The sequence below is a fragment of the Streptomyces sp. NPDC041124 genome (assembly GCF_055592385.1).
On sequence record NZ_JBVIYR010000003.1, the window covers coordinates 606,373 to 664,043 of the forward strand.

The 57,671-nt window shown below is 68.6% G+C and carries 44 protein-coding genes and 1 tRNA gene (2 of these 45 only partly in view); 20 read left to right on the plus strand and 25 right to left on the minus strand.

Features of this window, described 5'->3' with window-relative positions:
- The 5 genes from topA to ACZ6A9_RS11115 all read left to right on the plus strand — a co-directional run.
- Positions 1-2,644 carry the 3' portion of a type I DNA topoisomerase gene (gene topA, locus ACZ6A9_RS11095; RefSeq protein WP_468982451.1) on the plus strand. 197 nt of this gene lie to the left of the window's left edge, so 2,644 of the gene's 2,841 nt are visible here — the last part of the coding sequence; the start codon falls outside the window, past its left edge; its stop codon occupies positions 2,642-2,644.
- A gap of 136 nt (positions 2,645-2,780) precedes the next feature.
- Positions 2,781-5,927: a dTMP kinase gene (tmk, locus tag ACZ6A9_RS11100; RefSeq protein ID WP_468982455.1), complete on the plus strand. Its 3,147-nt coding sequence runs from the start codon at positions 2,781-2,783 to the stop codon at positions 5,925-5,927.
- 103 nt (positions 5,928-6,030) lie between these two features.
- A complete protein-coding gene (locus ACZ6A9_RS11105; protein WP_468982458.1) occupies positions 6,031-7,236 on the plus strand; it encodes a DNA polymerase III subunit delta' in 1,206 nt (401 codons plus the stop codon).
- A gap of 99 nt (positions 7,237-7,335) precedes the next feature.
- Positions 7,336-8,940: an alpha/beta hydrolase gene (locus tag ACZ6A9_RS11110; RefSeq protein ID WP_468982462.1), complete on the plus strand. Its 1,605-nt coding sequence runs from the start codon at positions 7,336-7,338 to the stop codon at positions 8,938-8,940.
- 117 nt (positions 8,941-9,057) lie between these two features.
- Positions 9,058-9,131: transfer RNA gene (locus tag ACZ6A9_RS11115), tRNA-Thr, on the plus strand.
- Between the two features lie 128 nt (positions 9,132-9,259).
- Here ACZ6A9_RS11115 and ACZ6A9_RS11120 read toward each other — a convergent pair.
- Positions 9,260-10,861 carry a tyrosine-type recombinase/integrase gene (locus ACZ6A9_RS11120; RefSeq protein WP_468982466.1) on the minus strand — a complete coding sequence of 534 codons (1,602 nt, stop codon included), beginning with the start codon at positions 10,859-10,861 and terminating at the stop codon, positions 9,260-9,262.
- Positions 10,858-11,550 carry a helix-turn-helix domain-containing protein gene (locus tag ACZ6A9_RS11125; RefSeq protein WP_468982469.1) on the minus strand — a complete coding sequence of 231 codons (693 nt, stop codon included), beginning with the start codon at positions 11,548-11,550 and terminating at the stop codon, positions 10,858-10,860. The genes ACZ6A9_RS11120 and ACZ6A9_RS11125 overlap by 4 nt, the downstream gene beginning before the upstream one ends.
- A 94-nt stretch (positions 11,551-11,644) precedes the next feature.
- Between ACZ6A9_RS11125 and ACZ6A9_RS11130 the strand changes: the two genes are divergently transcribed.
- The 5 genes from ACZ6A9_RS11130 (at position 11,645) to ACZ6A9_RS11150 (ending at position 17,200) form a co-directional block, all read left to right on the plus strand.
- The gene (locus ACZ6A9_RS11130) at positions 11,645-11,875 is read left to right on the plus strand and encodes a hypothetical protein (protein ID WP_232649448.1); all 231 of its coding nucleotides are present in this window, start codon (positions 11,645-11,647) and stop codon (positions 11,873-11,875) included.
- 362 nt (positions 11,876-12,237) lie between these two features.
- A complete protein-coding gene (locus ACZ6A9_RS11135) occupies positions 12,238-13,386 on the plus strand; it encodes a DUF3631 domain-containing protein (RefSeq protein WP_468982472.1) in 1,149 nt (382 codons plus the stop codon).
- A 392-nt stretch (positions 13,387-13,778) separates the two neighbouring features.
- A complete protein-coding gene (locus ACZ6A9_RS11140) occupies positions 13,779-14,645 on the plus strand; it encodes a DUF2637 domain-containing protein (RefSeq protein ID WP_468982474.1) in 867 nt (288 codons plus the stop codon).
- A 186-nt stretch (positions 14,646-14,831) separates the two neighbouring features.
- Positions 14,832-15,485, plus strand: a complete 654-nt coding sequence (locus ACZ6A9_RS11145; protein WP_468982968.1) for a MobC family plasmid mobilization relaxosome protein — start codon at positions 14,832-14,834, stop codon at positions 15,483-15,485.
- A complete protein-coding gene (locus ACZ6A9_RS11150; protein ID WP_468982477.1) occupies positions 15,482-17,200 on the plus strand; it encodes a relaxase/mobilization nuclease domain-containing protein in 1,719 nt (572 codons plus the stop codon). The genes ACZ6A9_RS11145 and ACZ6A9_RS11150 overlap by 4 nt, the downstream gene beginning before the upstream one ends.
- A gap of 254 nt (positions 17,201-17,454) precedes the next feature.
- Here ACZ6A9_RS11150 and ACZ6A9_RS11155 read toward each other — a convergent pair whose 3' ends face one another.
- The 3 genes from ACZ6A9_RS11155 to ACZ6A9_RS11165 form a co-directional block, all read right to left on the minus strand.
- Positions 17,455-18,150, minus strand: coding sequence for a hypothetical protein (locus ACZ6A9_RS11155; protein ID WP_468982481.1), 696 nt, complete (start codon positions 18,148-18,150; stop codon positions 17,455-17,457).
- A 101-nt stretch (positions 18,151-18,251) separates the two neighbouring features.
- The gene (locus ACZ6A9_RS11160) at positions 18,252-18,695 is read right to left on the minus strand and encodes a hypothetical protein (protein WP_468982483.1); all 444 of its coding nucleotides are present in this window, start codon (positions 18,693-18,695) and stop codon (positions 18,252-18,254) included.
- A gap of 118 nt (positions 18,696-18,813) precedes the next feature.
- Complete coding sequence (locus ACZ6A9_RS11165) at positions 18,814-19,500, minus strand: SPDY domain-containing protein (RefSeq protein ID WP_468982975.1); 687 nt, start codon at positions 19,498-19,500, stop codon at positions 18,814-18,816.
- 358 nt (positions 19,501-19,858) lie between these two features.
- Between ACZ6A9_RS11165 and ACZ6A9_RS11170 the strand changes: the two genes are divergently transcribed.
- The 3 genes from ACZ6A9_RS11170 (at position 19,859) to ACZ6A9_RS11180 (ending at position 22,275) form a co-directional block, all read left to right on the plus strand.
- Entirely contained in the window at positions 19,859-20,329 is a 471-nt protein-coding gene (locus ACZ6A9_RS11170; RefSeq protein ID WP_468982485.1) for a hypothetical protein, read from the plus strand.
- A gap of 174 nt (positions 20,330-20,503) precedes the next feature.
- A complete protein-coding gene (locus ACZ6A9_RS11175) occupies positions 20,504-21,499 on the plus strand; it encodes a DUF4365 domain-containing protein (RefSeq protein ID WP_468982488.1) in 996 nt (331 codons plus the stop codon).
- A gap of 146 nt (positions 21,500-21,645) precedes the next feature.
- The gene (locus ACZ6A9_RS11180; RefSeq protein WP_468982491.1) at positions 21,646-22,275 is read left to right on the plus strand and encodes an ATP-binding protein; all 630 of its coding nucleotides are present in this window, start codon (positions 21,646-21,648) and stop codon (positions 22,273-22,275) included.
- A 60-nt stretch (positions 22,276-22,335) separates the two neighbouring features.
- Here the strand turns inward: ACZ6A9_RS11180 and ACZ6A9_RS11185 are convergent, their stop codons facing one another.
- The 10 genes from ACZ6A9_RS11185 to ACZ6A9_RS11230 all read right to left on the minus strand — a co-directional run bounded on the left by ACZ6A9_RS11185 (position 22,336) and on the right by ACZ6A9_RS11230 (position 32,427).
- On the minus strand, positions 22,336-23,091 hold the full coding sequence (locus tag ACZ6A9_RS11185; protein ID WP_468982496.1) for an endonuclease domain-containing protein: 756 nt from the start codon (positions 23,089-23,091) through the stop codon (positions 22,336-22,338).
- A 233-nt stretch (positions 23,092-23,324) separates the two neighbouring features.
- A complete protein-coding gene (gene tyrS, locus ACZ6A9_RS11190; RefSeq protein WP_468982499.1) occupies positions 23,325-24,728 on the minus strand; it encodes a tyrosine--tRNA ligase in 1,404 nt (467 codons plus the stop codon).
- Between the two features lie 97 nt (positions 24,729-24,825).
- Positions 24,826-25,737 (minus strand): glycosyltransferase family 2 protein, encoded by a 912-nt coding sequence (locus ACZ6A9_RS11195; RefSeq protein ID WP_468982503.1) that lies wholly within the window; start codon positions 25,735-25,737, stop codon positions 24,826-24,828.
- Positions 25,734-26,696: a hypothetical protein gene (locus ACZ6A9_RS11200; protein ID WP_468982507.1), complete on the minus strand. Its 963-nt coding sequence runs from the start codon at positions 26,694-26,696 to the stop codon at positions 25,734-25,736. The genes ACZ6A9_RS11195 and ACZ6A9_RS11200 overlap by 4 nt, the downstream gene beginning before the upstream one ends.
- Positions 26,697-26,821: 125 nt before the next feature.
- On the minus strand, positions 26,822-27,586 hold the full coding sequence (locus ACZ6A9_RS11205) for a class I SAM-dependent methyltransferase (RefSeq protein WP_468982511.1): 765 nt from the start codon (positions 27,584-27,586) through the stop codon (positions 26,822-26,824).
- A 93-nt stretch (positions 27,587-27,679) separates the two neighbouring features.
- Positions 27,680-28,696 carry a nucleotidyl transferase family protein gene (locus tag ACZ6A9_RS11210; protein WP_468982513.1) on the minus strand — a complete coding sequence of 339 codons (1,017 nt, stop codon included), beginning with the start codon at positions 28,694-28,696 and terminating at the stop codon, positions 27,680-27,682.
- Entirely contained in the window at positions 28,693-29,589 is an 897-nt protein-coding gene (locus ACZ6A9_RS11215) for a radical SAM protein (protein ID WP_468982516.1), read from the minus strand. Before ACZ6A9_RS11215 ends, ACZ6A9_RS11210 begins: the two co-directional genes overlap by 4 nt.
- On the minus strand, positions 29,583-30,734 hold the full coding sequence (locus ACZ6A9_RS11220; RefSeq protein WP_468982520.1) for a hypothetical protein: 1,152 nt from the start codon (positions 30,732-30,734) through the stop codon (positions 29,583-29,585). The genes ACZ6A9_RS11215 and ACZ6A9_RS11220 overlap by 7 nt, the downstream gene beginning before the upstream one ends.
- A 17-nt stretch (positions 30,735-30,751) precedes the next feature.
- Complete coding sequence (locus ACZ6A9_RS11225; RefSeq protein ID WP_468982522.1) at positions 30,752-31,753, minus strand: alcohol dehydrogenase catalytic domain-containing protein; 1,002 nt, start codon at positions 31,751-31,753, stop codon at positions 30,752-30,754.
- Positions 31,750-32,427 (minus strand): HAD family hydrolase, encoded by a 678-nt coding sequence (locus ACZ6A9_RS11230; RefSeq protein WP_468982525.1) that lies wholly within the window; start codon positions 32,425-32,427, stop codon positions 31,750-31,752. Before ACZ6A9_RS11230 ends, ACZ6A9_RS11225 begins: the two co-directional genes overlap by 4 nt.
- Positions 32,428-32,769: 342 nt before the next feature.
- Here ACZ6A9_RS11230 and ACZ6A9_RS11235 point away from each other — a divergent pair, with 342 nt between their 5' ends.
- Together ACZ6A9_RS11235 and ACZ6A9_RS11240 are read left to right on the plus strand one after the other, a co-directional pair.
- The gene (locus ACZ6A9_RS11235) at positions 32,770-33,810 is read left to right on the plus strand and encodes an AAA family ATPase (protein ID WP_266682839.1); all 1,041 of its coding nucleotides are present in this window, start codon (positions 32,770-32,772) and stop codon (positions 33,808-33,810) included.
- Positions 33,807-34,367 (plus strand): phosphotransferase-like protein, encoded by a 561-nt coding sequence (locus ACZ6A9_RS11240; RefSeq protein ID WP_468982529.1) that lies wholly within the window; start codon positions 33,807-33,809, stop codon positions 34,365-34,367. The genes ACZ6A9_RS11235 and ACZ6A9_RS11240 overlap by 4 nt, the downstream gene beginning before the upstream one ends.
- A gap of 37 nt (positions 34,368-34,404) precedes the next feature.
- On the opposite strand, the gene ACZ6A9_RS11245 is transcribed toward ACZ6A9_RS11240, so the two are convergent.
- From ACZ6A9_RS11245 to ACZ6A9_RS11270, 6 genes are all read right to left on the minus strand, one after another.
- Entirely contained in the window at positions 34,405-35,262 is an 858-nt protein-coding gene (locus ACZ6A9_RS11245; protein WP_468982532.1) for an NAD(P)-dependent oxidoreductase, read from the minus strand.
- Positions 35,259-35,933: an HAD family hydrolase gene (locus ACZ6A9_RS11250; RefSeq protein WP_468982537.1), complete on the minus strand. Its 675-nt coding sequence runs from the start codon at positions 35,931-35,933 to the stop codon at positions 35,259-35,261. The genes ACZ6A9_RS11245 and ACZ6A9_RS11250 overlap by 4 nt, the downstream gene beginning before the upstream one ends.
- 135 nt (positions 35,934-36,068) lie before the next feature.
- Positions 36,069-39,440: a HelD family protein gene (locus tag ACZ6A9_RS11255; protein ID WP_468982539.1), complete on the minus strand. Its 3,372-nt coding sequence runs from the start codon at positions 39,438-39,440 to the stop codon at positions 36,069-36,071.
- Positions 39,441-39,547: 107 nt separating this feature from the next.
- On the minus strand, positions 39,548-39,922 hold the full coding sequence (locus tag ACZ6A9_RS11260) for a hypothetical protein (RefSeq protein ID WP_468982542.1): 375 nt from the start codon (positions 39,920-39,922) through the stop codon (positions 39,548-39,550).
- A complete protein-coding gene (locus ACZ6A9_RS11265; RefSeq protein WP_468982545.1) occupies positions 39,919-42,378 on the minus strand; it encodes an AAA family ATPase in 2,460 nt (819 codons plus the stop codon). Before ACZ6A9_RS11265 ends, ACZ6A9_RS11260 begins: the two co-directional genes overlap by 4 nt.
- Positions 42,379-42,689: 311 nt before the next feature.
- Positions 42,690-43,322 (minus strand): hypothetical protein, encoded by a 633-nt coding sequence (locus ACZ6A9_RS11270; protein ID WP_468982548.1) that lies wholly within the window; start codon positions 43,320-43,322, stop codon positions 42,690-42,692.
- A 233-nt stretch (positions 43,323-43,555) separates the two neighbouring features.
- Here ACZ6A9_RS11270 and ACZ6A9_RS11275 point away from each other — a divergent pair, with 233 nt between their 5' ends.
- The 5 genes from ACZ6A9_RS11275 to ACZ6A9_RS11295 all read left to right on the plus strand — a co-directional run bounded on the left by ACZ6A9_RS11275 (position 43,556) and on the right by ACZ6A9_RS11295 (position 53,134).
- Positions 43,556-45,697, plus strand: coding sequence for a hypothetical protein (locus ACZ6A9_RS11275; RefSeq protein ID WP_468982554.1), 2,142 nt, complete (start codon positions 43,556-43,558; stop codon positions 45,695-45,697).
- Between the two features lie 17 nt (positions 45,698-45,714).
- Positions 45,715-47,337, plus strand: a complete 1,623-nt coding sequence (locus ACZ6A9_RS11280) for a class I SAM-dependent DNA methyltransferase (protein ID WP_468982557.1) — start codon at positions 45,715-45,717, stop codon at positions 47,335-47,337.
- Positions 47,330-48,451, plus strand: coding sequence for a restriction endonuclease subunit S (locus ACZ6A9_RS11285; protein WP_468982560.1), 1,122 nt, complete (start codon positions 47,330-47,332; stop codon positions 48,449-48,451). The genes ACZ6A9_RS11280 and ACZ6A9_RS11285 overlap by 8 nt, the downstream gene beginning before the upstream one ends.
- Positions 48,448-51,720, plus strand: coding sequence for a type I restriction endonuclease subunit R (locus ACZ6A9_RS11290; RefSeq protein WP_468982562.1), 3,273 nt, complete (start codon positions 48,448-48,450; stop codon positions 51,718-51,720). Before ACZ6A9_RS11285 ends, ACZ6A9_RS11290 begins: the two co-directional genes overlap by 4 nt.
- 157 nt (positions 51,721-51,877) lie before the next feature.
- Positions 51,878-53,134 (plus strand): hypothetical protein, encoded by a 1,257-nt coding sequence (locus ACZ6A9_RS11295; RefSeq protein ID WP_468982567.1) that lies wholly within the window; start codon positions 51,878-51,880, stop codon positions 53,132-53,134.
- Positions 53,135-53,274: 140 nt separating this feature from the next.
- Here the strand turns inward: ACZ6A9_RS11295 and ACZ6A9_RS11300 are convergent, their stop codons facing one another.
- The 4 genes from ACZ6A9_RS11300 to ACZ6A9_RS11315 form a co-directional block, all read right to left on the minus strand.
- Positions 53,275-53,715, minus strand: coding sequence for a DUF5615 family PIN-like protein (locus tag ACZ6A9_RS11300; protein ID WP_387129159.1), 441 nt, complete (start codon positions 53,713-53,715; stop codon positions 53,275-53,277).
- Positions 53,715-54,350: a DUF433 domain-containing protein gene (locus ACZ6A9_RS11305; protein WP_387129157.1), complete on the minus strand. Its 636-nt coding sequence runs from the start codon at positions 54,348-54,350 to the stop codon at positions 53,715-53,717. The genes ACZ6A9_RS11300 and ACZ6A9_RS11305 overlap by 1 nt, the downstream gene beginning before the upstream one ends.
- Before the next feature lie 364 nt (positions 54,351-54,714).
- Positions 54,715-55,662 carry an NAD-dependent epimerase/dehydratase family protein gene (locus tag ACZ6A9_RS11310; protein ID WP_468982571.1) on the minus strand — a complete coding sequence of 316 codons (948 nt, stop codon included), beginning with the start codon at positions 55,660-55,662 and terminating at the stop codon, positions 54,715-54,717.
- Positions 55,663-55,864: 202 nt separating this feature from the next.
- Positions 55,865-57,671: the 3' portion of an AfsR/SARP family transcriptional regulator gene (locus ACZ6A9_RS11315; protein ID WP_468982573.1), read on the minus strand. It continues 230 nt past the right edge of the window; 1,807 of the gene's 2,037 nt are visible here — the last part of the coding sequence; its start codon lies off the right edge, out of view — the gene reads right to left on this strand; its stop codon occupies positions 55,865-55,867.

The window sequence follows — 57,671 nt, forward strand, 5'->3', positions numbered from 1 at the left end:
GGACGTCGACCACGACTTCCAGCCGATCTATGTGGTCAACGCGGACAAGAGGGCCCAGGTCAAGAAGCTCAAGGATCTGCTGAAGGAGTCCGACGAGCTCTTCCTCGCCACCGATGAGGACCGCGAGGGCGAGGCCATCGCGTGGCACCTGCAGGAAGTGCTCAAGCCGAAGATCCCGGTCAAGCGGATGGTCTTCCACGAGATCACCAAGGACGCGATCCGCCAGGCCGTCGCCAACCCGCGCGAGCTCAACCAGAAGCTGGTCGACGCCCAGGAGACCCGACGCATCCTCGACCGCCTCTACGGCTACGAGGTCTCGCCGGTCCTGTGGAAGAAGGTCATGCCCCGGCTGTCCGCCGGCCGCGTGCAGTCCGTCGCCACCCGGCTCGTGGTGGAGCGGGAACGCGAGCGCATGGCGTTCCGTTCCGCCGAGTACTGGGACCTGACGGGCACCTTCGCGACGGGCCGCGCGGGAGACGCGTCGGACCCGTCGTCGCTGGTCGCCCGTCTGGGGACCGTCGACGGGCGGCGGGTCGCGCAGGGGCGCGACTTCGACTCGCTGGGACAGCTGAAGAGCGCGAACACCCTCCACCTCGACGAGGCGAACGCCCGCGCGCTCGCCGCCGCCCTGGAGAACACGCGGTTCGCCGTGCGTTCCGTCGAGTCCAAGCCGTACCGCCGCTCGCCGTACGCCCCGTTCCGTACGACGACGCTGCAGCAGGAGGCGAGCCGCAAGCTCGGCTTCGGCGCGAAGGCCACCATGCAGGTCGCGCAGAAGCTGTACGAGAACGGCTACATCACCTACATGCGTACGGACTCGACGACCCTGAGCGAGACGGCGGTCGCCGCCGCCCGTGCCCAGGTCACGCAGCTGTACGGAGCCGACTACCTGCCCCCGCAGCCGCGCACCTACGCGGGCAAGGTCAAGAACGCGCAGGAGGCGCACGAGGCGATCCGTCCTTCGGGGGACCGTTTCCGCACGCCCGCGGAGACCGGGCTGACCGGCGACCAGTTCAAGCTGTACGAGCTGATCTGGAAGCGGACCGTCGCCTCGCAGATGAAGGACGCCACCGGCAACTCCGTCACCGTGAAGATCGGCGGCACGGCCGCCGACGGACGGGACGCCGAGTTCAGCGCGTCCGGCAAGACGATCACCTTCCACGGTTTCCTGAAGGCCTACGTCGAGGGCGCGGACGACCCGAACGCCGAGCTCGACGACCGCGAGCGCCGGCTGCCGCAGGTCGCCGAGGGCGACGCGCTGACCGCCGAGGAGATCACGGTCGACGGGCACGCCACCAAGCCCCCGGCCCGCTACACCGAGGCGTCCCTGGTCAAGGAGCTGGAGGAGCGGGAGATCGGCCGCCCGTCGACGTACGCGTCGATCATCGGCACGATCCTCGACCGCGGCTACGTCTTCAAGAAGGGCACGGCGCTGGTCCCGTCCTTCCTCTCCTTCGCCGTGGTCAACCTGCTGGAGAAGCACTTCGGCCGGCTCGTCGACTACGACTTCACCGCGAGGATGGAGGACGACCTCGACCGCATCGCCCGCGGCGAGGCGCGGGCCGTGCCGTGGCTGAAGCGGTTCTACTTCGGCGAGGGCACGGACAACGGCGGCGCCGCCGAGGCGGGCAACGGCGACGGGGACCACCTCGGTGGCCTCAAGGAGCTGGTGACCGACCTGGGTGCGATCGACGCGCGCGAGGTGTCGTCGTTCCCGGTGGGCAACGGCATCGTGCTGCGGGTCGGGCGCTACGGCCCGTACATCGAGCGCGGCGAGAAGGACACCGAGCAGCACCAGCGCGCCGACGTCCCCGACGACCTGGCGCCGGACGAGCTGACGGTCGAGCTCGCCGAGGAACTGCTCGCCAAGCCGAGCGGCGACTTCGAGCTGGGCACCGACCCGGTCTCCGGGCACACGATCGTCGCCAAGGGCGGCCGCTACGGCCCGTACGTCACGGAGGTCCTTCCCGAGGGCACCCCGAAGACGGGCAAGAACGCGGTCAAGCCGCGCACCGCTTCCCTCTTCAAGTCGATGTCCCTGGACACGGTGACGCTCGACGAAGCGCTCAAGCTGATGTCGCTGCCGCGCGTGGTCGGCGCGGACGCCGAGGGCCAGGAGATCACCGCGCAGAACGGCCGCTACGGGCCGTACCTGAAGAAGGGCACCGACTCGCGGTCGCTGCAGTCCGAGGAGCAGCTCTTCACGATCACGCTGGAGGAGGCGCTGGCGATCTACGCCCAGCCCAAGCAGCGTGGCCGGGCGGCGGCCAAGCCTCCGCTGAAGGAGCTGGGCACCGACCCGGTCAGCGAGAAGCCGGTCGTGGTGAAGGACGGCCGCTTCGGACCGTACGTCACCGACGGGGAGACCAACGCGACGCTGCGCTCGGGCGACAGCGTCGAGGAGATCACCCCGGAGCGCGGTTTCGAACTGCTCGCGGAGAAGCGGGCGAAGGGCCCGGCCAAGAAGGCCGCGAAGAAGACCGTCAAGAAGACGGCGGCCAAGAAGGCGCCGGCGAAGAAGGCGATGGCCGCCAAGAAGACCGCGGCGAAGAAGACCACGACCGCGAAGACGGCGGCGAAGACGGCGGCTGCGAAGAAGACCGCCGCGAAGAAGGCGACCGCGGCGAACGGGGCGGAGGACTGACCCCTTCCCGGTAGCGCCGGACGGGCTTCGCCCGGCGTTCGGAATGCGAACGCCCCGGCACCACTTCGGTGCCGGGGCGTGTGCATGTCAGGCGCGTCGCGCCGAGGCTGTCCGCGTGGGCCGATAGGCTGAACGCATGACGCGAGCCGAGCAGCCAACGGCCCCTCCGCCGGCCCCCGACGACGCCCTGGTCGCGGACTCACGCGAGCGTGCCGTCCGCGCCCTGCTGCGCCGACCCCAGCTGAAACGGTTGTGGAGCGCCCAACTGGTGGGCGGGGTCGGTGACGTCCTCGCCCTTCTGGTGCTCGTCCTCCTGGTCCTCCAGGCGACCATCGCCGAACAGTCGTTCGGTGGCGGCAGTCGGGGTGCGGCGTTCGCAGTGGCGACCGTTTTCGGGGTGCGCATCCTCGCGACGCTGCTGTTCGGCGCCGTACTCCTCGGCCCGCTCACCTCGCTCACCTCGCAGGACGGGCCGCTGGACCGCCGCTGGACCATGGTCGGCGCCGACGGAGTGCGGGCCGCCCTGCTCATCGTGGCCCCCCTGTGGATCGACTGGACCCCCGAGAACGCGCCCGCCGTCCTGCTCGTCACCGTCTTCGTGAGCGGAGTCGCCGAGCGCTTCTGGACGGTGTGCCGCGAGAGTGCCGCGCCCGCCCTGCTGCCCGCCCCGCCGCCCGAGGGCGCCAGTATCAGGCCGCTGCCCGACCACATGGACGCACTGCGGCGCCTGTCCCTGCGCACCGGCTTCGTGGCGATACCCCTCGCGGCCCTCGCGCTCGTCGTCGCCTCCCTCCTCAACAACCTGCTGGGCACCGGCATCGAGTGGTTCGGCGCACACCAGGCCGCCCTCGCCTCCTACGTCGCGGCCGGTCTGTTCGCCGCCTCGCTGTCCGTCGTCACCTTCCTGACACTGCCCGGCACCCGCACCCCCCGCGCCCGGTCGCCGCTCGAGGGACTGCGCCGCCCGAAGAGCGCCACGGGCAACGACAAGGGCCGCACCGGTGCGATGCCGCTGCTGGTACTCGCCTCGGCGTCCGTCGCCGCCGCCGTGTCGGCCGCCGTCGCCGTGTCGGTGCTGCACGCCAAGGACCTGGGCGGCGGCCCCGTGCTCTACGGCCTGACGGTGGGCGCGCTGACCGGCGGTGTCGTCGTCGGTATCCGTACCGCGCCCGCCCTGCTGCCGGCCCTGTCCCGGCGCCGGCTGCTCGCCCTCGCCCTCGCCCTCACCGGTGTCGCGCTGTTGGCCGCCGGACTCGTGCCGGACGTCACCAGCGTGCTGCTGGTCCTGGCGCTGGCCGGAGTCGGCGCGGGTATCGCCGCCAACACCGGGCACACGCTGCTCGACCAGGAGACCGAGGAGCAGCGCCGGGTCCGCACGACCGAGCACCTGCACGCGGTGGTCCGGGTCCTGGTGGCGCTCGGCGCCGTGACCGCCCCGATGGTCGCCGCCGCCATCGGACCGCACCGCCTGGAGAACGGCCGGTTCGTCTTCGACCACGGCGGCGCCGCGTTCACGCTGATGCTGGTCGGAGCCCTGCTGCTGCCGGTGGCGGCGCTCGTCCTGGCCAAGGCCGACGACCGTTCCGGGGTGCCGCTGCGCCAGGACCTGCGCGACGCGCTGCTCGGCGGCGACGACCCCGAGCAGACGCCCGCCGCCACCGGGTTCTTCATCGCCCTGGAGGGCGGCGACGGCGCGGGCAAGTCCACCCAGGCCGAGGCCCTCGCCGAGTGGATCCGCGCCAAGGGCCACGAGGTCGTCCTCACCCGCGAGCCCGGCGCCACCCCGGTCGGCAAGCGGCTGCGGTCCATCCTGCTGGACGTCTCCAGCGCCGGACTCTCGCACCGCGCGGAGGCCCTGCTGTACGCCGCCGACCGCGCCGAGCACATCGACACCGTCGTACGGCCCGCCCTGGAGCGCGGCGCGGTCGTCATCTCCGACCGGTACATCGACTCCTCCGTCGCCTACCAGGGCGCCGGACGCGACCTGTCGCCGACCGAGATCGCCCGCATCAACCGCTGGGCCACCGACGGGCTGGTACCGCACATGACCGTGCTGCTGGACGTCGCGCCGGAGACCGCGCGGGAACGCTTCACCGAGGCGCCGGACCGGCTGGAGTCCGAGCCCGCCGAGTTCCACGCCCGCGTGCGCGCCGGCTTCCTCACCCTCGCCGCCGCCGACCCCGGCCGCTACCTGGTGGTCGACGCCGGTCAGGAACCGGAGGCCGTCACCACGGTGATCCGGCACCGGCTCGACCAGGTGCTGCCGCTGTCCGAGGCGGAGATCCGGGCCCGCGAGGAGGCCCGCCGCAAGGCCGAGGAGGAGGCCCGCCGCAAGGCGGAGGAGGAAGCGGCCCGCAAGGCCGAGGAGGAGCGCCTGGAGCGCGAGCGCCAGGAGCAGCTGGCGAAGCTGCGCGCCGAGGAGGAGGAGCGCAAGCAGCGCGAACTCGAGGAGGCGCAGCGGCGCGAGGCCGAACGGCAGGCGGAGGAGGCCCGGCTGCGCGCCGAGGAAGCGCGCCGGCGTGCCGAGGAGGAGCGGCAGCGTCTGCTCGCCGAGGAGAAGGCACGCGCCGAGGAGGAGGCCCGCCGCAGGGCGGAGGAGGAGCGCCGCCGCAAGCAGGCCGAGGAAGAGGAGCGGCTGCGCGCCGAGGCCGAGGCGCTGCGGCTGGAGAAGCAGCGCAAGGCCGAGGAGGCTCTGCTGCGCGCGGAGCAGGCCCGGCGGCTGGCCGAACAGGCGGCCGCCGCGGCCGAGGCCGGACCGAGGACGACGAGCGGCCCCGCCGCGCACACGTCCGCAGCACCCGGGGTCTCCCGGTCGCGGGCCGACGACGCCGTGACCGTGCCGACGCCGGTGGTGGCTCCGACGAACGCGTCGGGCGGTCCGGTGGACGAGACGGCGGTGCTGCCGAGGGTGCGGGACGAGGACGCCGGGCAGCACTCCGGCCGGACCGGCTCCGGGGTTTCCGAGGCCGAGGTGACGACCGAGCTGCCGAGGCCGCAGGTCCCGCCGGGCGCGGCCGACGACACGGCCGTCCTGCCCGCCGTGTCCCCGGGCGCGACGGACGATACGGCGGTGCTGCCGCCGGTGCGCGACGAGGAGGGGCCGGACGACCGCACGCGGGAGCTGCCGCAGGTCGACGCCGGGCGCACGCCGCGCCGGCGCCGCAAGCGCTCCGACTGGGCCGAGGAGACCCCGCTGGACGACCTCCCGACCCTGGCCGACGAACTGCTGGGGCCCCACGAGGACGACGGCGACGACGACGGCGGCCGGGGGCGCCGGCGCTGACCGGCCCGCGGGGTCCGGGCGGGTACGGCCGTTGTCAGTGCCCGCCCGCACCATGGGACCCTCAGGAAGAAGTGACGGACGCGACGGAAGGGCGGGCTGACCCATGACCGTGTGGGACGACCTCGTCGGGCAGGAGCGGGTGAGCGGGCAGCTCGCCGCCGCAGCCCGGGACGCCGACGCGCTCGTGACGGCCGTCGCGGAGGGCACGCCCCCGCCCGAGGCGTCGAAGATGACGCACGCCTGGCTGTTCACCGGCCCGCCCGGCGCGGGACGCAACCAGGTGGCGCGGGCCTTCGCCGCCGCACTCCAGTGCGTCAGCCCCGACCGGGCTCTCGGCGGAGCCCCCGGCTGCGGGTTCTGCGACGGCTGCCACACCGCGCTGGTCGGCACGCACGCCGACGTCAGCTCGATCGCCGCCGTCGGCTCCCAGATCCTCGTCGAGGCCATGCGCGACACCGTCCGCAAGTCCTTCACCGCCCCGGCGAACGGGCGCTGGCAGGTGATCCTCGTCGAGGACGCCGAGCGGCTGAACGACAAGTCGGCCAACGCCGTCCTCAAGGCCGTCGAGGAGCCCGCCCCCCGCACGGTCTGGCTGCTGTGCGCGCCCTCCGTCGAGGACGTCCTGCCGACGATCCGCTCCCGCTGCCGCCACCTCAACCTGAGCACGCCCTCGGTGGACGCCGTCGCCGACATGCTCGTACGGCGCGAGGGCATCGAGCCGGACACCGCCGCCGCCGTCGCCCGCGCCACCCAGGGGCACGTCGACCGGGCCCGCCGCCTGGCCACCGATCCCGCCGCCCGCGCCCGCCGGGCGTCCGTGCTGAAGCTTCCCCTGCGGGTCGACGACATCGGCGGGGCGCTCAAGGCCGCCCAGGAACTGGTCGACGCCGCGGCCGAGGACGCCAAGCAGCTCGCCGAGGAGATGGACGGCAAGGAGACCGAGGAGCTGAAGGCGGCGCTCGGCGCGGCCCAGGGCGGGCGCCTGCCGCGCGGCACGGCGGGCGTGGTCAAGGACCTGGAGGACATGCAGAAGCGCCGCAGGGCGCGCACCCAGCGCGACAGCCTCGACGTGGCGCTGACCGACCTGACCAGCTTCTACCGCGACGTCCTCGCCCTCCAGCTCGGCTCCCGCATCGCCCTCGCCAACACGGACGCCGAGGACGCCCTCCAGCGCCTGGCCCGCGGCAGCTCCCCGGAGTCCACCCTCCGCCGCATCGAGGCGATCGCCGCCTGTGGTGAGGCGCTGGACCGCAATGTGGCCCCCCTGCTCGCGGTGGAGGCGATGACCATGGCACTGAGAGCGGGCTGACGGAGATCCGCGCCCCGGCCCTGGGCGACCGCGCAACTCGTCCGGGGCACGGTGCGCACTAAGCGCACCCAACCGGTCGCACACGGTTACGCTCGGTGCATGGACACAAGGCGCACCCACCGCAGGACCCGTGCCGGAGCCACCCTGCTCGCCGCCGTCGCGCTGCTGATCCCGGGCTGTTCCTCCGGGACCACGACGAACGCGGCGAACACGGCGAACACGGCGCATTCCGTGGCGAAGGAGGCGGCAGCGGCCCTCACCCCCCTGCCCGGCTCCACGCCCGCTGCCCTCACGCGGTACTACGAGCAGAAACCGGCCTGGCGCGACTGCGGCGCACCGGGTTTCCGGTGCGCCACCCTGAAGGCCCCGCTCGACTACGCCGAGCCGTCCAAGGGCGACATCCGTCTCGCCGTCACCCGCAAGAAGGCCACAGGGCCGGGGAAGCGGCTGGGCTCCCTGCTGGTCAACCCGGGCGGTCCCGGCGGCTCGGCGATCGCCTACGTCCAGGCGTACGCCGGAATCAACTACCCGGCGGACGTGCGCGCCCGCTACGACATGGTGGCCGTCGACCCGCGCGGGGTCGCCCGCAGCGAACCCGTCGAGTGCCTGGACGGCCCGCAGATGGACGCCTACACGCGGACGGACATCACCCCCGACGACGCGAAGGAGACCGACGCGCTGGTCGCGGCGTACAGGACGTTCGCCGAGGGATGCGGCGCGGACGCGCCCCAGCTGCTGCGCCACGTGTCGACCGTCGAAGCGGCCCGGGACATGGACCTCGTGCGTGCCGCACTGGGCGACGAGAAGCTGAACTACGTCGGCGCCTCGTACGGCACCTTCCTCGGCGCCACCTATGCCGGACTCTTCCCGCACCGCACGGGCCGTCTCGTCCTGGACGGCGCGATGGACCCCTCCCTGCCCGCACGGCAGCTCAACCTCGAACAGACGGAGGGCTTCGGCACGGCGTTCACCGCCTTCGCCGAGGACTGCGTCCGGCGGAGCGACTGCCCCCTCGGCCGCCCGGGCACCGGCCCCGAGCGGGCCGGCAAGAACCTGAAGGCCTTCTTCGACAAGCTCGACGCCCGCCCCCTGCCCACCGGGGACGCCGACGGCCGCACCCTCACCGAGTCGCTCGCCACGATCGGCGTGATCGCCGCGATGTACGACGAGGGTGCCTGGCAGCAGCTGCGCGAGGCACTCACGGCGGCGATGAAGGAGAACGACGGCGCCGGACTCCTCTTCCTCTCGGACAGCTACTACGAACGGGACGCCGACGGCGCGTACACCAACCTGATGTTCGCCAACGCCGCCGTGAACTGCCTGGACCTCCCGCCCGCGTTCGACTCCCCGGACGAGGTGCGCAAGGCGGTGCCCGACTTCGAGAAGGTGTCACCGGTGTTCGGTGAGGGCCTCGCCTGGGCCTCCCTGAACTGCGCGTACTGGCCGGTGAAGGCCACCGGCGAGGCCCAGCGCATCGAGGCGAGGGGCGCCGCCCCCCTCGTCGTCGTCGGCACCACCCGGGACCCGGCCACCCCGTACCGCTGGGCCGAGGGCCTGGCCGGCCAGCTCGCCACGGCCCGCCTCCTCACCTACGACGGCGACGGCCACACCGCCTACGGCCGCGGCAGCGCCTGCGTCGACTCCGCCATCAACACCTACCTCCTCGACGGCACCCCGCCCGCCGACGGCACACGCTGCTCGTAGCCGCCCCGGCCACCCCGGAGGCAGCCCCCGGCCCGCCTCCGGGGCCGGTACGAACCACTCCTCGAAACTGTGTAGACTTACCGACGTCGCTGATCGCACCATGGGTGCACCCAGCACGCCGCCTTAGCTCAGATGGCCAGAGCAACGCACTCGTAATGCGTAGGTCTCGGGTTCGAATCCCGAAGGCGGCTCCGAGAAACCCCAGGACTCACTCGCCGTGACCTGGGGTTTTTCCCTGCTCGGGGCATGACGCGTCACACGGCCGTGGTGCCGCGAGATGGCTTGCGTGAGCGATGCGTGAGCGGAGCGGTCCGGTGCCCTACTTGTTGGGCTTCTTCCGCTTGGCCTTCTTCTTGGCCCTGGCCTCGGCTTTCGCCTTGTCCTTGGCCTTCTTGGCGGCCTTACGGGCCTCCTCCGCCTCGGTCTTCCGCTGAAGCGGGACCAGCCTGGCGGTGGCCTCGGCCGCGTTCTTGCCGACCTGCGGCAGGACGCTCTGGTAAATGTCCCGCGTGATGCGGGTGTCGCTGTGCCCGAGTGTGTCCGACACGATCTTCACGTCGATGCCGGCGGCGAGCATGAGCGTGGCCGCGCCGTGCCGGAGGTCGTGCAGTCGGATCGGCGGGAGCCCGGAGGCGGCGACGACGCGTTCGAAGAGGTCGGTCACCTTCCCGGGGTGGAGCCAGGAGCCGTCTTCCTGGGTGAAGACCATGCCGGTCTCGACCCAGGCTGATCCCCACTCCTCGCGGTCCGCGTCCTGCTGTTCGCGGTGCCGCTTCAGGACGTTCACGGTGTCGTCGTCGAGCGCGACCACGCGGAAGCCGCTGTCCGTCTTGGGCTCGGAGGTCTCGACCTCCCACCCGTCCTGGACGAGCTGAGCGGAGACGGTCAGGGAGTGGTCATCGAGGTTTGTCTCCGACCAGGGCTGCGCGCATGCCTCGCCCCGCCGCAGGCCGCGGAAGGCGATCAGGTGCCACATTGCGTACAGCCGGTCCTCCGCGAGGAAGTCGAGGAACGCGCCTGTCTGTTCGGGCGTCCAGACCATGACGGGGGAGGGCTTCTCACCCGTCTGCTCCCACCTGGCGACCCGTGCGTCGGTCCACACCAGGGCCTTCGGCTTGCGCACGGGATCGAGCTCGACGTGCGCCGCCGGGTTGAAGGTAAGGATCTGCTGGCCGATCGCGTCGTTCAACGCAGACCGCAGGGTGGCCTTGATGCGCAGCCGGGTAGCCGGACCGGTCACACGCCGGAACGGCGGCATGGCGTCGATCGCCGTCTTCATCACCTTGCGGCGGGCGCGGTTGTCTGCGCCCTTCCACGGCACGGTGGCCAACTCCTCGACCGCGGCCCGGCGCTGGGCGTTCTGCTCCAGGATCTCGGCATTGCCGTCGGATATGGCCGTGAACATCTCGCTGAGATGGCTCACGCGCAGCCGATCGAGACGGTGGTGGCCGATCCGAGGCTTCAAATGGAACCGGATATCGGTCTCGTAGCGGCTGAGCCCCGACTTGCGGATGCGCTTGCCGTCGAGCCACCGGTCGAGCCACTCGCCGACGGTCAGGCGGCCGATCAGGTCCTGACCGGACTTCAGGCGCCGGCGGGTCTCCTCGACATCCGGCAGTGGCGACTTCTCGTCGCCGACCTCCTCCAGCATGGCGGCGATCAGCGCCATGCCTTCGGGGTCGTCGGTGTCGGCGAGGCCGAGGAGGGCGCGTATGTGGTCGAGGTCGGCCTGGGCGGCCTTGAGGGAGTCGTAGCCGGCGCGGCTGAAGGAGCGGCGGGTGCCGTCTTCGCGGGGCGGGAGCTCCTGGCGTATGGAGTACGAGCCGTGCTTGCGGCTGGAGAGCTTCGGGCACTGCTTGCCGAGCGGTTTACCGGTGTGGGCGTCGCGGCAGTAGCAGCGGCGGTGGGTGGAACCCTTCAAAGGTCGTTCTCCTCGGTGGAGTCGGTATCGGGTGGCGGGTCGACGTCGGCGAGCGGGGAGGGCAGGTGGGGTGGGGTGCCGCCGGCTTCGCGGATGGCGTCGCGGTGGCGGCGTAGTTCGTGCTTGGCGTTGGCGGCCTGGTCGGCGTACCGGGCCAAAGCGCGCTCGGCTGCTTCCCGTTGGACGCGGTTGGGGGCGGTCTTGACCTTCCAGCGTTCGTAGTCCTCGCTCTCCACGGCGGCCAGGGCCGAGCGGAGTTCGAGGTCGTGGGCGAGGAAGTGGTCGAGCATGTGATCGGTGGCATCTTCAGCCGGAGAGTTGCCGGTGAACCACTGCAGGGCGTCCCAGGCCGGTTGCGGGTCTTGGTAGGGAAGTTGGCGGATGTCGTCGACGTACCCGACGGGGTAGATCAGGCTGATCGGGGACATGCGCAGGGCCTTGGCGAGGACCATGACCTCGACCAGGGGGAGGACAGCGCGGCGGCCGGACTCCATGTTGGCGATCACGTTGCGCGGGATCGGGTAGCCGATCTCCTCGCACCTGTCGGCGAGATCCTGTGCGCTCCACCGCAGTTCCTTCCGCCGCCTGCGGACCTCGCTGGCCACGGTGGCCATGACGTGGTCCTCCCATTCGAGGTCGTCGGCCTCGGTGTCTTCCTCGTATCTATGGTCGGAACGGCGTTGTGTCATGAAGACACATTAACTTGCCTAGCGTTGATTCCATGGCCTGGAGACGAGCGCGATCGTCGTGTTCGCCGAGGGCTCAGTCATGGATGGAGCGCGTATGCGTGAGAACGAACCTGCCGGCCGGGCGAAGGGTATGAGCCGAGAGGAGCTCCTGGAGCTTCCCGCTGCTGTTGACCTGGACACCGGCAATCGGGCGTTGGGGTTGGGGCGGAGCAAGGGTTACGAGCTGGCCAAGCGGGGCCAGTACCCCTGCAAGGTCCTGCGGCTGGGCAAGGCGTACCGCGTCGTGACCGCCGACCTGTTGAACCTGCTCGGCCTGGCCGCATGACCGCCCGAGCCCATAGCAGACGCTTCTGCGCTGAGCTGACACAGAAAGACTGGACTGTGTCGGGGCGTGGACGTACCGTCCGTGTTCCCTCGCCCCGGCCCAGGAAGCGAGAAAGCCCCCGGCGCGCCAACGCCGGAGGCTCCGCACACTCCACTGCCCGCATGCCAACGAACGACCTGCGTGAGTCGGGCCTGCATGCCCGATGTCACCGGAAAAGGAGCTGCCCTGTGCAACCTACGACACCCGAGCCCTATTCCGCATCCGGCAAAGTGGTATGGCCGACGGTCGCGGTGCCCGGCCGGCCCGGCCACGCGCCCGAAGCCGCCCCGGCGGCCGACGGCGGGGCACCGGATACTGTTCCGGTGGATCAGCCCGCCGAGGAGGCGGTGTCGGAACCCGAGCCGACGTACGGCTCCGAGCTGCTGAGCGAACTGCGTTCCCAGGTAGCCCAGTTCGTGATCCTGCCCTCCCAGCAGGCGCTACACGCGGTCACGCTGTGGGTGGCGGCGACGCACCTGCAGCCCGCGTGGCAGCACGCACCGCGCCTGGCGGTGGTTGGGCCGGCGAAGCGGTGCGGCAAGTCACGGCTCCTGGACGTGCTCACCGAGACGGTCCACGAGCCGATGCTCACCATCAACACCACGCCCGCGGCCATCTTCCGCTCCATCACCGACGAGCCGCCCACCCTGCTGGTGGACGAGGCGGACACCATCTTCGGCACGCCGAAGCAGGCGGAGAAGAACGAGGAGATGCGCGGCCTGCTCAACGCCGGCCACCAGCGCAACCGGTACGTCACCCGCGTCGTCGGCAACGACCACACCCCGCACCGGTTCGCCACCTTCGCCATGGCCGCGCTCGCGGGCATCGGCGACCTGCCCGACACGATCATGGACCGGTCGGTGGTGATCCGGATGCGCCGCCGGGCCGAGGGCGAGAGCGTCAAGCCCTTCCGCTCCCGCCGCGACACCCCGGCCCTGCACGACCTGCGCGACCGCATCGCCGCATGGACACGGCCGCTGCTGGACGAGGCCGCCGACATGGAACCGGTAATGCCGGTGGAGGACCGCGCCGCCGACACCTGGGAACCCCTCGTCATCGTCGCCGACCTGGCCGCCGGCCCCTGGCCACGCCTCGCCCGCGCGGCGTGCGCGCAGATGGTCAGGGCCGAAGCAGAGGCCGAGGAGGACCACCCCAGCTCAGCGCGGATCCTGGCCGACATCCGCCGGGTCTTCGTAGCCCAGCGGGAGGTCGACAGCCTCTCCACGGACGAACTCCTGCACCACCTGCGCCAGGACCTGGAAGGCCCGTGGGCGGAGTGGGGTCGCAAGGGACTGGGCCCGCGTGAGCTCGGCTCGCTGCTGCGCGCCTTCGACATCAGGCCCGGCAACGTCCGCCTCGCCGACGGAACCCAGCGCAAGGGCTACACACGCAACAAGTTCCTCGACGCATGGCGGCGCTACTGCCCGACCGTCCACCCGGTCGACACCGGCCCCGCGCGCAGTGAGGGCTGAGACCCACCCAGTCCCCGATTGCCGTCCTTGCCGTCCCTGCCGTAATCCCGCAGGTCAAACGGCATGCAGGCAAGACGGCAACCGGGCCAGGACGGCAACACGATCATGACCGACGTTGCTGCCCACCGGGACGCCGCCCACATCCGTCTTGTGCCGTCCCGGACGTCCCCGCCGTATCACCGCAGGTCACAGCACATGCGGCCGGGACGGCAAGACGGATGCGAACCGTCCACGGCCACCGAAACGCAGCACCCGCCGCCCGTACGTGCCCCCAGGACGCGCTGGCGCCGCCAAGACGGAACACCGACCCCCTGGCGTACCAGCCCTGACCTGCGCTTGCAACGGCCGGGACGGCAAAGACGGACCACGCCACCACCCCAGGAGAACCCCGCTTGACCACCCTCTCCACACCCATCCACCGGGACCATCGCCCTGGCGAAGGACGGCCGATGACGAGCAAGCAGGCCGCTGAGCGGTACGCGCTCGTCGCGGCGGGCGTTGTCATCGTGGCGCTCACCGCCGGCGGATTCTGGCTGTCGTACGCGCACCTCGCAGAGGTCGCCGGACAGCACGGCCTCAAGAACTCCCCGGTCCGCCAGTGGGCCTGGCCCACGACCCTGGACGCCTTCATCGTCGCGGGTGAACTCCTCATGCTCCGCGCGGGTCTGCGCCGCGTCGCCGACGGCTGGGCCATCGCCCTCACCGCCACCGGATCGATCGGTTCCATCGCCCTCAACGTGGCCGGGGTCAACGGCACGGGCAACGCCGGCGCCGTGCCCTTCCTCGACTACGTGGTCGCCGCGGTTCCCCCGACAGCCGCGCTGCTGGCCTTCGGCGTCCTGATGCGGCAGATCCACCAGCTCGTCGCCGACCCACCCGACGCCACCGAACGCCACAACGGTCTCCCGCAGCCAGCCGGTTTTGACGTGGCGGACGGTCAGGCCGACGTGGCTCGGGGTGCTGCCGAGGTGGCGCAGGGCGCCGCCACTATGACGGAAATCCCGCCGTCTTCCGTCGAGCCGGAAGACCAGAAGCCCAGCGCTGTCTCCGACGAGTACCTCGCGATTGCCCGTACCGCGCCACTGGGACGCGGAGACCGTGCCTCGCGCCGCCACATCGAAGCGACGATCCGCGGCAAGGGCCTCCCGATCGGCAGGGCCGACGCGGAAAAGCTCAAGGACGTCCTGCAAGCCGAACTTGATGAGGCCGCCTCTCAGCGGCAGGGCGACCTCGACATGACCCCCGCTGGCGCTCCCTGAGCCCCCGGCCCTCCCATCGCTCCGGCGCAACGCGCATCGCTCGTCCCCGTGCAAATCCGCGGGGACGAGCGACCGCACCGCAACGAGTCGACCCGACACCGCCGCTCCACCCGTCCTCGCCCTGACAGGTGGGACGAGGTCGACCGGTCACTGACTGGCTATCAACACCCCATGGAGAACCACCTCATGCGCAACCGGCACCACGAACCCCCGTCGCACCAGCAGGAGATGACCACCACCCCAGCCACAACGCCAGCAAGGTATCCCGCTGGACCGTCCAAGGACGGCCGCAACGGGGAAGTCTCCGCCCCGGGGGTGGCGGAGGACCTCGGGCGCCAGGGGGCACCCGAGGAGGAACAGTCCGCCGACACCGCCGCCGCTGTGCAGCTGCCGCGCGCCGCCGAAGCCGCCGCGCTGCACCGTGTCGCCCGACGTCGCAAGCCCGACCCGAACGGCCAGCGCAAGCAGCGTGTCGATGCCCGCTACAGCGTCGACGAGAAGACCGAGATCCTCGCCATGGCGCGGTCGCTGAACATCGCCGGCGCCCACTACGTCGGCGCTGTCGTCATGGCCCACGTCCAGGGCGACCTCGCCCTGCCTGGCCAGCGCACCCCGCTCGACGACTACATCGACGAGCTGACCGCCCTCCGTGGCGAGGTCGCCAAGATCGGCCACAACATCAACCAGATCGCCAAGAAGCTCAACTCCGGCGGCCATCCACACCCTGGGGATACCGCCGTCCTGGCCCAGGCCGAACGCACCCTGACCGCGGTCGGCGCCACCGTCCGCCACATCGCCACAGCCGCGAACCAGGCCGTCGCCAAGAAGGCGGCCCGATGATCGCGAAGATCCGCAGCGGCAAGGAAACCGCCGGACTGATCCGGTACCTGTTCGACACGAAGAAGGCCAAGGACCACACCGACCCGCACCTGGTCGCCTCCTGGGACGGCTTCGCCCCCGACCCCGGCCGTGCCGACGACTTCGACGCCACCAGGAGGCTCCTCGTGGCCGACCTGGACCTGCACGTCAAGCAGGCCCGGCGGCTGGGCCGCGCTCCCGAGCAGCACGTGTGGCACTGCTCGATCCGCGCCGCCGAGAGTGACCGCATCCTCAGCGACGAGGAGTGGGCCGACATCGCCCGCCGCGTTGTGACGGCCACCGGCATAGCACCGGACGGTGATCCGGACGGATGCCGCTGGGTCGCCGTCCGCCACGCCCCCGACCACATCCACATCGCCGCCACCAAGGTCCGCGCGGACCTGCGCACCGCACGCCACTGGAACGACTACCACACCGCCGACCGCGAACTCGCCGCCATCGAGAAGGAATACGGCCTGCTTCAAGTGGTCCGCGGTGACCGCACCGCCGCGAAGCGGACCACCCGCGCCGAGCAGGAGAAGGCCCGCCGCGCCGGCCACGAGAAGCCCGCCCGCGAACGGCTGCGCGCCACCGTGCGCACCGCCGTGGCCGCCGCCACCAGCGTCGAGGAGTTCGTCCACCTGCTCAACCACATCGACGACGTGCTCGTCGAGGTCGTCCACTTCCCCTCGGGCGACGTGCGCGGCTACAAGGTCGCCAGCGAAGACACCACCACCGCCGACAACGAGCCCGTCTGGTTTTCTGGCTCCGAACTCGCCCCCGACCTCTCCTTCCCCAAGATCCAAAAACGCCTGGAGAGCATCGACCCACAGCCCGCTGACAAGCCAGGCCGGCGCAGGCCCAACCCCTGGCACCAGGCCACCGCCGCCGCCGAACGCATCCCCCACCACCTCGACCAGACGGACGACGAAGCCTCCCAGGCCCACCTCGCCGCCTTCGGCGAAGCCCTCGACGCCCTCCCCCTCCTCGCACCCCAGACCCTGCGCCCCCAACTCCGAGAGGCAGCGACCGCGTTCGAGCGCGCCACCCGCTCCCGCATCCAAGCCGAACACCACCACGCCCGCGCCCTGCGCGGCGCCGTACGCGGCATGCTCCGCGAGCCCGCCCCCAAGGACAGTGCCGCCCTGGCGATGTTCCTCGACGCGGCAATCCTCGTGGTCCTTGCCGCTGCCCGTTGGCATCAGCTCCGCCACCACGACCAGCAGGTAGCCGCCACCCAGCAGACCCTGCTCCACCTCCAGGCCGCCTACGACCAAGCCGCAGCCGCACCCCTGGCCGCCCTCGCGCAGCGCCAGCCACCCCAGCAGGCTGTGGAACGGCAGATCCGCCGCCTACGCCAGGCCGTGCCCGAGCACGCGGAACAGATCATCGAAGACCCCGCTTTCGCGGCTCTCACCGCCGCCCTCGCCGAGGCAGAAGCAGCCGGACACGACCCGGAACGGCTCCTCCAGCAGGTTGCCGACCAGCGCGCCCTGAACGACGCCCGCCGCCCGGCACGGGTCCTGGCCTGGCGCATCCAACGCCTCAGCGAAAGGCCGGCACTCAGTGCACAAGCCCGCGCAGCACAAGCCAACAGCCCAGCCTGGGCCGACAGCGCAGCACGGCGCCCCGACGCTCCAGAACACACGGCAGCAGCAGCCCCGGCCCCGCAGCCGTCGCAGGCTCGGCGGCGCTGATCACGATCTCAGCTGCGAGCGGTGACGCGCTGTGAGACGCCAGAACAAGGCACCGCAGCACGAAGCCGGGCTCTCCAACTGGGAGGCCCGGCTTCACCGCGTGGGAGGCCCTGGAACTGCTGGAGCGTCCAGGAGCCGGTCGAGTGTGCTCTCCGACAGCACCCGGCACAGCACCGGTGCACTGGAACCGAGGGAATCGGCGAACACGCCGACAAAGTCATGCGCGCCGGCGCCGAACGACGCCGACAGGGTGGTCACAAGGCTGCCTCGGCCTTGTCGAGCGCCTTCTCCAGGTTGGCGTCCACAAGCCCCGGCGCGCCCGAGACGAGCACAAGGACGTTGCCGATCCGGATCGCCGTCTGCTTGACGACACTGCGGTGCCCACCGATCGAGTAGGTAAGCAGCTGGCTCCACTGCTCGTCGCCTAGGTCAGGAGCGGGCGTCACCTGCGTGCCCACGGTGACGACGGTGTTGCCCGACATCACCTGGTACGTGGGGCAGGAGACCATCGCATCGAAGATCTCCCCAATGCCCTTGGACAGCTTCGCCGCGGTATCGCTGTACAACTCCTCCGCCAGCTCGGAGTTGCCGCCCCCAACATAGGTGAAGGACGCCTTCGCCTTGCGGGGGAAGGCGAGGCTTGTCCCGGTCGCGGCGTCGCCGCCGAGCTTCTCCAGCGCCGGGCAGTTCACGGTCACGTCGTCGTGGGCCGCGGCGCCCTTCGGCATGCGGGTGTAGTCCCCGCCGAGGTCGCCCTCGTCCAAGAGCAGCTTCGCCAGCGCAGTCGAAGACAACGGAGCGAGCGCCAATGCACTCTCGCCGTCCGGGTGCACCGGGACGGTCGGGGAGGACATCGGGCCGGAGGAGGCGGCGCTGCCTTGGGAACAGCCCGCCAGGGCCAAGATAGCGAGGGCGCTGAGGCCGCGGACGGTCGTGGCGTGAAGGCGCATAGGAAACCCCTTTGTGGCCTGTTGTGGCCTGCGAAACGGACGGTCTGACCAGGCCGGCCCTCCGGGCGCCAGCAGTACGAAAGGGCAGGGGTTTCGGGAGGTCAATGGCCGAGGTGGCGCAGGCCCTCTTCGAGAGTGGGGTGGAACCCGTCGACGGGACCGGAGTTGCGGTTGAACCAGACCGCATCCAGGCCGGGCTCCTTCGTCTCGTGGCCGGCCCGGCAGCGCAGCCATATGGAGTCGTCGCGCATGCAGAAGACGATCCAGTCCCGGTACATGCCGCACTCGGGGCATGTACGGACCTCGCCGCCGACGACGAGCGGTGGCTGCCAGCGCATCATCACCCCGGCCACGTCCTGGCGCGGCGGCACCCGCAGCTCCGGCGGCAGGACGTCGGGCACAACCGCTTCCCCTGCGGCGGGGGCCTGCGGGGTCGGCTCGGGGAAGTTGGGCCACGGCTGCGTGGCCTGCAGCCGCAGGAGCAGCGCGTGGCCCGCATGCTGGGCTTCACGGAACGCGCGGTTCTCGCGAGCGCGTCGGAACAAGAACAAGGCTCTCTCCTTCTCATATGGCGGGCGCGGGGGCACGCCTCGTCTGACCTGCTACCACTCGGGAGAACGGCGACGAGCCGCTTACGACAGCGGCTCCTCTGGGCGGGCGGCGTTAGCTGCGGCGGACCACGGTGAGCCGCCCTTCGGCGCTCGGAGGGACGGTTCGGCGGGGCACCGGAGCCGGTGAGGCGAGCGAGGAGGCGAACGCCGCCACCAGCTCATGGGGGACGCTGGTGCTGAAGCTGGCACACCACAAATAGGGGGCGCTAACGACGGGTTCCGCCCATGCCTGCCAGCCCACCAGGTCGGGGCGCGGGTCGGCGTCCTGGATGAGTGGCGGCAGCATCTCCAAGGAGACGTTGCAGGAGAAGCCGGGGTCCGTGGCGGTGGTGCGGGGGCGGTCCACATCGCGGATCCAGCCTCGGGCACTCAGCGTGTTGAGGACCGTCTCCGCCCCCTCGGAGCCGAGGTCGGGCGCCTCGCGGGCGTCGATCGCCACAAGGAGATCGGTGATCGCCTCGTACGGGACGCCGGCCGTGAAGTACGCGTTCCACGCCGGCACTACGGAGGTGGCATCCGGGCGGGCGCTCAGCTGCCAGGCAACCGGGAGACCGCCCAGTTCGAACGGGTAGGCCGCGAGGATCCATTCGGCACCGCGCAGCTCATCTGGGCTGACGTATAGGAGGGTGTGGCGGGAGGTAGGCCACATGCGCCAGCCGAGGCCAGCCAGGGTTTCGCCGATCCGTTCGGCGAGGGCCCCGTCGTCACCCGCCAGATGGCGCGGGGTGACCCAGTACACCAAGTCGGGCGAGTCGGGATCGGAGGGTTCGCTGGGGTGGTGCGGGTGCAGGGGCGCCTCCGTGGGATCAGGGGGAAGGTTTTTCGTCAGGGGGTTGTACGTTGGCATGATTTGCAGCAGCACGCCATCCCTTGCGAGATCTTTCCTGTCTGCTCCCGGCGAACTTGCCCTTCTGGGCCATTCGATCGACGCGTCTGACAGTGAACCCAGCAGTTTCGGCCTTTGTGACAGCGAACCTAGTCGTGAGGGGTGAGCGCGCTGGGGCCACGCCCTGTGCGTCTGCCGTACGGGGGAACACACACCGAGCGCTGCCCTCAAGCGCGCGGCCTCGGGACGGCCATTCGCGACAATTTCCGCTATGACATCGATGACGCAGACCTTCCGCCAGGCCCTGCAGACTGCGCTGGCCAGCCGGAAGACGGTGAGCATCCGCAGCACCCTGATCGAAATGCTGGAAAGGGATCCCTCCAAGGCAGAGATCTCGGCAGCCAACAAGGCGGCCCGAAGGATCGCCGAGGACGGAGACGCGGTCCTCATCTCCCTGCTTCCCGACCAGGCCGGGGCCGACGCGTACGTGCCTACGGCCCGTGGTGCCAGGGGGCGTGCGTCGAACTACCTGACCCTGGACGAGAAGATCATCAAGGACTTGCCCTGCCGCGTCGAGTTCGCCACGGAGAAGTGGGACGCGCTGATCGACGAAGGCATGCGGTGTACCCAGCAGAAGATCGAAAGCGACCCAGTTCTGTCGGCGTTCCTGCCCGACTGGAAAGCCGAACCGCGCGCTGAGAAGCGGGCCCGCCTCACGGCGGAGGCGGAAGGAACCAGCTGACCCGCTGTTCAGCGCACCTCTGTCGGCACCGGACTGCATCGCCGCACGGTTCCATGTCGCCCCCTGGATCCCTGGCCCATCAGACATGCCATGGGGGCGGCCCCCTCGCCAGGACCAGCGTGGATTGTCAGTGCCTGCCAGTATCCTGGCGGCCACTGATTTCGAGGGGGGACAGTGTCAACTGTTCGTTCTAGCCGCCGGATTGAGAGGGCGGGCGTCAACGCCCTGCGTGCACTCCTTGAGGAACACGATCACATCGTTCAGGAGATCGACGGAGGGAACGATCACGGCGAGGACATGATCGTTAACTTCACTCGTGGCGGTAAGCGAACGGGCTACTGGATTGCCATTCAGGTAAAAAGCGGTAAGAAGTATAAGCGGGCCAACGGGTATGCAATTCCGGTAGAGGACCACTTCGAGGATTGGCGGCAGAGTCGCATCCCCATTATTGGCGTCGTCTACGACATGAAAAAGAAGGAACTGTTCTGGGTAAATCTCACCGAACAGTTACGATCCGTGGACGAGAGCCCTGGCTGGGTGCAGGTAGCAAACGTCTCGCGACTCAACGTGGAAACGGTTAACGAGTTTTGCGCCGAAGTTTCGGCCTACGCCGGCGATGCCAGGATGCGTATTCGTGCGGGGAGTCAAGAAGAGGCACTGGCCGAGGCCGTACGCGCCAGAAATGGACTCGACCCTGAGACAGCCCCCAATCCCTTGTTCGAGAACTTGGCGGACTTCACGCTTAAGCACGAGGAGCGCCTCCGTGTCATCTTAAGAGACGTACGACGGTCCATCCCTGTGCAAATTTTGGTCTTAATCATGGTGTGGGAGTGGCCCCGTCAAATCCGCTTCGTTGAGGGCTCTATGGACATCAGTCCAATCCCATGGGTGATGAGCCTCTACTCCTTCATGCTTCTCATGGCGCTAACTATATTTTTCGAGTTCAGGGCCGGGCGAGTCCCCAGAGAAACAGGGTCGTGGCTGTCTCTAATTGCGAGCAACTTCCTCTGGCTACCGATAATGGATCCTGACGGGGATCGCGGTTGGTGGGGAACAACTTGGATCGTGGCCGGAGTTATCATTCCTTCGCTTGGTGTTAAATTCCTGATCGTCAGCTTCATCGGATTTGCCCGCGACCGAAAGAAGAAGCAACTCCAATCAGGCATCTGAGACGGTGCTGGCTCGCCCGGCGCTACGGGCCGCTCTGCCAACGAAGTTAGTCGGCGCAACTCATTGCCTCACTCAGCAACCGGCGCAGGTGGGTAGCGCGAAGAAACTGGTCGAGACAGGTGCTGAGGCGCTGGCATTCTGGAGCGATGTTGTTCAAGCTCACCGGGTCCAGTTGCTCGGGCAAGACGACGCTCGCCAACGCCGCGGCCGGCAGGCTCCGCCAGATCGTCGTGCACGACTCCGATGAGCTCGGGGTGCCGGAGGGTGCAGATCTGCACTGGCGACATCGGATGACCGAGATGTGGGTGCGACGCGCGCTGGAGTACCAGGATCGCGGCATTGACCTTCTGCTCAGCGGGCAGTCGCCCTTGGGTGAAGTCCTCGCTGTGCCCTCCGCGCCACTGCTGGACGGCATCGCCGTGTGCCTGGTTGATGTCGCCGACGAGGTCCGGTGCACTCGACTCGCCGAGCGAGACCCCGGCCGGTGGGATGCTCCGGCAGTCGACGCCTTCCTCGGCTGGGCCGCATGGCACCGGAAGCACGCCGTCGACCTCCATTACCGGCCCGACGTCATCATCGACACCAGCTGGCCCGAGATGGCTTGGCATCGTTGGACGAGCTGGCAAGCCGATGACACTCGATGGTGCACTCAACGGATCGACACCACCGACCAACCAGTCACGAAATCCATAGACCAGGTCGCGCAGTGGATCACCGAGCAGCGTGAAGCGCACCAGGCCGGCCAGCTCCCCCTGAGCCACGGTTGGGCTTCGTGATCCGTTCGAGCGGACCAGGCGCATCGATGATCTCGCTCGGGGTCGACGCCGATGAGGGTGCTATCCGTTCTCTGCCGTGTACAGAGCCAGCTCTGGGGTTCGCTCCCGGACTGATGCTGGGGGCATGTAGCTCACCTTCACATCCGCCGAGTCCGGCTCGCCGTGGAAGCGGATTCGGCGCGTGACCCACTCCTCAAGGACCGGGATCGGCTCGTTGCCTTCCTGCCTCATCCATGCGCCCTCGTACCAGGCGATCGCACGCCGATTGCACGGCACACACAGCAGGCCGCGTACGCAGGCCACGCAGTAGTTCGTCGGTCGGTGGCCTGCGATGCAGTCGTGAGCATGGTCGAGTTCCCAGCCTTCTGGGCCCGGATCGACCACCCCACACAGGCAGCGCCCGCTCTGCAGCGCGAGGATCGCATCTCGGGCGAACTGCGATATCCCCCGCCCGTAGTGCACGATGCACAATCCCCGCGAATGGGGGTCGCTCCTGCAAGCCCCATACCGGCATAGCGGCCCCCACTCCGCCTGAGACCTCCAGCCACGAATACGGGTGAGCGGCTTACCGTCGTTCTTCTGCTGGTAGTGGGTGGAGCAGTACCCATCAGAGGAATGCGGCCGGTCGCACTGCGGATCGTCGAACCGGCACCCCGTATATTGGCCCGCCTTCGCCTTCGCCTTGATCGGCTTCAGCGGGCGGCCTGTACGTGCCTGCTCATAGTGCGTCTTGCATAACAGCACACCGTTTCTCCGGGCGTGCCCTGGCCGCCCACACCCTCGAAAGCAACACTTCTCCACGGCATCGTCCGCCATCAGCGCCTCTCCTGGCCCGTAGTCCTACCCGCCCGGGAACCTACTATTTGCCACTGACAACCACGGCCCTTGCCCTGCGGCGAACCCGTTCTTATTGCTGGCGTCGCGAAGCACAGAAGCAGAAGGTGAGTCAGAACCCCTGCCCCGTGGCCTGATCGCGCGGCTGGCGGGTCGCATCGAGCGCAAACAGAACGGCGCCGACTCACGATGGTGAGTCGGCGCCGCGCCTGATCTCAGACGTCGATGCGGGCGACCTTACGGCCGACCTTGAGGTACAGCTCGGCACCTTCGAGTGCCCCAACCTCGCTCACGACCTCACCGAGCGTCTGCTGCACGGACGACTCGGTGAGCGGCGTAGGTGCCTGCTCTCCGTCCGCCTCAAGGATCAGACGGAGGCCCTTCTGCTGAGCCACACGGCGCACAGCGGAAATGCTGGGAGCGAAGTCCAGCGTGCGGCTGATCAGCGCCCCGAGCGTGTCCTCGGCGTGGTCCTTCAGGGAGACGACGGGGAGGTTCTGGGTGTCCGCGAAAGAGCGCTTGGAGAAGCGCGCCGTGAACTCCGCGCGAGCGGCGGCAGCAGCGTCCAAGCCGTGGAGGGCGGCCACCACCTCGCCGGCGAGGATGCGCTTGATCGCCATCGGGTGCGCGGTCCCCTCCTCCAGGCGCTTGGTGACCACGCGGATCTCGTCGTCCGTCCACTCGGTGAGCAACTGGAGGTACGGCTCGGTCAGGTGGTCGGGGATGGACATCAGCCGGCCGTAGACGTCATCAGGCGACGCCGTCAGGCCCACGTAGTTGCCCTTGCTCTTGCTCATCTTGGTGCCCGTGCCGTCGGTGCCCTCGATGAGAGGAGTGGTGATGACCACCTCGGGGTCCTGCTCCGAGATCTCCATGACCTTGCGGCACATCTGGAGGTTCAACAGCTGGTCCACACCGCCGAGTTCGACATCGGCGTCGATGGCCACGGAGTCCCAGGCCATGACGACGGAGTAGACGAACTCGGCGACGGACAGCCCATGGCCATCGGCGAGCCGGGTGCGGAAGTCCTCGCGCTGGAGCGACATGGAGACCGGCACCCGGGCAAGAACCCCGACGAGCTCCGGCAGGGTGACCTTGTTCAGCCACTCGCCGTTGAAGCGCAGGTCGGCCCGCTCGAAGTCGATGAACGGCGTGACCTGCTGCTGGTAGCCGCTCAGGTTGCGGGCGATGTCCTCGTCGGTGAGGGGCGGTCGATCCGAGGATCGTCCCGACGGGTCACCGATCTTGGCCGTCACGTCACCAATGATGAAGACGACGTGGTGGCCCATCCGCTGGAACCGGCTGGCGATGATGATCGGTACCGCGTGGCCCAGGTGGACGTCGGGCGAGGTCGGGTCGATGCCGTACTTGACGACGAACGGGCGTCCGGCGGCCTGCGCGGCTTCGATCTTCTCGGCGAGTACCGCGGCCGAGGGGATCAGGTGGTTCGCACGCCCCTCGACCAGTGCGGCCTGCTCCTCGGGGGAGAGGTCGGAGAGGTCCAGGGAGCGCCGTGCTGTTGTCTCGCTGAGCAGCTGCGCGGCCGTATAGTCCGCGCCCAGGTCCGCCCCATCGAGGATGTGCATGACACGGGTGACAGACTCGCTCAAACGGCTCATGGCGCTTATACGCTCCTGGGTCGGACAACTGGCCTGACCAGTAGGGATTGGAAGCGGCGATTTTATCATCGCCGCCCTCGTCGCATCACCGGAATGATCACGGTTGAGGCCGCTCTCCTTGGGCCGTCGAGAGCTGTACCAGCGGCCGGCCCACGACCACACTGGAGAGGGAGCGGAGCCACGGGGCGATTGGGTCTCGGGCTCGGAGCGTGGCGATGAGCATCCCCGGAAGCAAGATCATGGCGGGTAGGTGCTTTTTTCGCTGCAGGGCGGATTCCACTCTGTGCCCGGAAGCAAGTGCGCGGAAATGCTGGGAGATCCCCCTGAGCTGGCGAGTGGTCGCCCAGGTGGGAGGGTTCCCATCCATCATGCGGAGCCGATCCGAGAGTCCCAGACACACCTCGGCCCGATAATCCTGCGACAGGCCGGGCGTACTTCGGTCGGTCATGCTGTGGGAGTGGACCCGATAGAAGGTCAACGGGTCCGAGAGGACGGCACCGCGGCCGGCCTCGCGCAGCGCGTGGAAGAAGATCTCGTTGCTCACCGGCAGGAGGCTGAGGGCAGCCCCGCGATGGACCATCAGCGTGCTCGTGTTTCCGCCCGGGTGCGGGTCTTTCAGCTTGGGTCTTCCGTTGGAGTCGACGACGTTCTCCCAGTGCTCGATGAACAGCGTTTCACCCGTCATCGCCTCGGCGCATGTACGTAGCTTCGATGGGTGGAACCAGTCATCGGCGTCGAGAGGAGCGACCCAGTCGCCTGTGCTGAGGAGAAAGGCGTCGGTCAAGGTTTGGCCGAAACCTTGCTGGCTCCTCCGGATGACCTTGACGTTCTTTTCGTGACGACGGCATACCTCCTCAGTTTCGTCGTTGGATCCGTCGTCGATGACGATGATTTCGTGAAGGACGAAGTTTCCAGGCTCCTGTTCCAGACAGCTTGTTATGGCCTGGTCGAGATATCGGCCGTAGTTGTGGCACAGGATCACGCACGAAATACGCGGAATGGCGCTCACCGGTCACCCCCGTACACGCGGGCGTAGTCGTCCAGGATCGTCCTGTGTTCCTGGGTCCTGTAGTCGAGGAACTCGCGGTCGAGGCGGCGCGGCCTGGAGCCGAGCCGCGCTGCCGCGTTCTCCAGCGCGGTCAGGAACTTCTCTCCGAAAAGGTTGGGATGCCCCTGCGACCAATCGAACCATTCAGGTTCTTCGACGAATCCCTTGTGCCGCTCGTACTGCTCGGGCAAGTGCCCTGTGAGGGAGCAGACCGGAAGCAGGTTCAAGTCGAAGGCCAGTTCCAGCTGCCCGGAGTGACTCCCCCAGAGGTACGGCAGCAGCAGGGAGTCCGAAGCCAGCCCGGCTCTGACCACTTCGTCGTCCGTGGGATACGGGCGCATGGTGAGGCGGATACGCGGATCGTGCCGGGCCGTCTCCAGGAGCAGCGGGGCGCGGCCGGCGTCAGCGAAGTCCGCAGGGCTGAACGCGCGCAGGAGGACGTGGAGCGTGCTGTGGGGATCCGTGATCCCCAGGCTCCAGTTGGCCATGGTGGACAACTGGTCCCGGCTGGCCCGGGAGGCACCGAACATGAGGTACCTGGCCCCCGGGCCCCTCGCCTCGCGCTCCAGGTCAGCCAGCGACTCCGGGGCAGCGACGTATCCGTGGGGGATGACCGTTCCAGTGACCCGCTCGCCGAGGACCTCCGTCAGCTTCGTGACGGATCCCTCAGTGAGACAGACCCAGCTGACCTCTGCAGATCGGAGCAGCCGCAGCCGCTCCACGAAGCCTTCGGCGTTGCCGATCATGGGCCGGGTGTCATGGGCGGTGAAGACCACGTTGACCCCGTAGCCCAGGCACGCGTCCAGCAGGCGCTCCAGGGTGGAGATGTCCTCGAAGTCGATGTGGTGCAGGTGCAGGACGTCGAGCCACGTGAGAGGGCCGTGTTCGAGGAGCCATGCGGTGCTGACCGCCTCTGGCACAGTCTCGCCCGTGGGAATCTCCGTCCCGTTCAGGATGTGGAAGTCAGGGCTCTGTAGCTTCCACGCGTACGGGGTACGAGCCGGCAGGTGAACGACACGCAGGCCCCTGGACCGGGGAACCGCCGTCACTGCTCTCCCACCTCCGTCCCTCCCACACCGACGAGGAGCAGCTGGGTGGACAGACCGTTGGAGGCGTCGTCGCTTCGGGTGAGGCCCGCGTAGTGGATCTCGAATCCGGACGCCCGCAGCAGCGCCTGGAACTCGTCGCTTGCCCACTCCCGCACATGGCTGGGGTTGCGCGGCGGTCCAGGAGTGTCGTAGCCGCTGCGGCACTCACGGGCCGGTGTCGACAGGACGGCAGCGGCGCTGCCCTCCCGCAGCAGGGCCAGGATGAGGGACAGGGCCGGGGCCGGGTCCACCAGGTGCTCGATCACGTCGGAGCAGATCACCACCGACCGGCGAACGAGGTCCGGGTCGAGCGGCAGCCGCTCTGCCGATTCGAGGTCCGCCTCCACCCACTGTCCGAAGGGGTAGTTGTCGTGGCACCAGCGCAGGTTGTCCCCGAAGTCCACGCCGACGAAAGTCCAGTCGGGGTGCGCGACGGCGAGCGAGGCCAACTTGCCCGCCTGCCCGCAGCCGATGTCGATCACGACGTCACGGCCGAGCTCCTTGGCCCGCTCGGCGGCGTAGGGGTACACGTCGGGCTGCCAGGTGACGGTGTCGTCCGTCTCGTCAAGGAAGTACTCGACCTCGCTCCGGCTGCGGTAGCCGCGGCGAATGAAGAAGGTCTCGGGGCCGCCTATCGACTGCGAGGACTCGGAGAGGGCCGGGAGCCGCGGGGCATCGGGGCCGGTCAGGGGCTGTGATGTGGTCGTGGTGTCCGCGTGCACAGTCAGACTCCTTGCTTGCTCGGGTGTGTGGTGCGGCAGAGGGCACACGGCCTGCTACAGCCGCGAGTTCGGCGCTCCCCCGGAGGGGGCCTGCTACTTCGGCCAGCAGGAGAACAGCGTGATCAGGCGTTCGACGAGCTCCTCGCGGATCACACGCCACTCCCGGTCTCCGGCGAGCCGCGCGGCGGAGGCGCGGTCGTACTCCGCCTGGCCGACCTCGGGCAGACACGCGTACATCTGGAGCAGGGCCGACCCGTCGTCGGAGGGTGCCGAGTCGGTGTCCGCCGCCAGCAGGGCCCTGATGTCCTCGGCGGGCATGGAGCCGTCGATTCCGGAGCCGGGGATGCTCTTACTCATCTTCGGCAGGCCCCCGAGGCCCGGGATCATCTTGGTGTAGATGCCGGCCAGCCGGTCTGCGGGCAGACCCCAGCGTTCCGCCCCGCGCCGGGCGAGGGCGACGTACTTGTGCTCGTCGACGCCCAGGGACACCAGCACGTGCCGTCCTTCGCGCAGCAGGTGCACGAAGTCAGCGGCCATCAGCAACGTGGCCTGCTTCATGCCGTAGTTGAGGTGGTCGAAGACGCCGTGGTTGCGGTAGAGGCTGGCGAGGTCCTCCTCCGCCCAGTGGAAGTCGTCGTCGTCCAGATGGCGCGAGAGCAGGAACGCGGTGGCCATGACGTCGGTCTCGCCCTCCTGCCGGCGCAGTACACCGCGCCCTGGGTCGAAGCCGAGCCCAAGCGCGAACTCCTCGTACTGGTCGGCCAGGCGGCGCACCGCGTCCAGCGGCGTGCGACGCGCGTTGTAGGAGTCGAGGTCGCCGAGCACGATCTGCACGTCGAGCCCGCACTGCTGGAGCTTGACTGCGCGCAGCAGCTGGAACAGAGTGCCGGCGTGCGGCGGCCCGCCGAGCCCGACGCCAGTGGTGACGATCGTCGGCCGACCCGCCGAGACGGCGTCCGCGAACTCCCGCGCACCGGTGTGGCACACCCACTTCGTGTGCAGGTCGCCAGGGCTCATCCCCGCGAGGGCGAAGTCGATGGTGCCGAGGCCAAGGTGCTCGTACTGGTGCTGGTCGATGACGCTCTCGTAGTAAGCGGTGTCGAACTTCATGCCATCCCCTCCAACTGAGGCTGCTCTCGTAGGGCGAAGGCCCGGCGGACCAGTGGCTCGAAGCCGTCGGCCAGCAGGTCCCCAATCACGGCGTTGCGGGGCGCGGCCACGCTGCCGAGGTCCGCAGTGACCGTTCCGTCGGCGAGGACCCAGACGCGGAACGGGTACGGGTCCTCGGGCGCCCGTGTGGGTTGGGCGAAGATCTCCACCGGGGCGACGGCACCGCGCACCCCGTCCACGGCTCGGACGAAGTCATCCCGCTCGAAGCCGTAGAGCTCCGCCTTGCCCGCGCTGGCACGGCCGATGGGCCTGTACTGGGAGATCAGCCAGTACTCGACCTCCGTGCGGTCAGCGATGCCGGCGACGAACTCCGCGAGCCGCGGCAGCTCCCGCGCGGACGCGGCCGTGGTGAACGTGTTGAAGGCGAGTCGGCGCCGGTCGGCGACGAGGAACTCGACGTTGGACCGGAACCGTTCGAAGTAGCCCTGCCCGCGGAACCAGTCGGCCGAGTCCGCCTCCGGACCATCGATGGCCAGGGAGTAGAGGGTCACGTGGTCGCGCACCCCCGCGTAACGGTCGCTCAGGAGCAGCCCGTTGGTGTGGAGATTGGTTTCGAAGCCGGCTTCCCGTGCGTGCCGGACGGCGACCTCCAGGTGGTTGTCGTAGGGCATCACGGGGTCGCCGCCGGTGAACACGACCCGGTGGGCTTCGGACTCGGCGCGGACCTGGTCGATGACCCTCTGTACGGTGTCCGCGTCCGTCTTGACCCGGTTGCGCTCCCGGTAGCAGAACCGGCAAACACCCGGTGAATTGCTGGTCGGTGCCAGGTCCCAGGCGTTGCAGTCGGTGTTGAGGACCAGGTGAACGATCGCGAGTTCGTCGTGCGTCAGCATGGGGCCTTCTCCTTGTTGCCAGGGCTGACCAGGAAGGCTGTCGGGGAGACGGGCCGCAGGAGCGAGCGGAGCTTGTCCGGGGCACCGCCGGTGAGGCGTACGAACTGCTGCAACGTGTCCAGACCCGCGCCGGCGTCGATGATCGTGAGTGCCGTGTCGATGCCGGATTGGACGGTGGGCACCGTCTCGGACATCACCATGAGCAAAGCCGCGTTGAGGGCGACCGCGTTCCGTGCCTGACTGGTGTCATGGCCTGCCAGTACGCGTATTGCGGCGGCGACGTTCTCCCGAGGGTCCTCGTGCTGGGTGACGGACATCAGGTCCTGCGGCATCGAGGACGCGCCCTTGCGTACTTCGTCGTTGAAGGTCAGGTCCTCGTCGCCGGCGTTGATGCGGCAGGCTCGCACGGTGCTTCCGGGGATCAGTTCGTCGACCTGGACCGCTTTGCCGAGGCTGGAGTTGATGACCGTCACGTCGGGCAGGCCGAGTCTGGAGAGCAGCCGGGCGGAAGCGCCGACCGCGGGGTGCGAGAGGCCGTACACGTAGGCGGGGCAGGTGACCGGGCTGAGGAGGGCGGGGAACGCCAGGCTGAGGGCGTGCACGGCCTGGAACCTGCCGCCGTAGCGACGGTCGAACTCAGGCACGCGGTTCTCGATGGAGAAGAACCCGAAGCCGGTCTCCGCCGTGATGTCGACCATCTCCTGGTGCGGCACCGTGTCGCTCGTCGCCCCCACGAGGTCGATGAAGTCGCGGGACCCGGTCTTCGACGACGCACTTCGCGATCCGAGCTTCGCGACGTGTGCTCCCCCTGTGGCCGCCACCAGCGCGGCGGCGGTACTGAGGTTGATCGTCTTGAAGGTCTTCTTCCCGCTGCCCGTGTAGCCGACGAACCGCATGCCCTCCGGCGGCTGGTGGAAGTCCCAGTTGCTTCGGTCCAGGGATGTCGCGGCCTGGACAGCGGCCTCGACCTCCTCCAACCGTGGCCCCCGCAGGAGCAGTCCCGTCAAGACGCTTCCCAGCATCACGTCGCGCGTGTGGCCCTCCGGTAAGGCGAGGATGCGCGTGATCCCGTCGCGGACGTCCTGGGGTGGAATGTCGGCAGGCGAGTTGATCTTGTGGGCCAGCAATGGCGTTGTGACCGCCATGGTGCGGGCTCCTTCCGTCACGTGTCGGATGTGAGCAGGACCTTGAAGGGGCGATGGCGGGCTTCGTTGTTCAGGGCCGCCAGTCCCTGCGGCAGTTCGCCGAGGGGAAATCGATCTCGGGTCAGGAGGGCGGCCCAGCCACCGCCCTTGGCGATGACGTCGATGGCGTCTCGGAAGTCGTCATCGCCGTCCGCGCGGCAGTACGAGAAGGAGCCGCGCAGGGTGATCGAGCGACGGAAGACATCCCGCAGGGGGACCGAGAGAACGACGCGGGGCGCGTAGGCGTTCTGGACGAGAACCGTTCCCCCGTCACGAACAGCCTTCAGCGCCTGGCGTATGGGGGCGTCGCTGTGACCAGACGCGGCGTCCACGACGGCGTCGCACGCCGGTAGCTCGGCAGAGTGGAGAGTGATGTGCCGGTCGAGGACGTAGCGCAGTTGATGCGATCGCGAAGGTTCCCTGACCAGCATGTGCACGTCCCATCCCGCCTCTGCCGCGCAGATGGCCGTACACACCGCAAGGACGCCGCCCCCGATGATGCCGAGCCGCCCCATGGGCACACGTAGCCCGCAGCGGACTCCGTGCAGGGCGACCGCCATCGGATCGGCGAGGACTCCGTGCGCGGGATCGTGCAGGTGGCGAAGCGGGACGATGCTGTCGCGGGGCGCCCGTACGCAGCCGGCGAGACCTCCGGGAAGATCCCACCCGATGCGCTGGAGTCGTGGGCAGAGGTGGACATGGCCGCGGTCGCAGTAGTGGCACGAGCGGCAGGAGATTAGCGGGTCGATTGCGACCCAGTCACCCGTCTCCGTGTCGACACCGACGATCTCGTGCCCGGGGTACCACGGTTCCGGCAACTGTCCTTGCCAAGGGTGATTGAGCTTCGCGACGTCGCTTCCGCACAATCCTGAGAACCGTGTCTCGACGAGCGTCGTGTCGCGTGCCGAGGACATGGCGACCGGAGCGGGGAGTCGGCAGAGGACTCCGTTCTCAACTGCCCACGAGTACGGGCCGGTCATCGCTGCCCCCATCTGTCCAGCAAGGTGGGGAGAGCTTCCACGTCGGGTATCGCTCTGCCGGACCAAGCGGTCTCGCCGAACGCGAGGCCACTCGGCCCGCCCCGACGTTCCACGCGCACGGCACGCATGCCGGCCCGCTCTGCGCCGGCAAGCTCGTCACCGCCGCCGTCGCCGCAGTAGAGGGCCTGCTGCGGGGCGACACCGAGGTGTCGGAGGACCGAGCGGAAGAGCAGACGGTCGGGCTTCACCGCACCCGCCCGGCAGCTGAACACGACAGCGTCGAAGTGTGGCGCGAGATCGCTTGCGCTCCACGCTTCGGCGATGTCCGGGGACGCATCGCTGAGGACGGCCAGCCTGGCTCCACCGCGCCGAAGCTGCTCCAGCGCCCGCAGGAGAGAGGCATCGGCCTGGAGACGGACATAGGCGAGCCGGGTCAGGAGCACTTCCAGCTCATCCACACAGGCCGCAGAGGCGTCGCAGCCGGCGACGAGGTGAACCGCCACCTCGGTGGTGGACGCCATCTGCCCGTCGTGCCTCGCCTGCCAACTGTCGGACAGCACCGACTCGGCGACCGCCGGGGACACGCGCAGGATCGCGGCGAACTGGGCAGCGGCAGCCCTCCGCTCGACCACACTCGGGGCTGCGACGAGCGTGCCGAATAGATCGAGTATCACTGCGGTCGGGCGTGAAGCCGGAGCAGCAGAACTCCGCTGGAGTGACGTGCCAAGGAGTACGTCGCCCGCTGGGTGTGAGGCGATCGCGGACGGACTCGTCGGCAAGGCGGTGCACGTCGGCCGATAGCGCATGGTGAAGCCCCTCCGATCTCGTACGGATACTGGAGACCGAGGCGGGTAAGCGACCGCCGCGTCGGTGTGACCATGACAGCGGCTCGGAACTGTGCGGAGTATCACAAGCCGTTCCTGAAGCTGCTCATCAGCAGCTCATGGCCGGGCCACCTGACTTTTCAACATCCGCTTACACATGGGTTCATGACAGGCAGACTTAGGCTCCGGATCATGACCAGGGATGGGCAGGCGGTAGGCGCGGTGGGTAAGAGTCGCCCGGGGTGGCGTCCGGACAAGTTGAGACAGCAACGCGAAGCTCACGGCCTGACGCTCGAAGGCGCGGGCGAGCAGGTGCGCGAGGTGGCCCGGGCCGCGGGGCTCACGGTGCCGGCCGCCAACTTTCAGACGCTGTGGCAGCACGAGCAGGGAGAGGTCTATCCCGGACCGCACTACCGTCGCGCGTACTGCCTTCTGTACCGCGCGACCGAGCCCGAGCTCGGCTTCCGTAACGCTCTGCCCGACGAGGCCACGAAGCTCAAGTTCACCGCGTCGAGCGAACCGCAGAACGGCGCCCACGTCCTGGCCGTGGAACGGGCGTTGCACCAACTGGCGCCGAGCGCGGAGGACGCCGACGGTCTTGGCGTCCAGCAGCGAATCCTCGATGCCTGGAAGCGGCGTCACACCGGCGGTGATCCGAACCGGCCGACGCTGATGATGGTCGGCGGCTACGCGGGCAGCGGGAAGTCGGAGTTTGCCCGCTTCGTATCGCAACTCACTGGATGGCCCGTCCTCGACAAGGACCCGATCACGCGCCCGCTCGTCGAGCGCCTCCTTGTTGAAATGGGCAGCGAGCCCAACGACCGGCACACCGACCTCTACCGGGAGAAGGTCCGCCCGCTGGAGTACCAGTGCCTGCTGGAGACCGCGTACGCGAACGTCGACTGCGCGATCAGCACGGTCCTCTCCGCGCCCTTCATCGCCGAGACCACCGACCCTCGGTGGATGCGGCGCCTGATCAACCGGTGTGAGGCGCGTGGCGTCACCGTGGCTGTCGTATGGATCCAGTGCGACCTCGACACGATGCACGAGTACATCAGCTTCCGGTCCGCCGCCCGGGACAGCTGGAAACTCCAGAACTGGGACACGTACGCTGCCGGGATCGATCTTGAGCTGCGGCCCGTCGTGCCGCACTTGGTTGTCGACAACCGGCTCGGCTCCGCGATATCGCTCACGGACCAGGTGCGCCAGGTCTTCGGGACGGTGTTCCAGTGAGGCAGGGCATCCTGCTGTACGGGCCGCCGGCGGCGGGCAAGGACACGATCACGGCGGCGCTCACCGAACTCGACGACCGGTACGTGCTGTTCACCCGGCTGAAGATCGGGACCGGGAAGACCAAGGGCTACCGGATGGGTACGCCAGAGCAGCTGACCGCCCTGGAGGCACGCGGCGATGTCATCTACCGCAACGACCGGTACGGCAACATCTACGTCGTTGACCGCCCCGGCCTCGACCAGGCCATGGAGGGCGGCAAGACCCCAGTCGTCCACCTCGGCCAGCTGGCGGGGATGGAGCAGGTAACCGCTCTTTACCCGGCGCGCTGGGTGCGCGTTCTGCTGTGGTGCTCCAAGGAGACCACCGCTCGGCGCTCACCACAGCGCGGGGACACCGACACGGCGGCCCGGCTGGCTGCGTGGGACGCTACTCAGGCCGATCTTGCGGCTCACCCGCGAGCCCAGTGGGAACTGCGCGTGGACACGGACGCGACGGCACCCCATGAAACCGCACAGAGGATCGACGACATCGTCCGCACCACGCCACCTCGCTCCTGACGGCCAGGACGTCAAGACCCCAGCGGATGCGACCTGCTCAACTCGGGTTGTCCGGGTCCCGCTCAAGGCGCAGAGCTTCCAGGGCCTCAGTGATATCCAGCGGCTCGTCTCTGTTCCCGTCCCACCGGGCAAGCGTCGCGGCAGCCGCGTGCATGAGGGAGCCCGGCAGCCCGGCGTCGGAGAGAAGGGCAGCCGCGTCCTCAAGCTCTGGGCCCCAACGCCAGGCGCGGGCAGCGGTCTTGGGGATGTAGTCGGTCTCCACGAGGTAGCTGCGGGTGCGCTTGGCCGCGATCACCAGCAGCTCGTCCGCGACCCCGTACGTGTCCGCCGCACCGTAGGCCACGGCAGCCAGCACCCGGGAGACCTTCTGGTAGCTGGAGTACGCGAGCTTGAGTGCGGAGGCTTTGCCGATGCTGTCGCCCAGGACGTGGGTCCGCACATCGGTGCCGGCGAAAAGTTCGGCGATCCGGTCGGCCTGCTCGACGGCGCCGGAAAGGTAGAGCGTCGGGGACTTGCCGCCCGCCGGAGGCGATCCGACCACCGCTGCATCGATGACGGGCATCGGGGCCAGGCGGTCGGCAATATTCGCCACGCGCGATGGCGAGACGGCGTTCGCGTCGACATAGGTCGTGCCCGTTTCGGACATGCCGAGCTCGGCTACTTGGCCGGCGGTCTCCCCTGCTGCGGCGGGAGGGCACAGGGAGAGCAGTACATCGGAGCGGGAGACAAGCTCGGGCAGCGCCGCGGCTTCGAGGCCCGCGCGCTCGGCCCGGCGGCGGGTTGTGTCGCTGCGTCCGTCGGGGCACCACAGCACGATGTGGCCTCTCGCGCGCAGCTGGGCGCCGAAGGCGGATCCCATACTGCCGGGGTGCAACAGCCCAATGGTGCTCGTCATGCCGCGGTCCTTGTGTGGTCGGCGGAGTGCAAAAGCAGCAGGTCGATGGCGGCGCGTGCATGCGGCACCACGTGGTTCGGCCCGGGAACGTCCGGCGGCCAAGAAGGGCCGTTGCCGATCCAGATGGTGTGCAGTCCTGCGGAGCGTCCGCCCTCGATGTCGGTGACCGGGTTGTCCCCGACCATCCAGCCACCGTCGCCCAGCACGGTGCCGCAGCGGGCCGCCGCCAGGGCGAAGTGCCGGGTCTGCGGCTTGCGCGCGCCAGCCTCCTCGGAGACGAAGACGCCGTCCACGCGCTCGGAGATACCGGTGGCCCGCAGCTTGGCGCGCTGGATGTCCGCCGCACCGTTGGTCGCCACCCCCACTCGCCAGCCGGCCGCACGCAACTCCTCCAAGCCGTCGAGGACCCTGGCCTGGCACGACACCAAGGCTGCGATGTCGGTGCAGTACGCACGCCACAGCTCCGCAGTCGACATGGGTAGCCGGTACCGAGTGCGGATCACGTCAAAGGTGGACGGATAGGCCCGCTCGGCCACCATGTCTAGGACGTTCGCCTGATCTTCGTCCTCCAGGTCGTGCTGGGCGGTGAACTCTGCGGCCCAGCCGGCGAGCGTTCCCTGCCGGTCCACGAGGGTGTTGTCGAGGTCGAAGAGAACGAGAGGCGGCTGCACATCCCGCACCCTAATGCGCGGCGGTCAGCTGTGTGCTCGGGGCTGCGGGGCGGGTCGAGTGACCCTTCCCGCTGCGCTCTGCGCCGCGCATCGTTCCTTCATGCTGCCAATGTGATCAATCTAGACCGATGGCGCCTACGGCTGCGCCGAGCCCAGGGCAGCATCCTTGTCCCGGCCGGCCCAGCCGTTGTGGGTGCGCCAGAGGAGGTGGACACCGTAGACGGCGAGCAGAGTTTCGGCGGACCAGTCCTCGGCCGGCGGCTCGGTGAGGACCAGGTAGAGACGGTCGGCGGGGGCTGCCAGGGTGTGGTTGATCTCCAGGAGGCGGGCGGCACCCGAGCGGAGGTCGGTGTAGGCGGAGTGACCGGCGCCGAGGATCTCGTACAGGAAGTCGCCGTCTTCGGCCGTGCGGCTGACGTCTACGACTTGGGATGACGTCGCCTGTTCGTCGGCCTCGAACAAGGCCGACATCAGGGCGTGGCGCACCGCTTCGTGCTTCTTGCACGTGCGGTCGGCGGCCGCGGTGGTCTCCAGCGTGTGCAGAAGATGCGTCGCGGACGGTGTCCTTACGGCGGTGTCCTCGGCGGATGCCATGGGCTCGGTTGCTTCCTGCTCGGGCTGCGGTGCGGAGGGTGTGGGTGCGGTCTCGGCTGTCGGCTCGGTCAAGGTGGTCATGCGGTGCTGAAGTGTCTCCCGGGCCTGGGCCAGAGAGGGGGACCAGTCCGTTCGCGCCAGGTTCTCGCGGAGACGACTCACGTCCAGGCTGTCGTCCTTGAGGGCGCGATTGGTTTCGGCGGCGAGGTCGCGCAAGAGGTTCAGACGCTGTCTGTCGGGTGAGCCGAGCACTCGTCTTACGTCCACCCAGTCCGTCTGGTCGCGGCGGAGTACGCGGTTGGCCATGCCCTTGAGCTCGGAGAGCCGTTCACGGGCGTTCTCCGGTAGGGCGACGCAGTCGGCGGTCAGTTCGTCGAACACGCCGAGCGCCGCCAGGTAGCGCTCGGCCATCTTCGCCGAGATGGGCTGGCGTCCACGCTGGTCCGTCGTGAGCAGGCAGTGGTTCCGCTCCTGCGCGAAGACCCAGCAGTCCAGCTTCTCGCCAGGGCGGGGCGGAGTCGATCCGTGGCGGACGGTCAGGATCAGAGGGACCTTGACCGGCGGGGAGAGCGCTTTGACCTTGTAGCGGCCGCCTGTACCCCGGTCGAGCACGCGGACACGAATGTCGGTGCCGATCTCGGGGACGTCAGCGGCCGCCATCGACGGCTCGGTGGGGGTGGTTCCAGGCCCGGGAGTATCGGTGGTGTCCATGAGGGCATCCGGGAGCGGGGAGGTGTGCAGGACGGTCAGGCTCTGCGTGCTTCGGGTGAGGGCGACGTAGAGCTGGCGCAGCCCAGCCGGTCCGCGGTCGGCGATGGTGGCGGGTTCGACGACGAGGACGTGGTCGTACTCCATGCCCTTCGCATGGGCGGCGGCGAGAACGGACACGGTGGCACGGTGCTCTTCGGTGAGGCCGGCGGTCTGGTCGAGATGACGATTGATCTCGTCGAGCCAGCCGGAGTCGTCGGGGACGATGACGGCCACGCGGCGCAGGGTGTGTCCGTCGCTCGTGCCGACGAGCCGGGTCGTCTGAGTGACGGTCTCGTCGAGCAGCGTCCACGGTTCGGCTGCCAGGGTCCGGACGCTGTCGGCGCCCGCTTCGCGCACGGCCCGCGGGTAGGGGAGCGAGGGGGAGATCGTGCGAGCCAGAGGTGCGACGAACTCCATGATTTCCGCCGGTACGCGGTAACTGGTGTTCAGTTCGGCGACGTGCCAGTCGCCGTGGTCGGACAGCAGAGTGCCGAGGCGGTCCCAGTCGGCGTAGGCATGCGGACCCGTGGCCTGGGCGAGATCGCCGAGTACGGTCATGGAGCCGTTGACCGCGATGCGTCGGCGAAGTGAGCGTGCCTGCATGGGGGTCAGGTCCTGGGCCTCGTCGATGACGATGTGCCCGTAGCGTTGTGGAGTCTCTCCGGTGATGAGGTAGCGCAGCTCTTCCAGGCAGACGCGGTCGTCGAGGGTCCAGAGGTCGGCGTCCGCCGTGGCTGCCCTCGGACGGTGAAGGGCTGCCTGCTCCTCCGGGTCGAGGACGCCGTCGGCGCAGGTGCGCAGGAGTTCGGGGGAGTCGTAGAGGCTTCGGAGGGCTTCCCTGTCACCGGGCGACTGCCAGACGCGTTCGATCAGCCGCTCGACCTGGCGGTTGCGTTCCAGGTCCCGGCGGATCGTGTCTCCTTGGCTGCGGCGTGGGGCCAGAGCAACGAGTTCCTGCAGCAGGCGGTCCACGAGCAGACTGCGGAAGCGGTTGCGGCGCTCTCGGTAGGAGCCGTCGCCCTCGCGTGCCTCCTGGAGAAGGACGAGAACCTCGGAACGCGTGATACGCAGAGTGGTACTGCCAGCCGTGACCGCGAGTTCGGGCTTGGCGTCCTTGTACGTGGGCGTAGTGGTGAATTCGTCGATCGCGTCGGGGCGACACTCGTGTTCCACGCGTCGGCGCAGGACGGCGGCCATGCGGTCGTCGGACTTGACCAGTCGCGCGCGTGGGGTGTCGGTGCCGAGGACATCGCCGTCCCAGAGGCGGTTCATCTGAACCGCGTTGATGTTCCGGGTGCCGAGGGTCGGGAGGACCTGGCCGACGTAGTCGAGGAAGCGCTCGTGCGGGCCGATGACCAGGACGTCCTGCGCCTTGAAGTGGTCGTTGTTGACGAGCCACGTCACGCGGTGCAGGCCGACTGCGGACTTTCCGGTGCCCGGGCCGCCCTGCACGACAAGGATGTCGGCGGGAGAACCGGTGACGAGATCCATCTGATCGCGGCGGATGGTCTCGACGATGTCCCGCATGCTGCCACTGCGGGAGCGCTGGAGCTCTCGCAGGAGGAAGTCATCGAGCGGCTGTTGTCTCTGCCGATGGAGCTGGGCGACATTGGACGGGGTAGGAGTCGGTGGGACCGCCGGCGTCTCGGGCGCCGCGACCTTGGAATCGTCCTGGACCCCCGCTTCGGGCTCGGTGCCATCGATGACAGACGGCGTGGTGGGAGAAACGACGGAGATTTCATCGACGTACGCTTCGACGACGTTCTTTGCGCAGCGCAACTGCCTCCGCAGGAGCACTTCACCTGGCGCCTCGGGCAGGGCCTTCGCCCACTTCTCCGCCACCGGGGCGGTCCACAGCACTACGACGGTCTCGCGGGTCTCGACGTCGGAAACGGCACGGCGGCCGATGTAGAAGGTGTCCGACTCTTCGCCCGGCTGGACCTTGACGCGGCTGACGACCAGCGACGCGTCCCCGAGGCCGGCGTATTCTGCGGCCTTCTCCTCGGCGTCCTTCCGGTTGGCGACGCTGTCCTTGCCGCTGGCGGAGGCCGCGGCGATCGAGCCGCCGCTCAGTTCGGCCAGTCGCTTCTCATAGCACTCGTAGGCGCGGTCCACCGCCTTCTGCTCTTCGGCGATGATCTCGTCGCGCACGGTGGTGCTCATGTACGTCCCCTCCCCCTGCGGCGCCCCAAGAGACGCCGCGCGCCGGGCATATGCCCGGCCCCCGACAAAAGACTTATCAGACGCATGGGCCAGCTGTGAATATTCCGTCAACGAGGCAATTCCCGTACCAGTTCGCTGACTTCCGCACGCCATGAGTGGACCTGGTCTCGGGTAGGGCCGATCTCGTACTGGTGGTAGTGGCACCCGAGGCAGAGATGCGACCAGACGGCGTTGGCCCTGCGGGCGGTGGTCGCGGCGGTGCAGCAGCGCAGGCAGAGCATCTTCGCCCGCGTGGTGATGCCGGCCAGTCCCGGCATAGCGGCGTCGAGCGTGCGGTCGACCGCGATCTCCAGGGCGGTCCGCAGCGCGAGGGAGGCTCCACGGTGCCGACCGGCCGCCGAGGCTTCGACGCTGGGGTCGGAGAGCAGCTGGTCGGCTGTCAGCAGCAGCTCGTCGATCGAAGTACTTGCGGCGCCGGTCACTTTGCCACCTCCGTCTTGCGCACCTTCTGCGCGAGCTCGCTGATCTCGGTCACGAAGCGGTGCGCGTCGGCGATGCGGGTTCCCGTGGCGTGGGCACCGCTCTGGCACTGCTTGAGGAGGTCAACCGCACGCGGGCCGCAACGGGTGCGGAGCTCCCGGTAGACATCGCCGGTGCGGCCGATGTCGCCGAAGAAGGCCAGCGCGGCCATCTTCATGAGCTTGTCCGCGTCGGCCACGGCGGACTGCAGATCGTGCTCGGAGCCCCCGGAGCGGAGGTGCTGGACCCAGGCCGCCTCGACGAAGGCGTTCTCCAGCGCGATCCGGCACAGTGCGGGGAGCACGTGGGTGCGGGCCGCCTCCGGAAGACTCTCGGTACTGGCGAGAGCCCTGGCATCCGCGATCGCCTGGCGGACCGGATCGGTCACCGCCTTGACGTTCACCTTGGACGCCTTGCCCCGCTCGACCTCGAATACCGTGACCGGCAGCTCCTGGGTCGTGAAAGCGCGCTGAAGCCGGGTGTCGTGGGTGAACACGACTACCTGCCGGTGCTCGCCGAGCTCGTGCAGGACCTGGGCGAGCCCGTTGACCTTGGCCGGGTCCATGGACTGCACGGGGTCATCGATGACGACGAAGCCGAACGGGCTGTCGGCGGTGGCCGCACGGGGCAGGAACAAGGACAGCGCGAGAGAGTGCTGCTCTCCCTGGCTCATGACGCTCAGCGCCGAAGCCTCCTCCCCGTCGACGGTGACGTCCATGACAAGCTTGCGGACGTTGGCCCTCTCGCTGCCCTGAAGGCTCACCGACTGGAGGTCGATGTCGCTCTCCTGGCGAAGCTTCTCCCAGATCCGCTGGGAGTGACCGGTGAAGCCCTCCATACGCCTCTCCCGCAGCTCCGCGGTGAGCGTCTTGACCCAGGTGCGGGCCTTCCTGACATGGCCGAGCCGGGGCTCGGCGTCCGCCGCGGTGCGGGCCATTTCCGTCCAGCTCGCCAGGCGCGTGACGAGCTGGCGCCACCGTTCGTCCCGCTTCTCCAGCTCGCGGACCGCGTTGTCCTTCACGGCGGCGCAGGCGTCGGCCAGGGTCAAGGCGGTGTCGTGGAAGCGATGCACGAGCTGAGCCGGATCGCTGATCGCACGGCAGGCGAGCCATTCGTTCCAGGGGTCGGTCAGGGCGGCCGGGATCCGCTGAGGCGTCTCGATGAGGTTCTGAGCCGCCCGTGCCGCCGACCGCAGTTCGCTGCGTGCGTCCTCGGCGGTCTTCGCCTCCTGCCGGAGCAGGGTGATCTGGGCACCGGCGTCGGCGGCCCACGCGGCGTCGAGGACCCGTTCCGTGCCGCAGACCGGGCAGGACCCTTCGTCGGGATGACGGTTGCTGTGGGCCAGGGCCTTCTCCAGCAGACCGGCGCGCTGCAACGCGTCCTCGGCCCCGGTCAGGCGCGCGTCCTCGACTCCGGCGAGTGCCTCGCGCAGCCGGTCCACCGCTGCTCCGACCTGCTCCAGGTCAGGTCCCCGCATGTCGACCGCGGCACGCAGTTCGGCGAGGAGACCGTCATCGTCGGAGGGCAGGCCCGCCACGAGTCCGTCCAGCGCCTCGAAGTCGGGCCGGCCCTTCGTCTCAATGGCGACGAGCGCCTGGACCGCACGCTCGTCGTCCTCGAGTGCGTACAGCGCGGCCGTGATCTCCGGCAGCTCGTTCTTCGCCGCCTTGACCGCGTCGCCCAGCGCCTTCTCCTGCAGCCCAAGGTGGTTGTACGCGGCGCTCAGGTGCCCGAGCCCGAGAATCGTGGCGATGGAGTCATACATCTGGGAGGGCTTGCCGCTGATCATGCGGCCGAGGTCGACGTACGACAGAAAGGGACGGTAGTCCGTCAGGGCCTGCTTCCACGCCGCCTGGTCGAGGGGGACTGCGCCGTGTCTCGGACGCCGGAACGTGCCCACGCAGTCGGTGATGTCGTGCCCGGTCCAGGCGCGAGTGAGCGTGCTCCGGCCGGAGTCGCCCTCGACCGTCAGCTTGACCTCGATCTCGGTCTTGGCGCCATCGTGCAGGTTGCGCCAGTTGCTGGTGCGCGTCGCATCCTGCCCGAGCCAACGCATGTTCGTGCCGGTGAACGCCGTCTCGATGGCTTCGGCGATGCTGGACTTCCCCGAGCCGTTGCGGCCCACGACGAGCGTGACACCCGGGCGGGGGCTGAGGTTCAGCCAGGCCCGGGGACCGATGCCGCGGAAACCTTCCACACAGACGGAGTCGAGGAAGATCCGGCCCATGGGCGAGTTCCCCGGAGTCTGCGCGCTGCCGAGCGCCTCGGTCAGGAGCGCCTTCACGGGTTCGCCGAGGGGTGCGGCAGCCAGACGCGCCTCCACCAGGTCTGCGAGTGGCACGGACTCGGCGGCAAGGACCTGTGGGGCGGGGGGCGTGGAAGGGGACGCGGCAGGCTCGTTCTGTTCCGAACTGGTCATGGGAGTGCTCCTTGATCCGGTACTTGACTGGGAAGTGGCGCAACAGATGTGCTGCGGAGGCGTCGGGTTATGCGCGTGCGTCGGTTCCGATGAGCTCGACACCCAGAGATGTCGGAGATGACGAAGTCGACAGGGGCGGCGGTCGGTCGCCGATGGCGTGCGCGCGTCGCACGTACGCCGGTGGGCGGTTCCCCGTCAGCGGTCAGCCGCCGAGGGTGTACTCGAGGCCGTCTGCTCGAAGGGCGGCCCTCCGCGTGAGAGCGACGTGACGGGACACCTCTCAGGCGGCCGGGGAGGGAGACTCCTCGACGTCAGCCGACCTTCTGCCAGTCCTGGCAGCCGCTGGTCTTGAAGTACTCGCCCTTGTTGACGGTGACGCGGCCCTGCCCCTGGATGTTGTCGTTGGCGATGATCGCGTCGAACTCGCCGGAGGCGTTCTTCAGGCGTGCCCAGTAGCAGTTGGGGATGATGCTGTCCTTCTCCGGGCCAGAGGTTCGGTAGGTGCCGGCCTGGACGTCCTCGCCCACGAGGTACTGGCCTTCGCCCGAGAAGCCGCTCGGGGGGCCGGACTTCTTCACCGGCTTCGGCTTGGCGGTGACCGTCGCCTTGACCGTCTCGGTGACAGTCACGGCCGGCTTCGGTTCGCCCGCGGCGGCCTTGGTGACCGTGACGGCCGGGGCTGGACCCGAGGAGCCCGCCGTAGCCCCGGACTCTCCGCCGCCACCGATCGCGGCACCGAAGATCAGCGCGACGAGCGCCGTCGCGCCGTGGGTGAGCCAGACCTTGCGCCGCGAGGGCGTGCGCCCGGCGGGCGGCAGGCCCGACACGGGCGGCTGGGTGAACGTGTGCAGCGTCGGCTGCGGAGGCACCGTTGCCCAGCCGGGGCCGGCGCCCATGCCTTTCGACGGCTGGTGGGCGGGCGGCATCGAGGACATGTCAGCCATGGGGAGACCTCCGGATCGCGACTGCGGCGAGCACCGGGTGTCGGTGCGCCGAACGAGCACCAGAGTGGGACCGGAAGGCTCAGAAATTCGTTGGCGATGCTGATAACCGGGGTTATCAACTTTCCTCTCCTGCCCCTTTCCCCTTCGCTGTAGGGTTCTGCCTGCCTCGGTGCCCGCTGATCGGCCGGTGAGGATGCCCGAACAGGACCGGTATGGAAGGGGGAGTGGAGCGAGTGACCAGCACACGCGAAGGGGCCGTGTCGCCCATCGTGCCCGAGCCGTCGGCCTGGCGGATCACATATGCGGAAATCGCCACCCTCGCCCAGGTGCGTCGGCCCGTCCCCACCACCTGGAGCCGCAGGCACCCCGACTTTCCCGCTCCCGTAGCCCACGAAGAAGGGCGGCCCCTGTTCGACGCCCGCGCGGTCGTCGACTGGCTGACGACGACGGGCCGCGGTAACGCGGACGCCCGCCACCTGCGGGCCGAATTGGCCCTGTACACCCTGGCTGCCTGGCGGACGCCGATCCTTTCCGCCTCCGTCCTGGTGGGGGCACTGACCGCGCTGATCTGCCTGCGCCGACAACTTGACGTTCCTCTCTCGGGCCAGAGCTGGGACGCGGTCCTCACCCAGGCCGACGAGCTCGACCCCGAGAACACGTACATGTCGGCCGAGTTGAAGGCCGTCCCGCAGCCGGACCGCCTCGGTCCCGAGCTGGCCGCGTTGGCCGACGAGCTGACCGAGGCCGCCTACACCCCCGCCGAGGCTTTCGACTGGGTCCTGGAGGCCCGCCGCCGCCTCGGCTCCCACGACCTGGCCGCCGATGAGCCCACCTCGGCCGTGGTACGCGCCCTCGCTGCCCTGTCCGGCGTCGACACCCTCGACGAAGGCTCCGTCGTCGCCACCCCGCACGCGCGCTCCGGCGACCTGCTCGCCGCCCTGCACGCCCGGGCCGCCGAGGATTCCGGCCACACCTACCTCGCCGCCGACCCCGACCCGGTGCGGGCCCGCCTGGTCCGCCGCCGGATGCTCGTCCGAGGCGTGAACGAGTTCGACCTCGGCGTCACCGAAGGGGAGGACCTGCCCGTCGACGACTGGGGATATCCCCATCTGCTGGTCTCCGTCCTCCCCTACGAGTCGGGGGAGAACCGCAGCCCACAGGTCGTCCTGGAACAGGTACAGGCACTCACCGACTACCTCGACGAAGGCTCGACAGCCGTCGTTCTCGGCCCGGCCGACGTGCTCGTACGCCCGTTCCCCCGGCACAGCGAGGCCGACCGTCTGCGCCGGTCCTTCCTCCGGGACGGTTTACTCAAGGCCGCGGTGAGCCTGCCCGACGGCGCGTTCCCCTACCGTCCCGGCTACCGCACCGCCCTCTGGGTGCTGGCCCGCACTTCGGCGGAACACCGCACGGGCCTGGTCCTCCTCGCCGACTACTCCGCGCAGCCGCTCACCGACACGGTCCTTGACGTGCTCGCCGAGGACATCGCCATCTGGCGCGCCGCCCCCTGGCGCGGCGACCGCCGCCACGAACCCCGCCACGCGGTGATCGTCCCCGCGAAGGACCTCGACGACCGGCCGGGCGCTGCCTTCACCACCCAGCACCGCCCGCCCATGGCCCGCTACACCCGGGGCGTCATCGAGCGTCCGGTCCGTATCAGCGCCCTGGAGCAGCGCCTGACGGAGCTGCACGAGCAAGCCCGGCAGCGCGCCGGCCTGCGCACGGCACTGAGCGCCCAGGTCGTGCTGCGCCCTGACGACCAGCCCGTGCGGCGCACCACCGTCCGCCGGCTCCTCGACGACCGGCGCCTGCGCCGACGCCCCGGGCACCGTTTCGCCGACGAACACCTCACGGCAGAGGGCCACTACACCGTGCTCACCCCCGACGAGGTCCTCGGCATCGCACGCCCGGGCGGACGCCGCATCGACCGCGGAGTCCTCCTCACCGGCTACGAACACGCCCTGTTCACCGAGCCGGGCGACATCGTGGTCACCACGAGCCCCCGCTTCGGCACCTACGTCGACGAAGCGGGCCTGTCCCTGGTGGCTGCCCCGGCCCGTATCCTCCGCGTCCACCCCGACGCCGACCCGCCGGTGCTGCCACGGGTACTCGCAGCACTGCTGCGGGCGGCTGCCGCCGAGTACGCGCGTACCAGTGGCGCGGTGCGGGCCTCGCGAGGTATCGAAGACCTCCTCATCCCCGACCTGAGCAGGCGCGAGGCCGAGCGCTTCGACTCCGTGCTCGCGGAGATCGAGACCCGCGCGCACCTCCTGCGGGAGCAGTCCGCCGCTCTCGACGACCTGGTCCGCCTCACTGCCGCCGGTATCGCCGACGGCACGCTCACCCTCCAGAACCTCCCCGGAACCGACGACTGAAGGAGACGGTCTGCCCCATGGCTACCGCTGCGAAGAAACCCACCGAACAGGCGGAGCTGTTCAGCGCCTCCACCGCCAAGGAGATCCAGGCGATCCTGTGGAAGGCCGCTGACAAGCTGCGCGGCTCTATCGACGCCGCGCAGTACAAGGAATTCGTCCTCGGACTGATCTTCCTGAAGTACGTCTCCGACGCCTTCGACGAGCGCCGCTCCGAGCTCGCCGCGGAACTCGCCGATGACGGCATCACCGAGGACCGGATGGACGACTTCCTGGAGGACCGGGACGAGTACACCGGCGCCCACGTCTTCTGGGTACCGGAGACCGCCCGTTGGACGTGGATCGCCACCCACGCCAAGAGCCAGGGCGTCGGCAAGCTCCTCGACGATGCGATGGACGCCGTGATGCGGGAGAACGCCTCGCTCACGGGCGTCCTGCCGAAGATCTTCAACCGCGACAACGTCGACCAGAAGCGTCTCGGTGAACTCGTCGACCTCATCAGCGACGCCCGCTTCGGCGGCAGCGGGGACAAGCCCGCGCAGGACGTGCTGGGCGAGGTGTACGAGTACTTCCTCGGCAACTTCGCGCGGGCCGAGGGCAAGCGGGGAGGCGAGTTCTATACGCCGCAGTCCGTCGTCCGGCTGATCGTGGAGATCCTGGAGCCGTACGAAGGGCGGGTCTACGACCCTGCGTGCGGCTCGGGAGGCATGTTCGTTCAGGCAGCCAAGTTCATCGAGGCCCACGCCGGGCGTGCCCACAAGGCCGACATCTCGGTCTTTGGCCAGGAACTCAACGAGCGCACCTGGCGCCTGGGCAAGATGAACCTCGCCATCCACGGCATCGACGGCAACCTCGCCCCCCGCTGGGGCGACACCTTCGCGGACGACAAGCACCCCGACCTCAAGGCCGACTTCGTCATGGCCAACCCTCCGTTCAACATCAAGGACTGGGCGAGGGACGAAAGCGACCCCCGGTGGAGGTACGGGGTTCCGCCCAAGGCCAATGCCAACTACGCCTGGCTCCAGCACATGATCTCCAAGCTGGGTGAGCGGGGTACGGCCGGCATCGTCTTGGCCAACGGCTCCCTGGGCTCTCAGCAGAGCGGCGAGGGAGAGATCCGTCAGGCGCTGGTGGAGGCAGACCTGGTGGCCTGTATGGTCGCGCTGCCGCCCCAGCTGTTCCGCACGACGCCGATCCCGGCATGTCTGTGGTTCCTGGCCAAGGACAAGTCCCCGCAGGGCGCGAAACGCCTGGCCGAACGGCGCGGCGAAATTCTGTTCATCGATGCCCGGAACATGGGCGAGATGGTGGATCGGACGGAGCGCGTACTGACGGAGGTCGACCTCGCGAAGATCGCTGGTGTATATCACGCGTGGCGCGGTACGGCTTCGGCGCGTGAGGCGGGGCTGGCGTACGCGGACGAGGCGGGGTTCTGTTTCTCGGCCGACCTCGCGACGGTGCGGGAGCACGGGTACGTATTGACGCCGGGGCGGTATGTGGGGGCTGTTGAGGCGGAGGAGGAGAGCGCGGAAGCGGTGGGGGAGCGGATCGCTGAGCTGACCGAGGAACTGTACGGACTCTTCGAGAAGTCGGCGGAGCTCGAGAAGATGGTTCGGGAGCAGCTGGGGAGGGTCGATGTCTGAGTGGCAGGAGACCAACCTTGCAAAGGTTGTAGGACTAAAACGGGGCATTGATCTACCGACTCCGCAACGCCGACCGGGCCCCTATCCCGTGCTGGGCTCATCGGGAATTACTGGCTGGCACGACGAAGCCCCGTTTTGCGGTCCTGGAGTTACGATTGGGCGCAGTGGGGCGTCAATCGGCACAGCAACGTGGCATGACGGTCCTTTCTGGCCGTTGAATACGACCCTCTATGTAGAGGATTTCAAGGGAAACGATCCGCAGTTCATTTTCCGTCTTCTCGATGGAATTGACTTCAATTCGTACAACTCCGGTAGTGCACAGCCTTCACTAAATCGAAACTTTATCGCTCAAATCGGGGTGAGTCTTCCTGGCGTCCTGGAACAGAAAGCGATCGCCGGGGTACTCAAGACGTTGGATGACAAGATCGCTGTCAACGAGCGCATCGCAGTTACCGCGGACACGTTGGCAAGCGTTCACTATCAGAGCGAACGAGTCGGCCTGCCCGCAGAGTCCGAACGGCTCGGCCGACTGGCCGACGTAGTGGTCGGTGGTACGCCGAGCCGCTCCAAACCGGAGTACTGGTCCGGTGGGACGATCAACTGGATCAACTCCGGGAAGGCCAACGAATTCCGCGTTCTTGAGCCTAGCGAGATGATTACCGAGGATGGGTTGTCCGCAAGCTCCGTGAAGCTGATGCCGCCCGGAGCCACTTTGATCGGGATTACCGGCGCCACGATGGGACAGATCTCCCGCTTGGAGATCGTCGCTGGGGGCAGTCAGAACATCGCTGGGGTTTGGTCCGACGACCCGGCGCTCAACGACTGGCTGTTCTACGACATCAAGGCACGAGTTGCCGATCTCACCAAGCATGCTTCGGGTGGGGCCCAGCAGCACATCAACAAGAGGATCATCGTAGAACTTGAGTGTGTGGTGCCCAACGCCGCGCGGCTCGCGGCGTGGTCGGCGAAGACCTCTCCGCTCCTGCGGATTGCCGCTCACGCCCTTGTGGAGACACGCACCCTCGCCACCCTCCGCGACACCCTCCTCCCCCAGCTGATGTCCGGCCGGCTTCGCGTCCAGGACGCTGAGAAGATTGTCGAGGACCGCACATGACGCACGACGAAGAAAGCGGAAGAAGCGAGCACTACCGCCCCCTCGAAGCCGACTGGGAGCTGCTCGCCCTCGACGAGCTCGCCGAGTTGGCCTGGCTGCCTGCCTCCGGCAACGAGTTTGCGCCCGGCTCCGGGCACCGCAAGTCGTGGGACGATCTGATCCTCTACCCCGACCTCCGCGAGGCGATCGAGCGGCTCAACCCCGAACTGCCGCCGGACGCCGTACGCGACGCCATCGCCGCCGCGGCGACCCCGGAGTCGCAGGACACGTACGAGGAGAACCGCACCGCCCACGGTTACCTGACGACCGGCATCCGCTCCGTCGTCTACACCGACGCCTTCGGCGCCGAGCACAACCCGACCGTCCGCCTCGTCGACCTGGCGGACCCGGACCGGAACACGTACCGCGCGCTGAACCAGGTCACCGTCGTCGACGGCGAGAAGCGGCGCCGCTTCGACATCGTCCTGTACGTCAACGGACTCCCGCTCGCAGTATTGGAGTTGAAGCGCGCCGGCGACGAGAGCGCCACGCTCCAGGACGCGCACTCCCAGGTTGCCCGGTACGTGAAGGAGTTTCCGACCGCCTTCCGCTACAACGCGGTGGTGCTGCTCTCCGACGGCGTCACGGCGAAGTACGGCACGCCCTTCACCCCGTACGAGCACTTCGCGCCGTGGAACACGGATGAGTCCGGGGCCCGCGTCGACCCGTTCACCGCGGACGGCGATGGGGTGGCCGATTCGGGCCAGAACCTGGCGCTGCACGGGCTGTTCACCCAACCCCGGTTCCTCTCCCTCTGCCGGTCCTTCATCAACTTCGTGCCGTCCAAGCAGATGAAGCGCATCGCGAAGCCGCACCAGTACTTCGCGGTGACCCGGGCCGCGGAGAAGGTGCGCGAAGCGGCAGCTGGTGATGGGAAGGCCGGTGTTGTCTGGCACACGCAGGGCTCGGGCAAGTCCGAGGAGATGGTGCTCACCACGGCGATGGTGATGAGCGACCCGGCCCTGCTGAACCCGACCGTCGTCGTCATCACCGACCGCAACGACCTCGACGACCAGCTGTACTCCACCTTCCTGGAGAGCGAGATCCTCCCGGGTACACCTCTCCAGGTCGCGACCCGGGCCAAGCTGCGGGAGGAGCTCGCGGCCAAGCGGACCGGCGGCATCCTCTTCACCACCCTGCAGAAGTTCGGCAAGACCAAGGAGGAGAAGGAAGCGGGGTCCGACCACCCGCTGCTCTCCGACCGGCGCAACATCGTGGTCGTCGTCGACGAGGCCCACCGCAGCCACTACGACAACCTCGACGGCTACGCCCGCCACCTGCGCGATGCCCTCCCGCACGCCACGCTTCTCGCCTTCACCGGAACGCCGATCTCCGAGGCCGACCGCAACACTCGTCAGGTCTTCGGCGGTTACATCGACATCTACGACCTCAAGAGGGCCGCCGACGACGGCGCGACGGTCAAGGTCTTCCACGAGGGCCGAGTCATCAAGCTCGTCCTTGGCAAAGATGTCGACCCGACGAAGATCGACGAGGAGGCCGACCGCATCACCGACGGCCTCGACGACACCGAACGCCGCCGGGTCGAGACGGCCGTCGCCACGATGAATGCCATGTACGGCTTGCCGGCCCGTGTCAAGGATCTTGCCGAGGACCTAGTGGCGCACTGGGAGGAGCGGCGCGAGCGGATGCGACCGTTCGTCGGCGTCTCCGAGAAGGGCGGGGCGGCCGGCAAGGCGATGGTCGTCTGCGCGACCCGCGAGATCTGTGTCCGGGTCTACGACGCCCTGCGCGAGCTGCGGCCGGAGTGGCACAGCGACGAGCCGTCCAAGGGCGCGATGAAGATCGTCTTCTCCTCGAACTCCCGCAAGGACGAGGACCACCTGCTCGACCACGCGCTGCCCGACGGCCAGCGCAAGGCGGTCATCAACCGGGCCAAGGACCCCGACGACGAGCTGGAGCTGCTCATCGTCAACAACATGCTGCTGACCGGCTTCGACGCCCCGCCGGTCCACACCATGTATCTGGACCGTCCGCTCAAGGGCGCCAACCTGATGCAGGCCCTCGCCCGGGTCAACCGCCGCTTCCGCGGTAAGGAGGATGGTCTGCTCGTCGGCTACGCGCCGCTGACGGAGAACCTGCAGAAGGCGATCGCCGAGTACACGGACGCCGATCAGGAGGACCGCACCCTCGGCCAGGACCTCGACCGCGCACTGGACGAGCTGCGCAACGAGTACGACATCCTCAGCGACATCCTGCGCGGCTTCAACTGGCGTGCGCGTCTTGAACAGCCGACGGCGAAGGCGTTCGTCAACGCCGCCGGCGGGGCCGCCGAGTACCTCCGGAACCCGCGTACCCCCGGCAACGACCCGGAGAAGCTCGACGACCCCCGCCAGACCGTCGGCCGGCGTTTCCGCGACCACTCCCACCGCCTGGAGCGCTTCTACGCGCTGTCCGCCAGCGCCACGAACATCGGCGAGCGTTTCCCGGACCACCCGACCTGGCGTCGGGACATCCAGTTCTTCGTCGAGGTCCGCGCCTACATGGCCAAGCTCGACGCCGCGGACCGCGAGGCGCGCGGCCTGCCCGTCGCCCGCGACGTCGAGCTGTACCTCGCCCAGCTGACCTCGTCTGTGGTCGAGACCGGCGGGATATCGGACCTGTTCGCCGAGGCCGGCCTGGAGATGGCCGACCTGACACACCTCAACGACGCGCTCGTCGCCAAGCTCCAGGGCAGCGACACTCCGCACCTCGCGGCGGAGGCCCTGAGGCGACTCATCGAGCAGAAGATGCGCGAGGTCACGCGTCACAACATCGTCCGCCGCACGGCCTTCTCCGACCGTCTGCAGGACCTCATGACCCGGTACACGCGACAGCAGTACACAAGTGCCGAACTCATTGCCAAGCTCGTCGAGATGGCCAAGGAAGTGGTCGAAGACGCCAGACGCGGCGAGAAGTTCGAGCCGCCGCTGAACTGGCGCGAGCTCGCCTTCTACGACGCTGTGGCCGAGCACGACTCGGCGCAGGAGCTCATGGGCGATGAGATCCTGGCGGGCATCGCCCGCGACCTCGTCGCGGAGGTCCAGAAGAAACTCAAGCCGGACTGGATCGCCCGCGAGCCCGTCCGTGCTGGTCTCCGTAGCGCCATCAAACGCCTGCTGGCTCGCCACGGTTACCCGCCGGACAGGCGCGCGGAGGCTGTCGACCTGGTCCTGAAGCAGATGGAGCACTTCGCCGACGAGTGGGCAACCACCGGTATGCCGGACAGCTGAGGCCGCGCGGCCACGTCGGCGCAAGAGCAGTGTATTCACGCCCCGACCGGGTCAGGGCCGAGGTCTCCCGCCTTCGGAAGACCTCGGCCGCATCCCGGCGCTCACTCTGCGAACCCTGACCACCTTCGACGGCGAGAAGCCACTTCAGGAGCGGACCATGGACAACGAGATTCAGCTGATCAGCGACGGGGATGGGCTGACAGTCATCGGGAGCGCGAAGGATGTCGAAAACTTCCTCGCTTCGGAGGGACTGCCGTCCAAGAGTCTCGGACCGCGGTGGTACAAGTCCGTCTTCGCTACGGGTGCTGCAGTCGCAGAGGCAGGATCGGAGATCGCCGCCAACTCCGCTCACTGGGTGAAGCTGACGCCGAAGTCGGCGGTGCTCCTCAAGAAGTATGGCCTGAGGGAGAGCGCGAAGACAGGGCTCAGCACGGGTGTGCTGAAGGGACAGAAGGGCCAGATCAAGGGCTTCCTCGAGTTCGCGCACGCGCCCCGATCGCTCCTGTCCAACCCGGCGACTCTTGCCAACGCCGGGAAGTTCATGGCGCAGGTCGCCATGCAACAGACCATGGACGAGATCACTGACTATCTCGCCGCGATCGACAAGAAGGTCGACGACGTACTGCGTGCGCAGAAGGACACTGTGTTGGCCCGCATGATCGGAGTGGGCTTCGTGATCGAGGAGGCCATGACGATCCGAGAGAAGCGGGGCAGGGTCGACGAGGTCACCTGGTCGAAGGTGCACGCCGCGCCGGCGACGATTGCGGAGACGCAGGCGTACGCGCTGCGTCAACTCGACGCGGTCGCCGAGAACATGGAGCGCAAGACCAAGATCGGTGATCTCGCCACGATGGTCAAGGAAGTTGAGGCCATGGTTCGAGAATGGCTCGCCGTTCTGGCTCGCTGTTTCCAGTTGCAGGACGCGATCGCCGTACTCGAACTCGACAGGGTGCTGGACGCGTCCCCCGATGAGCTCAACGGGCATCGCCTCGGCCTGAAGGCCGCCCGGCAGGACCGGCTGGAGCACATCTCGCGGAGCACCGAAACTCTGCTGGCCAGGATGAACGCCGCTGCTGGCGTGGCCAACGCCAAGGTGTTGCTGCACCCGACCGCCTCCCCGGCTGTGGTCCAGTCGAGCAACCAGGTCGCGACCGGCGTCCATGACTTTCACGTGCGGCTCGGAATCGAGTCCGGTGGCGACTCATCTGAAGCGAGGCGATGGACGGAAGCTGCCCTGGAGGTGAGGGACAGAGCGTTGGAAAAAGGAGTAAATGGTGTTGGTGCTGCCCGAAGCCTTGGCAACGAGACCCTCGACCGGGCCAACTCGGTGAAAAACAAGCTCTCCAGCGGTATCGCCGAGCGAGCGCGTCGTCTGCGCGGGAACGACGAGCAAGGCGACAAGAAGTCTGAGTGAGCGCCGACTATCCCTGTATGCCGGACGACTGACGCAGCCTCCTGCCGGCCCTGCACCAGAAGGACCACCGTCCGGCCCTGAGCCGGGCGGTCGTCGTGGCTTCCCGCCGCGTCGGGCATGCGACGGGAGGCGTCACTCGTCTAGCGTGGCCAGTAGGCTGGCGGTGAGACGGACGGGTCCACACGCTCGAAGCGGTGCTTGCTCACCGGGTTCAAGCCCTTGATGTGAATCAGCTGCTGTGTGTCTGCTTCGTCGAGCTCGCCGACGATCAGGGGCATGGCCGCTACCACCGCGCCCATAGCCAGGCCGAGACCGACCATGCCCTTGTGCGCCTGGCTGAAGCGGATGTGGTGCATGCCCGACTTCTTGATGGCCTCTGTCTCCGACGGATCCTCCAGCTGTCGGGCGTCCCTGGTCAGAAAGACGTCGAAACCCTTTCTCGCAGCATCGGGGAGAAGCGCGAGATCCTTCTTGCCCGCCCACTTGATCTCGCTGACGTGCTTGACCTCATGTCCGGGCAGGATCCGTCTGAGCATCTCCAGCACCTGTACGGGGACGTTCTCGTCGATGAGGATCCGCATCAGGCAGCGCGCGCTCCCGTGCTGTAGCTGTCCACGTAGAGCGCGAAGGAAGCAGCGTCACGTGCTGCGTCAGCGGTGACGCCGGGGTAGTAGGCGGCGATCTCCTCCGGCGGGATGCCGTCCTCGATCAGCTCCGCGACGGTGTCGAAGGGGATCCTCGTGCCCGTGATCACGGGCTGTCCGCCCTGAGTCTCGGGGTCGACAGTGACGTGTTGCTTCGGCTGGAGCAGGTGGGGGACGACGACGCCGGCTCTGGGAGCGAACTCCTGGAGGATGTCGGCCATGGTGGCGATCACTCGTTGGCCAGGGCGTTTGACCAGATCGGTGCCGTGGTCATCGTGGCCTGCGAGGACGATCGAGTCGCCCTCGGCCACCAGGGAGTAACTGGACAGGTGCTCGACCTCCCCGATCTTTTTCAGCGTGGCCAGGGCTACGCGGATCTTCTGGAGTGACACGTCCTGGCGAAGGTGGGCGAACGCGCGCAGCGCGAGTACGTCACGGAAGGAGTACAGGGCCGGCCTGGCTGCCAGCTCAGGCTGAAGGATCGGCCCGTTGCCACGGTCCTGCCTCCACGTGCGCAGTTGTCCGACCGTCGCTCCCGAGAGGGCGGCAGCCATGCGGGTCGAGTACGCCATCTGCTGCCTCCCATCCTGATCGCGTGCTGTGGGGTGCCATCATCCCAGTTCTCCGAGCGGGAACGCTACAGAACGATGAGAGCCCAGATGCTCCAGATCCTCTGCGGCGCAGCGGTGAAACGTCCAGCGTGCGTGAGCCGTGCGTGAGCGGACAGGTCGGCACGGGCTGGGCCGGACGAGCACGTGCCTCTCGGCTGCACGCCGCTGACCAGCAAAAACAGGACTCTGTGCCACGGCTCGGCATCCATCGTCACGATCTCGCAAGCCCTCGTAATGCGTAGGTCTCGGGTTCGAATCCCGAAGGCGGCTCATCGGACCCAGGCCGCACTGATGTGCGGCCTGGGTTTTTTGTCGTTCGTGTCGCTCACCCGTGCCCGAGTCGGTACCTGAGGTCGGAGCGGACGGCGCGCATCCCTTCCTCGATGCTGAGGAAGGGGGACGACTCGAGGTCCGCCCATACCCGGGACTCGACCGAGAGGTTCACGTTCGCCCCTCCCGCCACCGGCTCGTGGACGACGGGTACCGGCCGGTCGAAGAGGCGCTCGGCGATCCGGAGCAGTTCGTCGATCCGCAGACGGCGTCCGCTGCTGAATATCTTGCGGACATGGGGGTCCGTGCCGCGGGTGCGGGACCGTACGGTCTCCATCGCCGAGACGACCATCCGGGCGCAGTCCCGTGCGTAGATGTAGTCGCGCGTGGTCTCCAGGGCGGCCCGCAGCCGCAGGGGTTCGCCGGTCAGCTGCGCTTTGACGAGGGCACTGACCAGGCCCTGGTTCTTGCCGAGGTTCTGGCCGGGGCCGTACAGGTTCGTGATCCGACCCGACACCGTGGGCAGTCGCCAACGGCGCGCCAGAACCTCGGCCTCCTCCTCGACGGCGAGCTTGGACGCACCGTACGGGTTCGTGGGCACGGGCGGGGAGAACTCGGTGAACGGCGGGTGTTCCGAGCCCGCGAACGCACCGCCGGCTGAGGAGGCCAGGAACAACGCGCCGCCGGTGGGTCCCCCCGAGCGTTCGAGCCCGTCGTTGATGCCCGCCAGGAGGAGGCTGACCTGGAGGCGTTCTCGCTCCACCTGCTCGGCGGGGGTGTGGAAGACGGCCAGTCCCGCGCACCAGTACAGGTTCCAGCGCGCCGGCTGCTGAGCCAGGTCCCTGCCCAGCGCGTAGAGCTGCTCACAGGCGCGGCCGTGGTCGTCCCACGGGATGCGTACCCGCCGGCTGAGCCGATTGCCCAGCACGCCGAGGATGTGCCTCCCCAGCAGACCCCCGCCGCCCACGACGATCTCCTGCGCCGAGACGGTTCTCTCGCTCACCGCGGGGCCGTGCTCTCTCGACGACAGGAGTGCCTCACTGCCGGCTGCATACGGAAGAACGCGGTCCATGGTCAGTTCGCCCCCGGGTGCGGCTGCGTTCGGACATCCGGTGACCGGGTCACGTCTTTCATGGGGCACCCCGGTCTCCCGATGTACGGACAAACGGTCGTCATCGTCCGACTGCCTTCCTGCCGGCCCTCGTTCACCGCTGCCCCTCGGGCAGCATGTCCCGTGCCTGCCGCGGACGCCTCCGGTGGGGTGCTCCCTCGCACGCCGGCCGGTCCAGGTGCTGTGAAACGGCGAGTACGCGTTGCCCGACCGCCTCCTGCTGCCGGCGGTCCAGCACGAGGGGGAGCAGTTCCTTCCAGGCGGCGTACAGATCGGCCAACTCCTCCTGGAGGCCGAGCCGCGCGGCCAGTTTCGCGGACTGCATGAGGGTCCTCAGCACCACGTGTCCGTCAGGAACCCGGGAAGGGCTGATGCGGCTGGCTCCCACGAGGCCGTTCGACGCCTTGTAATGGAGGAAAGCGGCGCGGACGAGCCGGCGTTGTTCCTCGAACGGGATGGTCTTCTGCGCTTCCAGCTGTGCCGCCTGCAGCAGCAGCGGGTGCATCCGGTATGTACCGCATCGTGTGCGTTGCAGCAACGCGCGGTCCGCGAAGCGCCTGCAGGCACGCCGTGCCCAGTCGGTGGACACGCCCAGCACGGCCGCGACCGACGTCTCATCGATCTCGGGGCAGGGGAGCAGCGATAACCGGAGGTACCGGTCGTGATCGAAGTCCTCCAGGCACGTGAAGGACGTCATGAGCCGGCCGACCAGACTGCGGCCGGGAACTTCCAGTTCACTGAAGATGGAAGCCGAGGACGACAGTTGCTCACTGAGTTCTCGGAGGTTCAGGAAGTCGCGCGTCGATATCCGGGCGGCGGCGAGACGGAGTGCCAGCGGCAGATTGGCGCACTGCTGGATCAGCGCGCGGGCGTCCTCCGTCTCCTCGGCGTCGAAGCGTCTGCCGATCATGCAACTGAGCATCTCCAGACATTCGTCCTCGTCCGGTACTTCGAGTGAGATGTGATGAGCGCCGTCGATGCCATTGAGGATGATGCGCGACGTGATGATGCAGGCGCTTTCGCTCGAGGGCGGGATGAGGGGTTCTACTTGCTCGATGTCGCACACGTCGTCGAGCACGACGAGCAGCTTCTGTCCGGCGGTGATGGTCCGCCATTGTGCGAGGCGGCCGTCTTCCGAAGGTGAAATGTCCTCGTCCGCCAGGCCCTTCTGTCTGAGGAGTATTCCCAGCGCATTTGACACAGTGGCGGTGGAGGCCGAAGAGAAGCCGTCCAGGGATACAAAGAACTGGCCGTCCGGATAGTGATGGGCTAGTCTGTGCGCCAGGCGGACGGCGACGGCGGTTTTACCCACGCCGCTCATTCCGTGAACGGTCGCCACCAACAGCGGGTGGGGTCCTTCCGCGGTCAACAGTTTCTGCAGCTCATTGATTTCGCGTTCGCGGCCACCGAAGTCCTGCAGATCCCGCGGCAGGCAGCGCGGACCGACGGGGGAGCCGGGACGTGGGGGAGGGGTGGTCGAACCCGAAGGTTCGGGGACATGTGTCGCGCCCGCGTAGGAAGCGGCGGGCGCGGGAATGGCGACACCGGAAGGAGCGGTGACCGGCTGTCCGTGAATCTTCGATGCGACGTGCAGTATCGAGGCGAGTTCATCGGACCTGCCCCTGTCGCCGAATCCCTGCACGGTCTTGTTCAAGAGGACGCGGTGCTGTTCCACCAATTGAGAGATCCGGCGCTCCTGCCCATGGGGCTCGGATCCTTCGCAAGGGCGTCCGCGCCAGAGCGCCAGCGCCGAATACGCGGCCGACAGGTCGTCGTCGCTCGTCAGGGGGCCCGACATCACCTGGTCGAAGAGGCGGCAGAATTCGGATACGTCGGACTGCTTGGGCGGCAACTTCAGCATGTAGCCGTCCTGGGACGTCGTCACCAGGTCCCAGTCCTGG

Bases quoted from the DNA above. Each gene is read 5' to 3' on its own strand.
- ACZ6A9_RS11245 (WP_468982532.1), bottom strand. From the start codon at position 35,262: ATGACGAGCACCATTGGGCTGTTGCACCCCGGCAGTATGGGATCCGCC.
- ACZ6A9_RS11105 (WP_468982458.1), top strand. From the start codon at position 6,031: ATGACCGTGTGGGACGACCTCGTCGGGCAGGAGCGGGTGAGCGGGCAG.
- ACZ6A9_RS11220 (WP_468982520.1), bottom strand. From the start codon at position 30,734: ATGGCGGTCACAACGCCATTGCTGGCCCACAAGATCAACTCGCCTGCC.
- ACZ6A9_RS11270 (WP_468982548.1), bottom strand. From the start codon at position 43,322: ATGGCTGACATGTCCTCGATGCCGCCCGCCCACCAGCCGTCGAAAGGC.
- ACZ6A9_RS11255 (WP_468982539.1), bottom strand. From the start codon at position 39,440: ATGAGCACCACCGTGCGCGACGAGATCATCGCCGAAGAGCAGAAGGCG.
- ACZ6A9_RS11285 (WP_468982560.1), top strand. From the start codon at position 47,330: ATGTCTGAGTGGCAGGAGACCAACCTTGCAAAGGTTGTAGGACTAAAA.
- ACZ6A9_RS11125 (WP_468982469.1), bottom strand. From the start codon at position 11,550: ATGACACAACGCCGTTCCGACCATAGATACGAGGAAGACACCGAGGCC.
- ACZ6A9_RS11300 (WP_387129159.1), bottom strand. From the start codon at position 53,715: ATGCGGATCCTCATCGACGAGAACGTCCCCGTACAGGTGCTGGAGATG.
- ACZ6A9_RS11180 (WP_468982491.1), top strand. From the start codon at position 21,646: ATGTTGTTCAAGCTCACCGGGTCCAGTTGCTCGGGCAAGACGACGCTC.
- ACZ6A9_RS11305 (WP_387129157.1), bottom strand. From the start codon at position 54,350: ATGGCGTACTCGACCCGCATGGCTGCCGCCCTCTCGGGAGCGACGGTC.
- ACZ6A9_RS11185 (WP_468982496.1), bottom strand. From the start codon at position 23,091: ATGGCGGACGATGCCGTGGAGAAGTGTTGCTTTCGAGGGTGTGGGCGG.
- ACZ6A9_RS11170 (WP_468982485.1), top strand. From the start codon at position 19,859: ATGACATCGATGACGCAGACCTTCCGCCAGGCCCTGCAGACTGCGCTG.
- ACZ6A9_RS11265 (WP_468982545.1), bottom strand. From the start codon at position 42,378: ATGACCAGTTCGGAACAGAACGAGCCTGCCGCGTCCCCTTCCACGCCC.
- ACZ6A9_RS11290 (WP_468982562.1), top strand. From the start codon at position 48,448: ATGACGCACGACGAAGAAAGCGGAAGAAGCGAGCACTACCGCCCCCTC.
- ACZ6A9_RS11225 (WP_468982522.1), bottom strand. From the start codon at position 31,753: ATGACCGGCCCGTACTCGTGGGCAGTTGAGAACGGAGTCCTCTGCCGA.
- ACZ6A9_RS11150 (WP_468982477.1), top strand. From the start codon at position 15,482: ATGATCGCGAAGATCCGCAGCGGCAAGGAAACCGCCGGACTGATCCGG.
- ACZ6A9_RS11215 (WP_468982516.1), bottom strand. From the start codon at position 29,589: ATGCTGACGCACGACGAACTCGCGATCGTTCACCTGGTCCTCAACACC.
- ACZ6A9_RS11210 (WP_468982513.1), bottom strand. From the start codon at position 28,696: ATGAAGTTCGACACCGCTTACTACGAGAGCGTCATCGACCAGCACCAG.
- ACZ6A9_RS11280 (WP_468982557.1), top strand. From the start codon at position 45,715: ATGGCTACCGCTGCGAAGAAACCCACCGAACAGGCGGAGCTGTTCAGC.
- ACZ6A9_RS11145 (WP_468982968.1), top strand. From the start codon at position 14,832: ATGCGCAACCGGCACCACGAACCCCCGTCGCACCAGCAGGAGATGACC.
- ACZ6A9_RS11235 (WP_266682839.1), top strand. From the start codon at position 32,770: ATGACCAGGGATGGGCAGGCGGTAGGCGCGGTGGGTAAGAGTCGCCCG.
- ACZ6A9_RS11155 (WP_468982481.1), bottom strand. From the start codon at position 18,150: ATGCGCCTTCACGCCACGACCGTCCGCGGCCTCAGCGCCCTCGCTATC.
- tyrS (WP_468982499.1), bottom strand. From the start codon at position 24,728: ATGAGCCGTTTGAGCGAGTCTGTCACCCGTGTCATGCACATCCTCGAT.
- ACZ6A9_RS11110 (WP_468982462.1), top strand. From the start codon at position 7,336: ATGGACACAAGGCGCACCCACCGCAGGACCCGTGCCGGAGCCACCCTG.
- tmk (WP_468982455.1), top strand. From the start codon at position 2,781: ATGACGCGAGCCGAGCAGCCAACGGCCCCTCCGCCGGCCCCCGACGAC.
- ACZ6A9_RS11130 (WP_232649448.1), top strand. From the start codon at position 11,645: ATGCGTGAGAACGAACCTGCCGGCCGGGCGAAGGGTATGAGCCGAGAG.
- ACZ6A9_RS11295 (WP_468982567.1), top strand. From the start codon at position 51,878: ATGGACAACGAGATTCAGCTGATCAGCGACGGGGATGGGCTGACAGTC.